The following is a 54,565-nucleotide window of genomic DNA, read 5'->3' as shown; positions in this document are numbered from 1 at the left end:
AGGCAGACGCGCGCAGGGGCTGCGAGCACGAGGATGCGGTCGGCAATCTCGAGCGCGTCCTCGATGCGGTGGGTGACAAAGACACAGGTCTTGCGCTGCTCACGCACGATCTCCGCGAAGTCGCGCCGCAGCGTCTGCGAGGTCACGTGGTCAAGCTGGCTGAACGACTCGTCAAGCAGCACCAGCGCCGGATCGACGGCCAGGGCGCGCGCGAGCGACACCCGTTGGCGCATCCCCCCCGACAGCTCCGATGGGTATTTGTGCGCCGCATCGCCCAGCTTCACGCGCTCCAGCCATTCCTGCGCGCGCTGGCGTGCTTCGGCTTTGGGGCGCTTGAGCAGCAGCAGGCCCAGCTCGACGTTCTCGCGCGCAGTGCGCCAAGGCAGCAGGCGGTCGGTCTGGAAGCTCACGGAGAGCTTGCCGCGCAAGGCGGTGAAATCGACTGCCGGGTCGACGCCGGCCACTTGCACCGAGCCCTCGTCGGCCGAGGACGTACCCATAAGTAGCGACATCACGGTGCTCTTGCCAGCTCCGGTCTGCCCCAGCAAGGCCACCGTTTCGCCCTCGCGCACCACCATCGAGAGATGGTCGATGGCGGTATGGCTGCCGAAGCGCTTGCTGACGTCGCACAGCTCGATGATGGCAACGGGTGTATTCATGGTCGTTGTCATCAGCGCACCTTCACTTCCTTGCGCCAGCCCAGTAAGCGCGTTTCTGCCATGGTGGCGAGCCACTGGATCACTAAGTTGAGCGCCACCAGCAGGACGGTCCAGGCCAGCACCTGATCGATGCGGAAGGTCGACTGCGCAAAGCTCATGCGAGACCCGATGCCGAAGGCCGAAGCCACCAGCTCCGCGAAGATCACCATGCGGATCGCGTAGCCGATCACCGACTTGGTGGTCAGGAAGATGTAGGGAACGATGTGCGGCGCGACCAGGTAACGCAGCATCTGCCAGCGCGTCGGGCGGAAGCTCTCCAGCATGTCGACCCAATCGGTTGACAGCGCCCGCACGCCCTCGTAGACGTTCAGCGCATAGAACGGCAGGAGGATCACTGTGAGGATGAAGAAGATCCGCGCCTCCGGGTCCTTGAACCAGAACACGGCGAGCAGCATCCATGACAGCGCAGGGATGCCGGTATCGACCACCACCAGCGCCTTCAGGTACGGCCCCACCCGTTTGGACGTGCCCATCAGCAGCCCGATGGCGACGCCTGCAATCGCAGAGAAAAAGATCGCTACGCACAAACGGCCCAACGTGATGGCCACATGGAGCAAGTCGGTCGTGAGTAGCTGGCCCAGCGCCTTGGCGATGGCCTGCGGCGAGGGCATCACATAGTCGGGCACGTACCAGCTCGCGACTTCCATTGCGGCGCAGATGAGCACCACGACAACGGCCAGCGCCTTGAATTCGCTGCGGTCACGCCCGTTCGCCACCTTGGGCGCCTTTGCCATCGTCGCCGTGGTCACCGGTGCGCGTGGTGGGCCTTCAGGCGCCGCGGCGCCGGCGGGGAGTTCTGCGTGCTTCATGCCGTTCATGCCGCAAAGAAGCCGTTGTCGACCAGCTTCGTGAGCGCGCCGTTGCGCACCAGGAACTCGTTGGCCGAGAGGATGCTGCGGCGCCCCTGCTCGTTCTGCATCGACACGTGCTTGAACTCGAGCCGTTTCGAGGCAATGGCCGTTGTCAGCACGTCCGCGGGAATACCCGAGTTGGCGCCGGCGATGGTCACGGCCTCCTGCGTTCTGGCGTTGATGCCCTCGATGCACTCGGCAAAGGCCTTGTTCAGTCGAGCGACGAGTTGGGGGTCACGGGCGACGGCCTCCTTGCGAACGGCCACGCCGAAGTACGGCAGGTCGAGGTTGACGCGGCGGCGATACTCCTCGCCCGCGTTGAAGAGCACGCGCATGTCCGGCACGCGCTTGAGCCCCACCGACACATTGGGCTCCCAGGTCAGGCCGGCGTCCGCGCGGTTGGCCATGACCAAGGTGACCGAGGCGGCGGGGTTGTCCACGTTCTGCACTACCGCATAGGTCTCGAGGTCGATGCCCGCGAGTTCCTTGACCACGGCGCGCATCATCCGGTAGGTGCCGGTCGACTGCGGTGCGGCGAGGGTTTTCCCTTTGATGTCCTGGATCGTCGCCGGACCCTTGGCCTGCGTGACGATGTTGATCATGTTGCCCGTAGTCACGGAGCACACGTACTGCATCGGCACGCCTGCGATGTAGCGCGAGGCGAAGGTATCCCAACTGCCGATGCACACGTCGTAGTTGCCGGCGACGAAGTCGTTGTAGTAGGTGGTGACGGCCGTGTACGCGGTCGGTTTTCCCAGCGGCAAGCCGTTCGCCTTGTCCAGACCTTTGGCGACGATGTAGTCGGTCAGCAGCGTGGTGAAGCCGGGCGACAGGTTGGCCCATTTGAGGCCCGCCTGGGCGCTGGCGCCGCCCGCGGATGCGAGGCCGACGCCCAGCACCGAGGCCGGCGCCCAGGCCGATGCGGCCCTCAGCAACGCCCGTCGCGAAATTGGATAGTTGTTCACTGGTTGTCTCCGTTCTTGAGTTGGATGGCGCGTCACCGGCCCTGCGGCCTGCGCTCGGTATCTCTCTTTGCGGCGATGTTAGGAAGCGGCCAGCGTTCCGAATAGCATCGGATGTGGACCGGGCGTTCCAGACATGGAACGCTAAAGCCGCGCAGCGGCAGCGTTGTCGACTAACCTCGCGCCTGCCTCGATGCCGACAGACAACACGCCATGACCGACAAACTCGATCTGAACTCGCTCCAACTGTTCTATGACGTGGTCAACGCGCAGAGCATCACGCGCGCGGCGCTTGAACTCGGAATGCCCAAGTCGACCATCAGCCGCAAGCTCACGCAGCTCGAGCAGAACGTGGGCACGATCCTGCTGAAGAAGGGACAGCGCCGCCTGACGACGACGGAAATCGGCGCTCGGTTCTATGAGCATTGCCGACGCGTCGTGGACGAGGTGGCCCAAGCGAGCGTCGATACCCTGCAGCTGCAAACGACCATGCGCGGCGCGCTGCGGGTCAGCATCCCCATCGACTTCGGGGTGTCGTGGATCGGCAAGGCCATTGCCGAGTTCGTGCTGGCATACCCCGAGCTTGAGCTGGAGGTCGATGTGAACAGCCGGGCCGTGAATCCCCGGGAAGACCCCTACGACCTGACGATCCAACTGGGGCCACTCAAGGACACCGAGCTGACCTATCGCCGACTAGCCACGATCACGCGTGGGGTGTACGCGAGCCCCGAGTACCTCAAACGCCGCAGCGTGCCGCTATCGGTGGACGAACTGCACAGGCACGACTGCATCATCACGACGCAGCAGCGCGCGGACGGCATCTGGACCCTGCGCAACGAGGCCACGCACCGGTTTGCGAATATTGAGGGCAAGGTCGTTGTCAACAATATCTCGATTGCGCGGGAGATGGCGATCGGCCACGTGGGGCTGAGCATGCTGCCGAACGTGATGTGTGCGAACGACCTGCGATCGGGGCGGCTGCAGCGAGTACTGAAGGATTGGGAGAGCCCTTCGATGCATGCCACCGCATTGGTGCTCGGCCGCAAGGGCATGCCCAGCAAGATCCGCGCTTTTCTGGACTTCATGTCCGATCGGCTCAGCTTGGACCAGCAAGAAGCCCGGTGACCTTGGAAATCGCGCAGATCAGCAGTTTTCCGGCCTCCACTTTTGCGTTGCGCATAGCGATGATGACGCAAACAAAGCAAGCCGCGAAGAGCTGCACCAGGTCCAACGGCAGCGATGCGATGTTTGCGCAATCAACGTCGCAGATATCGGGTTGGTGTGCGCAATCAATCCCAGCCGTGGCGCCAACCCTCTCGGGCTTGACAGGCACCGCGGCGCTACGGAACAGCCGTGCCAACAACATGTCGTTAGACACTGCGAGCCCCTTACCTTCGTCACGCCGGTCGCGAACAAGAAATAGCTAAAGAAGGGGACCTCAAGAGTCCTCTTTTTTGCCTCGATGCGCGGGTATGCATACGAGATGGCGCGGCTTTGCGATGGGGTGCAGGACGCGTGGGAGGGACCGTCCTTTTTTATAGTGCTCTCAGGCCAGGCCGAGCTCGCCAGCCTCGGCTTCATAGTTCGGATATGACGCTTTCATCGTCGCGCCATTCAGAATCATCTCGGCCACCAGGGTGCGCGACGAGATCTCATAGACCTTGGTTCGCACCCATACGGACTCTGTGCGCGCGCTTTCGCTCAGAGCGATGATCTCGCGATCCAGCTCGTAGTCCTGGCCAACAAAGAGCGGCCCCTTGATCAGGCGGATCTCTTGCCCGGCGAACAGGCCAACCGCCGGCTTGCGGCCACCAAGCTGCGCCTCGCCGAGGGTGGCGCCGAGCAGCACGCTGATCATCTCGGTTGGGATGATCGGCCGGCCCCAGGGCGAGTGCTTGCCGCCTTCGGGCGTGTACCAATCGCAGGGCTCCGTAATGACCTTGAGCTTGTCAGCGAGTGTGAATGGATAGTGGTCGCCCATGTGCTGTTCGAAGTCCATTCGGATCTTCTCCACGGCGGCGCCACGCTGTCCCACACGGAGGTCACGGTTGATGACCAGGGCCGTGGGCGCACGCAGTTTTGCGATGCGCTGGGGCAATTCGTGCGGGTGCTGCGAAGCAGCACCCACCGACGCGGTGCCGATCAGCACTGGCGTACCGTCGGCCTTCTCGGCATGCAGGCGCACGAAGGTGGCGCCGGGTGCGGGCAGGTCGACAAAGGCGCGCACCGATTCGCCGCCCACCACCATGTTCTGGTAATGGGCACTGATGCAGCCGGATTCGAACCAGGCCATACCGAACAGATGGAACAGCAGCGGGTCGAACTGGCTGAAGTGCGTCGGCCCCTCGATCGGCCCGGCCCGTAGCCCCAGAGTCTCGGCCATGGCGTCGTCGTGGATGGACTTGTGGTCGTCGTACTTTTGCTCAGCCAGCATCTGGCGCGGCTGGCGCAGGGGGCCGCACAGGCGCGGGGCTGCAGAGGAGAAAGGCGAGGTCATGAAAGTCTCCGTGTATTCGGTGGGGGGTTCCGGACAAATCCATGATGATGGCAAAGCCCGCCGGCCGAGCCTGTCGCCTAGGTCACTGCATCCAGTGTCCAAAGAGAAAACCGAACGGTGCAACTACCGGCTGTTGAATTCCGCCGATCTCTGACCCGAGGCGCCCGACGCCCTGCGCAACGCGAGCGACCAGTTCTTCGAATGGACACGCCCCGACCCACCGGCGGAAGCAGCGGTCGAGGCCGCGCCGAAGCCCACCACGAAAGCGGAGCCGGCTAAGGCCGAGCCACCGAAGCAGGAACCGCCCAAGCCGGCGCCGAAGCGCCGGCCACGCTTCCTCGTCGAGGCCGTGGCACTGCTCGCCAGCGACACCTCCGAACGCAAGGTCGGCCTGGGCGTCCTGGGCCAGTACCTCAAGCGCACCGACCCGGCCTTCTCGCCTCAGACCTATGGCCACTCGGGACTGTTGAACATGGTCAAGACCTATGACCTGTTGGCGCCTCAGCAGGAGCAAGGCGGCCATTGGTCGGTGAGCCTATTGCCCAAGGCCGAGGGCATCGCAGAAGCCGACGTGCCGCGCGCCTAGTCGTCGGCACAGGGGCCCGAGGGCCCTGGGTCACAGAAGCCCTCGCTCGGCCATCGACAGGACCATGCTGCCCGCGACGATCAGGTGATCCAGCACCCGCACGTCCACCAGCGCGGCCGCCTGCCTGAGCGTCCGCGTCAGATGCTCGTCGGCCAACGAAACCTGGGCACAACCGCTCGGGTGGCAATGCACCAGCAGGAGCGCGGAACTGTTGAGCGCCAGCGCATCCTTGACCACCTCGCGCGGATAGACCGAGGTCTGCGTCACCGTGCCCCGGAACATCTCGACGTAGTCCAGGACCACATGCTGTGTATCCAGGTGAACCACAGCGAAGATCTCATGAGGCAAGGCCCCGAGCCGCGCCCGCAGGAAGTCCTTGACCACCGCCGGCGACGTCAGCACGTTGGCGCCGCGCACCCGGCTCGCCAGCACCCGCTGCGCCGCAGCCAGCACTTCATCGGCTTCGGCCGGCCGGTACGCGCCCGCGACATCGCGAACCAGCAGCGAAGACGAAGAAACCGAAACGAAGGAATCAAGGGAAGAGAACAGATCGTGCGACATGGCGGACTCCAGTGATCGGGCGGGATTGCCCGAGACCGGAACCGGCACGCCGCAGCGCAGCCGTCAGGGTTCGACAGACGGCCGAAGGACGCCAGCGTGCGCAGCACGCGCAGACCTTGACGGCGAGAACGGTGTGCAAGGATGAAGGGAACCAGCAAGCCGCCCCACCACACAATTCACCCGCATTGGCAAGCGCAGCGCGCAGTGGCTTTTCCATGAGGAAGGGGCGAAGGACGCTGATAAAAAAGAGGGGCAGAAGCTCAGATTCGGCGCTACCTAAACGGCCTGGCCGGGGCCTTCCTTTTGACTGACGATGGAGATGTGCGTGAGACGATCCGAACTGTATGCGTTGGTCTGGCAGACACCGCTTCGCCATCTGGGGCCGAATCTCGGCCTGTCCGATGTCGGACTCTCCAAGCTCTGCCGCCGATACAACATCCCTGTTCCGCCCATCGGCTATTGGACTCGTCTCGCGACCGGCAAAACCTGTGTGCAGGCCCCGCTGCCACCTTCCGATGTCGATCACGAAGTCCATTTGCCGGAGAAAGACACCACAGCGGCCCGCTCCTCCGACGCCACGAGGACCCAGCAGGTCCAGCAGGCCTTCTCACGGGCTAGGGACGCCGTCGTCCTGCAGCCCATCGATATACCGTCTTCGCTCGATCACTGTCACCCGCTGGTGGCGAAGACCGCCCGCTTCTTCCAATCCATCGAGCGCGATGAGGCGAAGTTGGCGGTGGAGGCGGAAGAAGCCAGGCGACTGCGCAAGCCCTTCTTCGGCGGCATGTCGAGCCACCGGATGACCACGGGCCGGTACACCTCCGGCAGCGGCTGCCTGCGCATCACCGCGACCCTGACCCACATCGACTGGATTCTCCGTTTCCACGAAGCGCTCATCCGGGGACTGATCGCCGGAGGCTGCCAGGTCGTCGCTGGCCGGGGAGATACATCGAATACGGTTGAAATCCGGCGCGCGGGCGGCGCCATCAGGCTGAACTTCTCCGAACAGGTGGAGAAGATTGCCCAACCCAAGCGTCAGGATTTCCTCTTTCATCGAGATGAATACAGGGCCGTCGATGGCTTCAAACTGAAGCTGGAGAGAGACTGGCACGTCATCGCCCGCCAATGGACAGGCACCGCGAACAGTTGGAGCGACAGCTTCCGGAGATCACACGCGCCCTGATCGCATTCCCGGAAGCCGAAGCACTCAGGTCCAAGCTACGGGCCGAAGAAGCCGCCATCCGACGACAGCAGGAGCGGGAAGCAGCCCGAGCGCACAACATCGCGGTGGCCGCAGAGCAGGCGCATGCGCAGCGCCGGGAAGCGCGGGCGAATCAACTGACTCGCGCCGTCGCGGTCGGCCAGTCAATGGCGACCTATCACAGTGCTCTGGATGTGCTGTCGCGCCTAGAGGGATTCGCCAGCAATCAGCCCGAGGATGACGCATTGCGTACATGGATTGCACTCGTGCGAAGCAGCCTCAAGGACCCCGTGCATGAACTGGCCGACGCATTGCGTGCAGAAGCAGAGCAGCCGGCACGGCCGCTTTGGCGGCCGGAGTGAGCGCAGCCCTAGACCACATCACCAATCTTCGCAGAAACAATCGGAACCCGACATGGCCGAAAAACGCCGAATCCTTGCGCACGTTCTCATCGAGATGGACCCGCTTGCGGACCAAGTCGCAGAGGCCACCAAGGCCGCACTGCGATCGGCCAATCAGGTGGGGTTGAATGCCCGGGTTCTGGAGCTGAACATCTATCCTATCGCCGCGGAAGACGGAGCGCGTCGTGTGAAGGCACAGATTCCGCACTCAGAACCCTCAGACCATGATCAGGTCGTCGAAGAGTACATGCACAGCGGCATGCAGGTGCAGATCTTTCGAGATAGTGGGCACAGATCCCCGCCAACCTACTACGCCCTCGTCTTGAACCCGAACGTGAAGAATCCCACCGGAGCACTTATCGAGGCGAAGTCCTATGCCGAACTGAAGCAAGCGGCCGAAGCGCGAGCCGAGCGCAAGGCGTTTCTGCTGCAAAGGAAGAAAGGAGATCGTTGAAGGGCACCAGCCAATACGTCCGCTGTGGCTAGCGGCCGTGAATGTTTGCCATGCGCTGAACGCCTTCCTCAACTTCCACTTGCCCGCTCCGGTACGCCTCGCATTGCTACAGCGAGTTGGCCTCAGCAGACATGCCCGGCAATCTATGGACGTCCCGCAACGGCGCTGAACGCACTGCGGAAGAACCGAAAGGCAATGCCCATGCGAAGCCAAACCAACCATGAATTGAGTGCGTGCACCGCCGCCGAGTCGACCGCTCAACGAGCCATGCTGGCGGTTCGTCTGCTGCAGGAGGCACTCACGCTTCTTTGCTCCGATTCAACGATGCCGCTGGCGCAGACGATCAAGTGCGCCCCCGACAGGCTTCTGAGATTGCCTGAAGTCGAGCGCCTCACCGGCCTGCGCAGATCAGCCATCTACGAACAAATGCGCAGGGGCTTCTTTCCGCGGTCGGTGAAAGCCGGACAGCGCACCGCAGCATGGCCAGAGAGCGCCGTGCAATCGTGGATCGCGGAGCGCGTGAACGGTCGCAGGCCTTGATTCGATAGGTCGGACTTGGCAAGCCTTCGGGACAGCGCATCCTTCATGCCAGCGGGCAGGGGCCATCTCGGTGGTTGTTCCCCCTCGGAGGGAACTGGCGTCCCCGACCCGTTGCTGCCGCTCACACCGCCCAGCTGAACGGCAGCTGTGCAGCGATTGCCGACACCCCTCGGCCTTGCGCGAATGGGTACTATCGGCCCAGACCAGACATCTACGAAGCCCGCCCTACTTTTCTGGGGAGGGAGGAATTGGTCGTCTCATGCGCACTGCATTTCGGTGCTGCGCATCGAGTTCCTGTCGATCGCGTCCCTTCAACGAACTCACTGAGGCCAAGCCGACGGTCAGACGCCCCAGGCGATCCAGCCGCCAACTCAAGTCACGCCCCAACCAAGGAATCGATCAGCGCCCGCGAGGCGGACGACAGTCGCCTGTGTGGCGCATAGATCACGGAAAACGGCCGCGCGCGCCCGCGCATCGGCACCAGCACCTCGACCGCGCGCCCCTGCGCGAACAGAGGCCGAGCGATGAAGTCGTAGGTCTGGCAGATGCCCAGCCCGCTCAGGGCGAGCGAGACCACGCCGAGCACGTCGTCTGACACCTGGAGGCTGCCGTGCGGCGTCCAGTCCACGTCGTGCCCGTCTTCGTGAAAAATCCAGGGCGCCACGCGGCCGGTGCTGGGCATCACGAAGGGCAGACAGGCATGCCGCGTCAGGTCGCCGATGCGGTCCGGCATGCCTGCGCGCGCGATGTAGTCCGGCGCGGCTAGCAGGCACATCGGCGCGTCTTCGAGCTTGCGCCCGACCAGGCCGCTGTCGGGCAATGGGCCCATGCGGATCGCGAGGTCGTAGCCCTCGGCCACGAGGTCCACGTTGCGATTGGTGATGTTCAGTTCGACGCGCACCTGCGGGTGCCGAAGGACAAAGGGCTGCAGCAGCGCCGGCAGGCGGTGATGCGCGTAGGTCGTGGGCACGCTCAGGCGCACGCTGCCTGTCAGCTCGTCGCCCTGCCCCTGCATCGCGCGCTCGGCATCGTCGATGAGCGCGAAGGCCGCACGTGATTGCTCCAGGTAAAGCCGGCCCTCCTCCGTGAGGCTCAGGCGCCGCGTCGTGCGGCGCAGCAGCTGCACGCCCAGCCGCGCCTCCAGCCGCGAGATCGCGCGGCTGAGCACCGAGGGCGTCGTCGCCAGCGCCACGGCGCCGGCCGTCATCGAGCCCTTTTCGACCACGGTGACGAAGGTCTCCACATCCCCCAGGTGATCGAATCGGCGGCTCATCTTGTCTCCTGAAGAACAAATGTTTTCCTTGCAGGCCAGTTTATCGCCGGAGAGGTAATCAATACATTCGATCCCAAGGGCCAAGCGGCCCGGCCTCTTCCCCTTCTCTCCAGGAGCTACAGATGACTTCCACTGCCACCACGCCGTCGATCCGCCCCGTCCTGATGGTGCTCACCAGCCACGGCACCAAGGGCGCTACCGGCGGCGAGCCGACGGGCTTCTACCTCGGCGAACTGACTCACCCGCTGGCCGAACTCGAAGCGGCCGGCATTCCGTTCCAACTCGCGTCCATCCAGGGCGGCGAGCCGCCGGTCGATGGCCTGGACCTCGGCGATGCGGTCAATGCGCACTACTGGAACGACAACAACTTTCGCGAGGCCTTGCGCCACACGCAGCACTTGGGCGATGTCGACGCGTCGAAGTACAGCGCGATCTTCTTCGCCGGCGGACACGGCGCAATGTGGGACTTTCCGACGAGCCCCGACGTGCCGCGCGTGACCTGCGAGATCTACGAAGCGGGCGGCGTGGTCGGCGCGGTGTGCCACGGCCCCGCGGCGCTGGTCAACGTGACGCTTGGCAACGGCGCCTACCTGGTCACGGGCAAGAACCTCAGCGCCTTCACCGACGACGAAGAACGCGCCGTCGGGCTCGCGCAGATCGTGCCCTTCCTGCTCGCCACCACGCTCACGCAGCGCGGCGCGCACCACCACCCGGCGCCCGACTGGACGGCGCAGGTCGTGGTCGATGGGCGGCTCGTCACGGGGCAGAACCCGCAGTCGGCCGCGGGCGTTGGCGCAGCGATGCGCGAGCTGCTGTTGCGCCAGAACTGAAAGGAAAGAACACCCATGAACGCTCTCCACAAACTCGCCGCCGTCGCGACCCTCGGCCTGGCCGCGCTTGGCGCGCAGGCCGCCAACGTGCTGGTCGTGCTGTCGGATGCCGACCATCTCGATCTGAAGGACGGCAAGGTCTTCGCCACCGGCTTCTATCTGAACGAGCTGATGCAGCCAGTGAAGCTGCTGCTCGACGCCGGCCACCAGCTGACCTTCGCCACACCGCAGGGCAACGCGCCAACCGTGGACGCATCGTCGGTCGACAAGATGTACTTCGACGGTGACGAAGCCGCCCTCACGCTGCACAAGGCGCTGCTCGAGAAGCTGAAGCTCACCTCGCGCACGGACTCGCCGGTGATCAGCCTGTCGCGCGTGGCGCAGATCGGCTACGCCCGCTTCGACGCCGTCTATGTGCCGGGTGGCCATGCGCCCATGCAGGACCTGCTGACCAGCCCCGCGCTGGGCCGGTTGCTCGCGGACTTTCACGCGCGCAACAAGACCACGGCCCTCGTGTGCCACGGACCGATCGCGCTGCTCTCGACACTGCCCGATGCACAGGGCTTCACGAACCGGCTTGCGGCGGGCGGCACGGTCGCGCAACGCCCGGACTGGATCTACGCCGGCTACCGCATGACCGTCATCAGCAACCAGGAAGAGGAACTCGCCAAGACGGCACTGCAGGGCGGCACGATGAAGTTCTACCCGCAGACCGCGCTGCAACAGGCCGGCGGTGCCTACAGCAGCAACCAAATGCCCTTCACCGCGAACGTGGCGACGGACCGCGAGCTGATCACCGGCCAGAACCCCGCGTCGGCGATCGGTGTCGCCCACGAAATGCTCAAACGACTTCAGTAAACCGCTCGAGAAATCCTCCATGGATTTACAACTCCAAGATAAGACGGCCATCGTCACCGGCGCCACGGCCGGCATCGGCCTGGCCATCGCCCGCACCCTGGCCGCCGAAGGCGTGGCAGTCACGATCACCGGACGCAGCCGCGACAAGCTCGAGGCCGCCGTGGCGGAGATCGCCGCGGCGGCACCGGGCGCCAGGCTGTCGGCCATCGTGTCCGACCAGAGCACCGCCGACGGCGCCGCCGCACTGATCGCGGCGCAGCCCGACACCGACATCCTCGTCAACAACCTGGGCTACTACGAAGCCAAGCCCTTCGCCGAGATTAGCGACGACGACTGGCTGCGCATGCTCGACGTCAACGTGATGTCGGGCGTGCGGCTGTCGCGCCACTACTTCCCGCGCATGCTGCGGAAGAACTGGGGCCGGGTGATCTTCATCTCGAGCGAGGTCGGTGCGTTCACGCCGCCGGACATGGTGCACTACGGCGTGAGCAAGTCGGCCCAGCTCGCGGTCTCGCGCGGGCTGGCCGAACTGACCCAGGGCACGGGCGTGACGGTCAACAGCGTGCTGCCGGCCGCCACCCGCTCCGAAGGCATCGTGGACTACCTGCGCCAGACCGCGCCGCGTGCCGGCATGAGCGACGCGGAGATCGAAGCCCACTTCTTCAAGACCTACCGCCCCAGCTCGCTGATCGCCCGGATGATCGAAGCCGACGAGGTCGCGGCCATGGTGGCGCTGCTGGCCAGCCCGAAGGGCGCGGCCTCCAACGGCGCGGCCGTGCGCGTCGAGGGCGGCACCTTCCGCTCGATCCTCTGAGCCGGGCGCACCGCATGTCCGATCTCGTCATCGTCGCCCTCGTCCAGGCCAAGCCGGGCCATGAAGCCACGCTCGTGAGGGCGCAGGCTGCGCTCGCGCCGCTGGCACGCGCGCAGGCGGGCTGCATCAGCTACGAGCTGCACGAGTCGCTGGCGCAGCCCGGCCGCGTCGTGTTCTTCGAACGCTGGCGCGACCGCGCGTCCTGGGAACTCCACATGCGCGGCCCGCACATGGACGACTTCCGTGCCACCGCCGGCCCGCTGATCGGCGCCTTCGAGCTGCTGCACCTAAAGCAGGTCGCATGAGGGCGCCGCCCTCTCCCTTCCTTTTCCTTCCATACAGAGCACCACCATGTTCAATCGCTCCTTCCGCATCGCCGCCTTCGCACTGGCGGCCCTCGTCACCGGCACGCACGCCGCCCACGCGGCCGAAGGCCTGCCGCTCGAACGCTGGCGCAGCTATGCCGGCGTCAGTTGGGCCGCCTCGGAGGGCGGCGCCGATCCGGCACCCTTCGCAGGCTCGGTCGGCGCGCCGATCGCCGGCATCCACTTCGACGCCCAGGGCCAAGCCTATGTGAGCACGCCGCGCTTGATTTCAGCCGCCGCGCCGGCGACCCTCAGCCGACTGGACCTGAGCGCGCGCAACGGCCCGGCGCGGCTCACCGCCTTCCCTTCGCCGGCGGGCAACGCCACGATCGCGGCATCGGAACAGACGCTGCGCAACGTGCTCGGCTTCCACGTCGACCGTCGCAACGGCTGGCTCTGGGCGCTCGACATGGGCTTCATCGCCGGTGAATCGGAGGCCCCGGTCGGCGCCCAGAAGGTGCTGGTGCTCGACCTTAAGACCGGCCGCACGGTCAAGCGCATTCCACTCGACGGCGTGGCCGACCGCAAGGGCAGCTTCCTCAATGACATCGCGGTTGACGAGCGCCGCCGCGTGGCCTACATCTCCGACAGCGGCATGCGCAGCGCGCCGAACAACATGGTCGGCGTGATCGTGCTGGACTTCGTCTCGGGCCAGGCCCGGCGCGTGTTGGACCGGCATCCAGCGCTGCAGATCGAGCGCGGGGCGAAGGTCGTCTCGCACGGCGCCGAAGTCTGGGCCAGCAACCCGCTGCTGATAGGCATCAACGGCATCGCGCTGTCACCCGATGGCCGCACGCTGTACTGGACCGTGACCACGGGCACCCGCGCCCATGCGATCCCGACCGCGATCCTGCGCCAGGCCGATGCGAGCGAGGCGCAGGTCACAGCGGCCGTCCGCGACCTGGGCCCGGTGGGCGGCAACACCGACGGCATCGTCACCGACGCGAAGGGGGCGCTCTACATCACCGACGTCACGCGCAACGGCATCGTGAAGTACGACCCGCGCACGAACACGATGTCGCTGATCGCTTCGGACGACGGCGTGCACTGGCCGGACACGCCTGCCCTCCTGCCGGGCGGCGACCTGGTCTTCACCTCCAGCGCGTTGAACGTCCATTTCGCCGGCGCCGTGAAGAGCGGCGCGGAGCGCTACGACCTGTGGCGGCTTCCGCTCGGCGCCCGCAAGGCATCGACCCGCTGAAGACGAGTCGTTGAGCATGCCGTCGTCGGTCAGCCAAGGTTGGCACGCGGCCGCTCGGGTTCTGTGCAGCCACCACGAAGTCGGGCCGGACGGGGTTCGCGGCCGCCGGCAGCGGGTCGATCCCTCGACGCCAGTCCGAGCTCCGATCACGGTCACGTGGCAGCGCACGAAGTGCGGCGCGGGAGATTGAGAACAGCTTCATTGCATGGCTTCTTCTGTTAAGGATATATGATGCATCATCGTTCAATCAAGGAGAAATTTCCATCATGCAAGGCCTCAAGGACCCCACGCTGTTCCGCCAGCAAGCACTGATCGGCGGCATCTGGCTCGACGCCCCCGAGACCATCACGGTCCGCAATCCCGCCACGGGGGAGACCATCGGCCACGTGCCGCGCATGTCCGGCGCCGCCACGCGGCAGGCCATCGAGGCCGCCGAAGCCGCGCTGCCAGCCTGGGCCGCGTTGACCGCCAAGCGGCGCTCGGAGCTGCTGCGCAACTGGTTCGAGCGCATGATGGCCGCGCAGGACGACTTGGCGCTGATCCTGACCACGGAGCAGGGCAAGCCGCTGGCCGAGGCTCGCGGCGAAGTCGCCTACGGCGCGAGCTTCATCGAGTGGTTCGCCGAGGAAGCGCGCCGCACCTACGGCGAGGTGATTCCCTCGGCCAGCGCCGACACCCGCTTGGTCGCGCTGCGCCAGCCCATTGGCGTCTGCGCAGCGATCACGCCCTGGAACTTTCCCAACGCCATGCTGGCACGCAAGCTGGGCCCGGCACTGGCCGCGGGATGCACCATGGTGGTCAAGCCCGCCTCGCAGACACCCTTCTCCGCGCTCGCCATGGCCGTGCTGGCCGAACAGGCGGGCATTCCGCCGGGCGTCATCAACATCGTGACCGGCAGCGCCAGCGAGATCGCGGGCGAACTCACGGGCAATCCGCAAGTCCGCAAGATCAGCTTCACAGGCTCGACCGAAGTCGGCCGCCAGCTGATGAAGCAGAGCGCACCCACCATCAAGAAGCTGTCGCTCGAGCTCGGCGGCAATGCGCCCTTCATCGTCTTCGACGACGCCGACCTGGACGCGGCCGTCGAAGGCGCGATGGTCGCCAAATTCCGCAACAACGGCCAGACCTGCGTGTGCGCGAACCGCATCCTCGTGCACGATGCGGTGTACGACGCTTTCGCCTCCAAGCTGGTGGCGCGGGTCGCGGCGCTGCGGGTCGGCAACGGCGTCGCGGCCGGCGTGCAGATCGGGCCGCTGATCGATGCCAAGGCGGTGCAGAAGGTCGAGGAGCACATCGCCGATGCGCTCGCCGGCGGCGCGAAGCTGGCGGTCGGCGGGCGGCGGCTGGAGGGCAACTTCTTCGAGCCGGCCGTGATGACTGGCGTCACGTCCTCGATGCTCGTGGCCCGCGAGGAGACGTTCGGCCCGCTCGCGCCGCTGATCCGCTTCGCCGACGAGGACGAGGCGGTCCGGATTGCGAACGACACCGAGTTCGGGCTGGCCTCGTACATCTACACGCGCAGCCTGCGCCGGAGCTGGCGCATCGCCGAGCGGCTGGAGTTCGGCATGGTCGGCGTGAACACCGGCCTGATCTCGACCGCCGAGGCACCCTTCGGCGGCATCAAGCAATCGGGCCTGGGCCGCGAAGGGTCGCGCCACGGCATCGACGACTACATGGAACTCAAGTATGTCTGCATTGGCGTCGCCTGAAGAAGCTTCGGCGGAGGCTCCACCCCCCTGGGACTGGAGCCTGCGCGTGCAGGTGCGCTGGAGCGACCTCGATGCGCTGGGCCACGTCCATCACCTGGCCTACCTGCGCTGGTGCGAGGACGCGCGCAACGAGCATGCGGTGGCCGTCGGGCTGCCCGCGCCGGGCAGCGGCGCCTGCTCGCAGGTCATCCTGCGCCTCGACGTGCACTACCTGCGCCCGGCGCCGCGCGACGCCGAACTGCACATGCGCATGCGGGTGCTGCGACTGGGCCGCACCAGTGCCGAGGTGCTCTGCAGGCTCGAGGACCCGGCGCAAGCGCAGGCGCTGTTCGAGGCCCGCGTGACAACGGTGATCTGCGACGACCACACGCACCGCCCGGTGCCCTGGCCCGACGCGGTGCGGCAGCGCATCGCGGCGGTCTCGCCGCCGGCCGTCACGCCGAAGCACTAACCAGGGCTGCGGACGAGGAGCCACCGCCTCCCTGCGTTCGCTTCAGCCCGCGGCCGCGATCGCCTGCTCTGCCTCGATGCCATGGATCGCGGCGGCGATCTGCGCCGCATCCAGTGGGCGCTGGAAATTGCGCACGTGCGGTGCGGTCATGGTGAGTTCGGCGATCTGCTGGATCTCGGCCTCGGTCGGCGCGGTCACGCCGAGGTCCGCGAGCGCGGTCGGCAGACCGATGCTGCGGTAGAAGCCGACCAGTTCCTGCACGAAGGCCAGATCGCGCTCCTCCAGCACCAGTTGGACCAGCAGGCCGTAAGCCACTTGCAGCCCGTGCAGCGCATCTCGCGCACCCCGCACCGCAGTCAGGCCGCGCGTCATGGCATGGGCGATCGACAGGCCACCGTTCTCGAAGCACATGCCCGACAGCAGTACCGCCGCCTCCACGCAGTTCTCCAGTGCGGCATCCGGCTGCTGGCGCTCGACCGCCCGCAGCGCGGCGGGTGCGTTCGCGCGCAACATGTCGTAGCACAGCGCCGCCAGCGCGCTCGCAGCCAATGTGCCCGCGCCGCCGTAGATGTTGGCGCCGCCTGCGCGCTGGCATTGCTCGACCTCGAAGGTCTTCGAGATCGCGTCGCCGATGCCCGCCAGTAACAGGCGCGCCGGCGCACGCGCGATCAGTTCGGTGTCGACGATCACCGCACTGGGGTTGCGGTCCATGTGCTCGACCGCGAGCAGGCGGTGCGAGTCGTCGTAGACCACGTAGATCTTGCTGGTCGGCGCATCGTTGGAGGCCACCGTCGGCACGCTGACGACTTCGGCGCCCAGCGCATGGGCCACGGCCTTGCCGATGTCGATGCCCTTGCCGCCGCCCGCGGCGATGACGGCGGTAGGCGCGAGCGCCCGGACCTGGGCGCAGAGGCGATCGATTTCGGGCGGCGTCACCTCGCCCGAGAACAGCGCGACCTCCAGCCGCACGCCGGCAGCCTCGCAGGAGGCGCGCACCTTGTCCTCCACCAGTTGCAGCACCACGCGGTCCGCCACCAGCAGGGCGACCCGGCCCGTCAGCGCGGCTTGGGCACCCACCGAATCGAGCGCACCCGGCCCCTGGATGTAGCGCAGCGGCGCACCGAAAACGCGCAGACGCGGAGCACCGACGGATGCGGTGGCGGGGGATGTGGTCATCGAGTTGTCTCCTTAATTAATGATGGCCTGGGTAAACCCCAGATATGACACATGACGCAGGATATATCATACATCTCAACATTAGAAAGGCACGCCATGCACGCCCCAGACCTCCCTCCCTCCGCCGCCCATCCGTCCATCGACGGCCACACGCGGCTGGTGCCGCTGCTGGCTTATCCCTCGGAGCATGTGCGCACGCCGGCGCTTTTCAACAGCTACTGCGTGGCCCATGGGCTGAACGCGGTGATGTTCGCGCTCAAGGTGCCGCCCGCGCACCTGCAGTCGACCTGGCGGAGCCTGCGTAACATCGAGAACCTCGCGGGCGTGGTGGTCACCATTCCGCACAAGGCGCCGGTCGCCTCGGTGGTCGATTCGCTCGAGGGCGCGGCGCGCCACATGGGCGTGTGCAACGTCGCACGCCGCGGCGCCGACGGCCGCTTCGTCGGTCGCATGTACGACGGCGTCGGTTTCGTCGCGGGTCTCGTCTCGCAGGGCATCGACGTGCGCGGGCGGCGTGCGGCCCTGTTCGGCGCCGGCGGCGCGGGCACCGCGATCGCGCACGAGCTGTGCAGCCAGGGCCTGGCCCATCTGCATTTGGTCAACCGGACCCCCGCGAAGGCCGAGGCGCTCGCACGCGAGCTGGCAGCGCTCTATCCGAACGTCGCGGTGCACTCCACGCTCGCCGACCCCTCGGCGCTCGACCTCGCGATCAACGGCACCGCGCTGGGCCTGCATGCGGGCGACGCCTTGCCCTTCGACCCGGCCACGCTCGGCGCGACGACCGTGGTTGCAGAGGTCGTGATGCAGCCCGACACCACCGCGCTGCTCCAGCGTGCTTCGGACCTGGGGCTGCGCGTGCACCGCGGCATCCACATGGTTCAGACACAGGTCCAACTGCTGGCCGAGTTCGTCCTCGCGCCGCGCGGCTGAGTCCGCTTCGATTTCATCCCATCCCCCATCCAACAGGAGACATTCCATGCAAACCTCGAAACCGGGCGCGTTCCGCGCATTGGTCATGGCGGCGACCGCCATGACCCTGGGCGGCCTGTGCACCCTCGCTTCGGCCCAGGCCAAGGACGTGAAGATCGGCTTCGTGCTGCCGCTGTCCGGCGGCGCGGCCACCATCGGCAACCAGACCAAAGTCGGCGCGGAGGTCGCGGTCGCGCAGATCAACGCGGCCGGCGGTGTCAAGTCGATGGGCGGCGCGAAGCTGGTGCCCGTCTTCGCCGACAGCCAGTCGAAGCCCGACGTCGGCGTGGCCGAGACCGAGCGCCTCATCACGCGCGAGAACGTCGCGATGGTGGTCGGCGCCTACAACAGTGGCGTGACCTTTCCCGCGACCGAACTCGCCGAGCGCTACAAGACGCCCTGGCTGGTGACGGGCGCGGTCAAGGACGAGATCACCGAGCGCAACTTCAAGTACGTGTTTCGCCCGAACAACAAGGCCACCTACGACGCCCGCGAGCAGCTCGACGCCATCGACATGCTCAAGAAGGAGACCGGCAAGGGGCCGAAGACCATCGGCCTGTTCTACGAGGGCACCGACTGGGGCCGCTCGCATTCGGCCAACGTCAAGAAGCTGGCCAAGGAACGCGGCTACCAGATCTCGCTCGACGAGTCCTACCCGCCGAACCAGTCGGACTTCTCGGCCCAGTTGCTGAAAATCCGCGCCACCAAGCCAGAGGCGCTGATCGTGGTGGCCTACACGCCCGACCACATCCTTTTCACGCGCCAGTTCAACGAAGGCGGTGTCTACGTGCCCTACGGTGTGCATTCGGTCGGGGGCGGTTCGGAGGACCCGAACTTCTACAAGGCAGTGTCGCCCAAGACCGTGGAGAACATGTTCGTGCAGGAGGACTTCCAGATCGACATCATGCGTGCCACCAAAGACGCCGCGTCGATCGACGCCGACAAGCGCTTCACGGCCGCGATCGGCTACAGCATCAACGCCTACGGGGGGCAGGGCGTGTCGAACGTCTACATCGTCAAGGACGCGCTCGAGCGTGCCGGCACTGCGGACCGCGAGAAGCTGCGCGCTGCGCTGGCCGCGACCGACATCACCAGCGGCCCCGCGCTGATCACCGGCTACGAGCGCATCAAGTTCGACGAGAACGGCCAGAATACCTTCGCCCATGGCGTGATCTCGCAGAACCATGGCGGCGAGCGCCGCACGGTCTGGCCCGCTGCGAGCCGGCTGGCTGGCGTCACCCCGGTCTGGCCGCTGCCCGAAAGGCGCTGAGCCCCGCGCGAACCAACGCACCTGATCGTCTGCTCGGCCCGCTGCCGGGCGGCTTCGCGTTTCGCACCCCCTCGCTCCCTGGGCCACGGCCCGGCGGGCTTCGAAAGCTCCTATGGACCCCCTAATTCTTCTCTACGCCGTCGTCAACGGCCTCCTGCTGGGCGGCATCTACGGCGGCATCGCGCTCGGGCTCAGCCTGATCTTCGGCGTGCTGCGCGTCATCAACTTCGCGCACGGCTCCTTCCTCATGGTGGCCATGTACGCAAGCTGGGGCCTTTGGGCTGCGTTCGGCTGGCACCCTTATGCCTCCGTCGTGGTCACCGTGCCTTTTCTCTACCTGCTGGGCTACTTCACGCAATCCGTCGTGATCGCCCCGCTGATCCGGCGCGAGTCCACGCTGGTGGTCGAGCCGCTCGGAGCGCTGCTGCTGACCACCGGCCTCTACTTGGTGCTCGACAACTTGGTGCTGATGGGCTTCGGCCCGGACGTGCGCTCGGCCAACGTTGAGTTCGCCAGCGGCTCTCTGCTGATCGCCGGCCTGCCGGTCAACATCCCGCGGCTGATCGGCTGCGCCGCGGGCGTGCTGGTCGCGGCGGCGCTCTGGTGGGCCCTGCGCCACACCGACAGCGGCCGCGCGATCCGCGCCACCGCGCAGAACCGGGAGGCGGCCGCCTTGAGCGGCGTGGACATCCAGCGCGTCTACAACCACACGTTCGGCATCGGCGCCGCGATCCTGGGGCTGTTCGGCGCGCTGCTCACGCCCTTCCTGTCCATCACGCCCACGGTCGGTCAGATGTTCGGCGTCAAGTCCTTCCTGGTCGTGGTGCTGGGCGGCATCGGCTCCATCCCGGGCTCGATCCTCGGCGGGCTGCTGCTCGGCGTGTTCGAGTCGGTGGCCTCGCAATACGTGACCGCGACCTCGGCCGCCATCTTTTCGTTCGGCCTGTTCATCGCCGTGCTGCTGTTCAGGCCCAACGGCCTGCTCGGCCGCAAGATCTGAAGGAATTCCATGTCTACTTCCCGCCGCTCCATCACCGCGGTCCTAGGCCTTCCCCTGCTGGCGATCGCGCTGGTGCTGCCCTTCTTCGTGCAGGAGGCCTACCTGCTGCACTCGCTGACCATGATCCTGTACTTCGCCTACATGGCGTCGGCCTGGAACTTCGTCTGCGGCTACGTCGGCCAGCTCTCGCTGGGCCACGCTGTCTTCGCCGGCCTGGCCGGCTACGCGACCGTGCTGCTCTACACGCAGCTCGGCTGGTCGCCCTGGTTCGGCATGCTGGCCGGGGGCCTTCTCGCGGCCATCCTGGCCGTGATCCTCGGCTATCCGAACTTCAAGCTGCGCGGCCCCTACTTCACGCTGACGACCATCGCCTTCGCGGAGATCGTGCGCATCTGGCTCGAGAACACCGACGAGTTCATGGGCATCCCGCTCAAGGGCGCGCAGGGCCTGGTGGTGCCGCCCAGCGACCTCGGCTGGCAGGTGTTCCAGTTCGACGGCAAGGTGCCCTACTACTACATCGCGCTGGCGATGCTTGTGATCATGCTGCTGGCCACGATCGTGCTCGAGCGCTCGCGCCTGGGCTACTACCTCAAGGCGGTGCGCGGCGACCCCAACGGCGCGGCCGCGTTGGGAGTCAACGGCACGCGCTGCTCGCTGACCGCGCTTGCGATCAGCGCCTTCATGACCGGCCTGGGCGGTGCGTTCTACGCGCAGTTCTTCCGCTACATCAATCCCGAGCGCAACCTCGGCATGGAGTTCTCGATCGACACCGCGCTGATGGCGATCGTCGGCGGACAGGGCACCGTGCTCGGACCCGTGCTGGGCGCGCTGCTGCTACACCCGATCGCTGAGATCACGCGCGCTTGGTTCGGTGGCCGCTTCCCCGGCCTGCACCTGGTGATCTACGGCGCCATCCTGATGGTGGCGGTGCTCTACTTCCCGAAGGGCGTGATCGCGCCGCTGCAGCACTGGCTCACGCGGCGCGGCCTGCGCAAGGCCGCTCCGGCTCCGGCCATTGGCGACGTCCAGGAGGTGCGTTCATGAGCACGCTCGGCAACGCCATGCTCGAGGTCCAGGGCCTGCAGAAGCGCTTCGGTGGGGTGCACGCGGTGCGCGACGTCTCGTTCAGCCTGCGGCAGGGCGAGATCCTCGGCCTGCTGGGCCCCAACGGCGCCGGCAAGACGACGGCCTTCAACCTGATTGCGGGCTTCCACCCGCTCGACGAGGGCCAGGTGCGCTTCGAGGGCCGCAACATCGCCGGCATGAACCCGAACCAGATCTGCCATGCGGGCATCGCCCGCACCTTCCAGATCTCGCGACCCTTCGGCGGCCTGACGGCGCTCGAGAACGTGATGGTGGGCGCCTTCGCGCGCCACCCCACGCGCTCGAAGGCACGGGCCGAGGCCGAGCGCATGCTCGACTTCCTCGGCATGTCCTCGCGGGCCGACCACGACGCGGGCGACCTCACGGCCTTCGACAAGCGCAAGCTCGAACTGGGCCGCGCGCTGGCCACCGGGCCGCGCCTGCTGCTGATGGACGAGGTCGTGGCCGGCGCGACGCCGAGCGAGGCCGGCGAGATGGTGCGGCTGGTGCACAAGGTGCGCGAACAGGGGATTTCGGTGCTCATCGTCGAGCACGTGATGAAGGTGATCATGGGTCTGTCCGACCGCGTGATCGTGATGGACCAGGGCACGCTGATCGCGAACGGCAAGCCTGCCGACGTGGTCAACGATCCGCGCGTGCTCACCGCTTACTTTGGAGAAGGCTATGCCGGCAACGATATTTAGCGCCCGGAACGTCTGGTCCGGCTACGGCGAGCAGCAGGTGCTGCGCGGCGTCGACCTCGAACTGGCACCGGGCAGCATCACCGCGCTGATCGGCGCCAACGGGGCTGGCAAGACCACTTTCCTACGCACCGTGTCCGGGCTGCTGCGCGCCACGCGCGGCGAGATCCAGCTCGCGTGCGAATCGCTGGTCGGCCGCAAGCCACACGACATCGTGACCCTGGGCTTCGTCCAGTCGCCCGAGGGCAAGCAGCTGTTCACCGAGATGTCGGTGCTGGAGAACCTGCTCCTGGGCGCCAGCAGCGCGCATGCCAAGGCGGTGCGCCAGCGCACGCTGGAGGAAGTGTTCGAGCTGTTCCCCATCCTGGCCGAGCGGCGCAGCCAGCTGGCCGGCACCATGTCGGGGGGCCAGCAGCAGATGGTGGCGGTAGGCCGCGCGCTGATGGCGCTGCCCAAGGTACTGGCACTCGACGAGCCCTCGCTGGGCCTAGCGCCGATCATGGTGCAGCGGCTGTTCGACAGCATCGTGCGCATCCGCGACCGCGGCCTGGCCGTGCTGGTGATCGAGCAGAACGTGCAGATGGTGCTGAAGATCGCGGACCGCGGCTACGTGCTCGAGAACGGCGCCGTCGCGCTCACCGGCACCGGCGCGGAACTGCTGCACAACCCGCATCTGCGCGCCAGCTATCTCGGGCTTTGAGCGGGGACGAAAAGTAGGCACCCGCCTTTCTCTCGAAAGAAGATATATCATATATTTGTATCCAAAAAAGGAAGACTCATGACCCCAACTTCATCGAACGCCGCGCCCTACGCGGACTTCACGCCCACCCCCGAGCAGATCGCACTGCTGCGGGAAAAGGCGCGCTTCGTGCGCCTCGAGACCATCCGCCTGATCGAGATCGCGAAGGTCGGACACTACAGCTCGGTGTTCTCCTGCGCCGAGATCTTCTCGTCGCTCTACTACGACGTGATGCAGCTGCGCCAGAGCGAGCCGCAATGGGCCGACCGCGACCGCTTCCTCATGGGCAAGGGCCACGCAGCCGTCGGCCTGTTCCCGATCCTGGCGGAGAAGGGCTTCATCCCGAAGGCCTCGCTGGACGACTACACGCGCCTGGGCAGCCCGCTGGGCGACCACCCCGACATGACCAAGGTGCCGGGCATCGACTTCAGCTCGGGCTCGATCGGCCATGCGATGTCCGCCGGCGCCGGCATGGCGCTGGGCGGCCGCATGCAGGGCAAGGACTTCGCGGTGTTCGCGATGGTGGGTGACGGCGAGATGCAGGAGGGCCAGGTCTGGGAGGCCGCCCTCTTCGCCGCGCACCACAAGCTGTCGCGCCTGATCGGCATCGTGGACCGCAACGGCTACCAGCTCGACGGCAAGGTAGACGACGTGATCGGCGTCGAGTCGCTGGCCGAGAAGTGGCGCTCCTTCGGCTGGGAGACGCACGAGGTCGACGGCCATGACCTGGGCGCGCTCACCGCATTGCTGCGCCGCCTGCGCGCCGACATGCAGCGCGACCGACCTGCCTGCGTGATCGCCAAAACCATCAAGGGCCGCGGCGTCTCCTACATGGAGACCGAGCCGGGCTGGCACCTGGGCTACCTCGCCCCCATCGATGCAGAGGCCGCCGTGGCCGAGATCATGAACAAGGACATCTGAAAATGAGCAAGCTTCTCAGCACCGAATCCTGGCAATACCGCGCCCTCAACGCCATGACCCCGGGCCTCAACTATTTCTCCGACGCGCTTATCGAGCTAGCGGAGGAAGGCCACCCGGTGGTGGCCGGCTCGGCCGACCTGCAGTACTCGAACGGCCTCAACAAGTTCGCCACCCGCTTTCCCGAACGCTTCACGCAGTTCGGCATCTCTGAGCAGAACATGGTGACGGCCGCCGCCGGGCTGGCGACCACTGGCTACATGCCCTTCGTCGCGACCTTTGCGTCCTTCCTCGGCCTGCTGTGCTGCGAGCAGATCCGCATGGACGTGGCCTACAGCAGGCTGCCGGTGCGCCTGGTCGGCCACCACACCGGCATCTCGCTGGGCTTCTACGGCACCTCGCACCACGCGACCGAGGACATCTCGACAACGCGCGCAATCGCGGGCCTGACGGTGATCTCGCCCGCGGACGGCCCGCAGTTCGCGGCTGCGATCAAGGCCTCGGTGCACTGGCCCGAGCCGATCTACTTCCGCATCGGTCGCGGCCGCGAGCCCGAGGTCTACGAGAAGGGCACGCCCTTCGTCATCGGCAAAGCCATCGAGCACGGCCAAGGCACGGACATCACGCTGATCGCCTGCGGCATGGCCGTCAAGGGTGCGCTCGACGCGGCTCAGGCGCTGCGCGCCGCGGGCCATTCGGTCGGCGTGCTGGACATGGCGACGATCAAGCCGCTGGACCGCGAGGCCGTGCGGAAGGCCGCTGCCCGCTCGAAGCTGCTGGTGACGGTCGAGGAGCACAACGTGCTCGGCGGGCTCGGAGCCGCAGTCGCCGAGGTGCTGGCCGACGAGGTCACGGGCGCACGCCTGGTGCGCCACGGCATCCACGACGAGTACAGCCTGATCGCGCCGCCCACGCACCTCTATGCGCACTACCGGCTCGACGGCCCGGGCATCGAGGCCGTGGCGCGCGCGGCGCTGGCCGGCGGCACCACCGAATCGGTGCGCACCGGAGTCGCGGCATGAGCGCGCTGTCCCTGATGGACTACGTCGACCACGGCGCAGGTGGCGGTCCGGAGGTGCTGAAGATGGCCAGCGGCAAGCGGCCCACGCCTGCGCCCGGCGAGGTGCTGATCCGCGTCGCGTACGCAGGCGTCAACCGGCCGGAGGCGCTGCAGCGCGCCGGCCTCTATGCGCCGCCGCCCGGCGCCTCCCAGATCCTCGGCCTCGAGGTGTCGGGCGAAGTAGTCGCGCTGGGCGCAGGCGTCGAACGCTGGAAAGTCGGCGACGCGGTCTGCGCGCTGACCAACGGCGGCGGCTATGCGCAGTACGTCGTCGCGCCGCAGGGGCAGGTGTTGCCCGTGCCGCAGGGCCTGTCGCTGATGCAGGCGGGCGCGCTGCCGGAGAACTACTTCACCGTCTGGACCAACGTGTTCCAGCGCGCGGGGCTGCGCGCCGGCGAGAGCGTGCTGGTCCACGGCGGCTCCTCGGGCATTGGGCTCACCGCCATCCAGCTGGCCAAGGCCTTCGGCGCCACGGTGCTGAGCACCGCGGGCAGCGCGGCCAAGGCGGCGGCATGCCGCGAAGCCGGCGCGGCCTTCGCGATCAACTACCGCGAGCAGGACTTCGTCGCCGTCGCGCTCGATGCAACGAGCGGCCAGGGCGTGAACGTGGTGCTGGACATGGTCGGCGGCCGCTACATCGCGCGCAACCTCCAAGCCCTGGCGGTCGAGGGCCGGCTGGTCCAAATCTCCTTCCTCGAGGCCTCCAAGGTTGAGCTCGACTGGACCCCGCTGATGGTCAAGCGCCTGCACTTCACCGGCTCCACGCTGCGCCCGCGCAGCTTGGCGGACAAGGCGCGCATTGCCGACGAACTGCAGGAACAGGTCTGGCCGCTGCTGAGCAGCCAGCAGGTCGCGCCGGTGGTGCATCGCGTGTTTCCGATCGCCCAGGCGGCGGAGGCCCACGCATTGATGGAGTCCTCGGAGCACATCGGGAAGATCCTGCTGGAGGTCTGAGGCCCCGAAGAAGGCCGAGGCCGACGGCGGATGCGCGCCGCAGCCTCGGTCTTTTGCTTTCTCAACCGATGTGGAAGCCGCCGTCGACCGGAAGCAGCGCGCCGGTCACGTAGCGCGAAGGCGCGGTGCTCAGGAAGCCCACCACTTCGGCGACTTCGTCCGCCGTGCCCCAGCGCTTGGCCGGGATGCGCGCGAGGATGCCGGGCGCCCGGTCGGGATTGTGGATGGCGCCGCTGGCCAGCCGGGTGTCGATCCAGCCCGGCGCCACCGCGTTCACGCGGATGCCGAGGTCGGCGAAGGCCATCGCGTGTGAGCGCGTGAGCGCCACCACCGCGCCCTTGCTGGCCGCGTACGAGGGGTTGTTGCGCGAGCCGAACCAGCTGAACATCGACGCGAAGTTCACGACCGCGCCCTGGCGCTTCGCCAACCCATCCTTGCAGGCCATGGTCACGAGTTGGGTGCCCACAAGGTTCACCTCCAGCACCTGCCGGAAGCCTTCGGATCCCCATTCGCGCCCTTCGTGCCGGATCAGGCCCGCTGCATTGACCAGCGCGTCGATGCCGTCGAGGCCCTGCACCGCTTGCTGCACGGCGACCTCGTCGGTGATGTCGAGCTTCGAGAACTCGACGCCCGGGGCATCGGCGTCTTCACGATCCATGCCCAGCGCGATCACGCGCCAGCCCATGGCCGCGAAATGCCGGGCACATGCCAGGCCGATGCCCGTCCCTCCGCCAGTCACCACAGCCACATTGCGACGCTCGGCGTCCGAACTCTTCAATGATGTATTCATGACATATCTCCTTGTCGTAAACGCTCGCCACAGCGGCGACGCTCAAGGCGTCACATGTGTGCGTCGCCTCAAGGATGCATGATATATCTTTGATCAGGAAGAGAGAAGCCGCTATGCGAAGCGCGGTCGCTTCGCATGCGCTGATGAGGGGTTAGGCCGCGTTTTGTTTTTCGAGCCAGGCGATGATCACGTCGCTCCAACGGATGTCGTCCTGGATCGCCACGCGAGCCGCCTGAGGGTCACGCTTGCGAAGTGCGCGCAGCACCTGGTAGTGCTTGTGATTGCGGCTGCTGATCTCACGCCGCGGCATCTCGTTGTGGAAGGTCCGAAGCAACGGCCCCATCATGACCCAGAAGTTCTCGACCGTCGCGGTGACCAGCGGCATCTGTGCTGCACGCAGCAACCCGAAATGGAAGTCGGTGTTCAGCTTGGCAGCCAGCGCCGCATCTTTGGCGGCAGCGATGACAAACTCTTCCTGGATCTTCGCGAGCCGGTCCAGATCAGCAGGTGTCATCAGCGTGCACGCCCTCTCCGCAGCGGCCCCCTCAAGAGCCAGTCGCATGAGCTGAATCTGACGTAGGTCATCGGGCCCCAGTATCGGAACGTGGATGGCTGTAGCGGCACGCATTTCCAATGCGCGTTCGCTCACCAGCTTGAAGATGGCTTCGCGAACGGGCGTGATGCTAGTCCCGAGCTGCGAGGACAAGTCCTTGATGCGCAACCGTTCGCCAGGCGCGAATTCGCCATCCATCAGGGCTGAACGGATGCGCCCGTAAACACGGGAAGACAGGTTTTCGCTGGAGAGCTGTAGCAGGATCGACATGGATGAGATTCGCGGTTCGCCAGAGCAACGAAGAACATCATATATCTTTCTTTCGAATGGACAGGCAGAGCTTGCTGAGCGACACCAACGGTCGGATCTGCGAACGACGGGTCAGCACTGAAGTTCAGCGCCTTGAGGATTCAATGTTGATTTCGATCTAGAAGTGACCCACTCGGCGGTGTGATTTCCATCTGAATCCGATCTACGCAATAACCCTAGCCTGCTGCTTTTAGCGACACGAGCACAGGAGTGAGTAACGTGGCGACACCAGTGCTAATTCGCCGCCGAGCGCGGCCGTGCCGGCTACGAAAAGAACCGGCACGACTTCTCGAGGCTAGGCGGATCGCGCGCTGCCGGATGGCTCGATTGCGACGCACAGCAGACATTCGGCGGGCCGCGTCAACTGATAGCAGTCAGTCTTGACCGGCCGCAGGCCGACACCAAATGAGGGACCGTTCATGGCTGGGACTTCCCGCTCGCTACAGCGCCGGTAAGCTGATGGTCGCTCCCTGGATCGGATTGACGACGGGCAACTCCCCGCAGCGGTGATGCGCGACGGCCCGGCAAAGTACGGTCGGCGACGACGCTCTACCAGCAGCTCGGGTAGGCCGCTCTAAGACCGAAGTGGGCCGTTCTCATGCCGCCACTTTCAACTCAACTGGTGAAGAACTCGCCCTGGTAGCCAGCACATCCAGATAGTCCGCCCACCGCTGAAGCATGACGATGCGCTGCTTGAGGTACTGCGTACGGTTGTAGGCGCGTCCATTGGCGTCCTTGACTGCATGCGCCAACTGGGCCTCGATCACCAAGGGGTCGATCTCCAGTACTTCCGCCAGCAGGGTCCGGGCTGTCGCCCGAAAGCCATGAACCGTCTGCACGGTCGGGCCGTACCCCAGGGTCAGAAGCGCTGCACGCAGAGTGTTGTCCGAGATCGGCCGCTCATGACTACGCTCGCCCGGGAAGACCAGCGTGCTGTGGCCCGTAATAGGATGCAGCTCGCGCAGCAACTCCACAGCCTGCCTGGGCAGGGGCACCAAGTGCGGATCACCATGTTGCTTGCCATCGATGCGCCGCTTCATCCGCGCAGCAGGCACGGTCCAGAGCGCCCCGTCGAGATCGATCTCGGCCCAGGCCGCCGCTCGCAGTTCGTTCGGGCGTTGAAAAAGCATGGGCGCCAATTGAAGCGCCGTTCGCACGATGGCTCCGCCTTGGTAACCCCGGATGACGCATATCAGCGTCCCCAGTTGGGCCGGATCGGTGATCGCCGCGAAGTGCCGCTTCTTGTGGGGCGTGAGTGCCCCTTTGAGATCCGCCGTGATGTCTCGCGGCGCCCGCGCGGTGGCGACCGCGTAGCGCCACACCGCGCGTGCCGTCATCAGCACGCGGCCGGCCACGTCGAGAGCGCCACGCTCCTCGACACGGCGCAGGGCAGCCAACAACTCGATGGCCTCGATTTCGCCGATGCGACGAGCAGCGAAGTACGGAAACAGATCCTTTTCCAAGTTCCGCTTCTCGCGCGTCGCGTAGTGCACGCTCCACCGCGCATGGTGCTTGTCGAACCACTCGAGCGCCGTCTCTCGGAAGGTGTCGCCGGTGTTCACGGCCGCCTTGAGCTTGACGACCTGCCTGGCCTGAATGGGGTTGATCCCGGCCGCCTTCTGCGCCTTGGCCACATCACGCGCCTTTCGCGCCGCCGCAAGGCTCACGTCGGGATAGGAGCCCAGGGCGAATTTCTTCTCGACCCCCTCGATCCTGAACTTCCAGAACCATCGGCGAGATCCCGAGGCCGAGACCTCCAGATAAAGGCCACCTGCGTCAGCGTAGCGTGCCTGCTTTCGGTCAGGCGGACAGGAGGCATTGCGGCATGCAGCATCGGTCAACGGCATGGGGTACATCCATGGGAGTGGGGGTACAAAACCGCCATCCCAGGGGGTTCAGGCGGTTTGTACCCCCTTTTGTACCCCCACTTGGCGCTGGCAGTCACCGGATTTCAGTGTATGCCTCCGGACAAGATTTGCCCAGTTCCCCAATGAAAAAGGGCGTCCGGTGGATGAAACCGGACGCCCTTGGACGTTTTGTTGGTCGGTGTGAAAGGATTCGAACCTTCGACCCCTTGCACCCCATGCAAGTGCGCTACCAGGCTGCGCCACACACCGAAGCTCACGATTATAGCGGGCAGGAATCACCGTCCCACGTTCAGGAGCTCACGAATTTCAAAGAGTTCGCGGCGCAGGTGCAACAGCTGGGACGGATCGATGGTGCGCGGTGCGGCGTTCGCCTGCCCGGGGCCGTCGTCCTCGTGCATGGCGGCGTCGAATTCTTCCTGGTCGATCTCGACCGCTTCCATGCCTTCGAGCGGCACAACGCCGGCCTTGCGCCGGTCGCGCTCGCCCTGCACGAGTTCCTGCAGCTTGTTGCGCGCGCCGCTGATGGTAAAGCCCTGGTCATAGAGCAGATCGCGGATGCGGCGGATCATGAGCACTTCGTGGTGCTGGTAGTAACGCCGGTTGCCGCGCCGCTTCATGGGCCGCAGTTGCGTGAACTCCTGCTCCCAATAGCGCAGCACGTGCGGCTTGACGCCGCAAAGCTCGCCGACCTCACCGATGGTGAAGTAGCGTTTGACAGGAATCGGCGGGAGCGCTTTCTCCATTATTTCCATTGAAATCAAGACCGTGCGCGGGAAACCTTAGAGATTACTCTACGCACCCGCGCCGCGCCAAGCACTTATTCGGCGCCCAGGCTCCACTCGACCTCGGAAGTACCGCCGGGCTCGATGTTGCCGTGGATCTGCTCCTTCAGCTTGGCACTGGCGTGGAAGGTGGCCACTCGCCGCTCGCCGATCGGAATGGCTTCGCCGGTGCGCGGGTTGCGGCCCGGCCGCGGCGCCTTCACCCGGATCTGGAAGTTGCCGAAGCCTGAAATCTTGACGTCGGTGCCCTCGATGAGGCTGTTGGCGATCAGGTCGAAGAAGGCCTCGACCATGTCCTTCGATTCGCGCTTGTTGAGGCCGATCTGCTCGAACAGCAGATCCGCCAGGTGCGCCTTCGTGAGTGCGGGCGTTTCGAGGGCTTCGAGCGTGAATTCCGCAGCGTTCATTCTCATCAACCCCTCAGGCGTGCACCGAGTCTGGCGCTCAATTGTTCGACGATGGCGCGCACGGCGGGTTCCACCTGCTCGTCGGTCAGCGTGGCGGTGTCGTCCTGGAAGCTCAGGCGAACCGCCATGCTCTTCTCCCCTTGCGCCAGGCCGCCGGACGCCACCGCCGCTGCGTCGCGCGCAACTTGCGGACGATAGATGTCGAACAGCGTGGCGTCGCGCAGCAGCCCTTGCGCCGCGGGCGCCGATCGGATGGCCTCCATCAGCGCATTGTGCGTGACGGATTCGGCCACGACCACGGCGATGTCCCGCTCCACGGCCTGGTGCCTGGGCACCGGCTTGGCCATGGGCACGGGCCGCGCGGTCACGGCGTCCAGGTCGAGTTCGAACACCACGGGGGCCAGCGCGAAGTCCCACTTCTGGCGCCAGCGTGGATGCAGTTCGCCGACGAAGCCGATCGCCTTGCCGTCCAGCAGCACGCGCGCGGTGCGGCCGGGGTGCATGGCCGGATGCTCGGCGGCTTCGAAGCTCGGCACCCGCGGTGCGAGCAGCGCTTCGACGTCGCCCTTGGCATCGTAGAAATCGACGCGGTGCGGCTTGCCGTCCCAGCGCGCCTCGTCGGCGTCGCCCCAGGCGAGGCCGGCCACGCGCATGGGCTGGTGAACGCCGCGCACGGTGCTGTCGGTGGTGGCCACGCTGTCGTCGCGCATGAACACGCGGCCCAGCTCGAAGACGCGCACGCGCGGCGCCTTGCGATCGAGGTTGAACTTGAGCACCTGCAGCAGCGAGCCGATCAGCGACGAGCGCATCACGCTCATCTGGCTGGCGATGGGGTTGAGAAGCTTCACCGGATTGGCATTGCCAGCCAGGTCGTGTTCCCAGTGCGCCTCGACAAAGCTGAAGTTGATGGTTTCCTGGTAGCCGAGCGCGGCAAGGCTGCGGCGCACGGCGAAACGGCTGCGCCGGGCCTCGGGCCGCACGCGGGCGGTGATGGGCGCCAGCGGCGCGGTGGTCGGCAGGTTGTTGAAGCCGATGAGGCGCGCCACCTCTTCGATCAGGTCTTCCTCGATCAGCAGGTCGAAGCGGTGCGGCGGCGGCGTGACGGTCAGCGTGCCGTCGCCCTCGCCGAGCGCAAAGCCGAGCCGGCGCAGCGCGTCGGCACATTGCGCCTGCGTCAAAGGCATGCCGATGACGCGCGCGGCCCGGGCCACGCGCAGCGTGACGGGCATGGCCTCGGGCACGTTCAACACCTTGTCGTCCATGGCGCCAGCCTGGCCGCCGCAAATCTCGATGATGAGCTGCGTGATGCGCTCGATGATCTCGACCGTGCGGCTCGGGTCCACGCCACGCTCGTAGCGGTGGCCGGCGTCGGTCGAGAAGTTGAAGCGGCGCGAGCGGCCCTGCACGGCTTCGGGCCACCAGAACGCAGCCTCGACGTAGATGTTGCGCGTGGCGTCCGACACCGACGTGGCATCGCCGCCCATGATGCCGGCGAGCGACTCGACGGCCTCGCCGTCGGCAATGACGCCGACCTTGTCGTCGACGCTGATGGTGTTGCCGTTCAGCAGCTTGAGCTGCTCGCCCGCCTTGCCCCAGCGCACCGTGAGGCCGCCGTGGATCTTGTCCAGGTCGAAAATGTGGCTGGGTTGGCCGTACTCGAACATGACGTAGTTCGAGATGTCGACCAGCGGCGTCACGCTGCGCTGGCCGCAGCGCGCGAGGCGATCGACCATCCAGGCGGGCGTCGCGACCTGGGTGTTCACGCCGCGCACGATGCGTCCCGAAAAGCGGCCGCAGAGCTCGGGCGCTTCCACCTTCACCGGCAGCACGTCGGCAAACGATGGGGCCACCGGTGCGATGGCCGGGGTCTTGAGCGGCGCACCGGTCAGGGCCGCGAGTTCGCGCGCAATGCCGTACACGCTCAGGCCGTGGGCCAGGTTGGGCGTGAGCTTGAGCGTGAGCAGCGCGTCGTCGAGCTTGAGCACGTCGCGCACGTCGGCGCCCACCGGTGCGTCGGCGGCGAGTTCGAGCAGGCCGCCGTGGTCTTCGCTCAGCTGGAGCTCGCGCGCCGAGCACAGCATGCCTTGGCTCTCTACGCCGCGCAGCTTGCCCAGCTTGATGAGAAAGGGCTTGCCGTCTTCACCGGGCGGCAACTCGGCGCCGACCAGCGCGCACGGCACCTTGATGCCGACGCGCGCATTGGGCGCGCCGCACACGATGTTTAGCAAGGCACCCTGCCCCACATCCACCTGGCACACGCGCAGGCGATCGGCGTTCGGGTGCTGCACGGCTTCCTTGATCTCGCCGACCACGATGCGGCTGAAGGGCGGCGCCACGGGTCGACGCTCTTCGACTTCGAAGCCGCCCATGGTGAGCGTTTCGGCCAGCTCGGCGCTGCCAAGGGGCGGATTGCAGAACTCACGCAGCCAGGATTCCGGGAATTGCATCTCTTCGATCTCGTATTCGGTTTTCTATGGGTGGGTGCTTACTGGAACTGCGAGAGAAAGCGCAAGTCGCCGTCGAAGAACAGCCGCAAGTCGTTCACGCCGTAGCGCAGCATGGTGAGGCGGTCGGGCCCCATGCCGAAGGCAAAGCCGATGTAGCGCTCGGGGTCGAGCCCCATGTTGCGCACCACGTTCGGATGCACCTGGCCCGAGCCCGCGACTTCGAGCCAGCGGCCGGCCAGCGGGCCGCTCGCAAACTGGATGTCGATTTCGGCGCTGGGTTCGGTGAACGGAAAGAAGCTCGGGCGAAAGCGCAGCACGAGGTCGTCGCTCTCGAAGAAGGTGCGGCAGAAGTCGGTGAAGACGACCTTCAGGTCCTTGAAGCTCACGTTTTCGCCGAGCCACAGGCCTTCGCACTGGTGGAACATGGGCGAGTGCGTGGCGTCGCTGTCGACACGGTAGGTGCGGCCCGGCGCAATGACGCGGATCTCGGGCGCCTTGATTGCACCGGTGGCATCGGCTGCGGCCGCCTCGAACTCGGCCGCGAATTTCTTGATGTGCTGATGCGCATAGCGCACCTGCATCGGGCTCGTGTGCGGGCGCAGGTTGTACGGAATGCCGTCGTCACCGTTCAGGTCGACATAGAAGGTGTCCTGCATCGAACGCGCCGGATGGTTCGGCGGGTTGTTGAGCGAGGTGAAGCTGTGCCAGTCGCTCTCGATCTCGGGGCCGTCGGCCACGTCGAAGCCCATGCTCGAGAAGATCTCCTCGATGCGTTCCAGCGTGCGGCTCACGGGGTGCAAGCCACCCGGGATGCGGCGACGGCCGGGCAGGCTCACGTCGAGCGCCTCGGCGCGCAGCTGTTGCGAAAGCTCTTCGTCGGCCAGTTGCTGGCGCCGGTCGGTCAGCGCGGACTCGATGGCCTGCTTGGCCAGGTTGATTGCGGCGCCGCGCGATTTTTTCTCGTCGACGCTGAGTGCGGCCATGCCCTTCATCAGCTCGGTGATGCGGCCCGACTTGCCGAGGAACTGCGCCTTGGCGTTCTCGAGCTCAGCGGGCGTTTTCGCTTCGGCGAAGGCGGCGCGTGCGGTGTCGACCAGGGAGTCCAACTCGTTCATAGCAACAAAAATAGGCAGGGGAATAAAAAAAGAGCTGGAGCCTTTTCAAGCGCCAGCCCTTGTGTCGTGGGCGCAGGAGGCTGCCAATGAAGGCAGCCGCCTTGCTGTACAGGATCAAGCAGCCAGCTTGGCCTTGACCTGCTCCACGATGCCGGCAAAAGCGGCCTTGTCGTGCACTGCGATGTCCGCAAGCATCTTGCGGTCGATCTCGATTCCGGCCTTGCGGATGCCGTTTGCGAACTGGCTGTAGGTCAGGCCCAGTTCACGCGAGGCGGCGTTGATACGCGCGATCCACAGTTGACGGAACACGCGCTTCTTGGTGCGGCGGTCACGGTAGGCATATTGCCCAGCCTTCATCACCGCCTGTTTGGCGACGCGGAAGACATTGCCGCGGCGACCGCGGAAACCCTTGGCGAGGGCGAGAACTTTCTTGTGGCGGGCGCGAGCCGTTACACCACGTTTGACGCGAGGCATGTGTGTACTCCTTGTTCGTCTGAGTTAAATGCCACGGCCGGGCAGCATGGCGGCGACAGAAACCATGTTGGTTTCATGCACTGCGACTGCACCACGCAGGTGACGCTTGTTCTTGGTGGTCTTCTTCGTCAAGATGTGACGCTTGAAGGCTTGACCGCGCTTGACGGTGCCACCGGGACGAACGCGGAAACGTTTTTTCGCGCTGCTCTTGGTCTTCATTTTGGGCATGTGAATGCTCCTTTAGTTTGTGCTCGTGAGGCGCCGCGGATACTCCACGGACTTGTTGGCCCCGAGACACTTCTTTATCTCGCCCCTGCCAGCTCTTCTTGCGAAGCGCCGGCAACGGCGAAATTCTTTGAAACCCTGCTAACTATCTCACTCGCCCGGACGGCCTTTTCAGGCCGCCGCGGGCGCCGACGTTTCCGTTGATGCGGGCTTGGCGGCACCACCGCCACCCGGCTTCTTGCGGCCCGGAGCGATCATCATGATCATCTGCCGGCCTTCGAGCTTGGGAAACTGCTCCACGACGATCAGGTCGGCCAGCTCATCGCGAATGCGCTGCAGCAAGGCCAGACCGAGCTCCTGGTGCGTGATCTCGCGGCCGCGGAAGCGCAGCGTGATCTTGCATTTGTCGCCCTCTTCAAGAAAGCGCCGGATATTGCGCATCTTGATGTTGTAGTCGCCATCGTCGGTACCGGGCCGGAACTTGATTTCCTTGACCTCGATGACCTTCTGCTTCGACTTCGCCTCGGCCGCCTTCTTCTGCTCGTGGTACTTGAACTTGCCGTACTCGATCAGGCGGCACACTGGCGGATTGGCCGCAGCAACGACCTCGACCAGATCCACGTCAGCCTCACCGGCAAGGCGCAAGGCCTCGGAGAGACTCATGACACCCATGGGCTCGTTTTCCGGGCCTACAAGGCGGACTTCCGGGGCCATGATTTCCCGGTTCAGGCGGTGTTGGCGTTCCTCGCGGTGGCGGCGGTCGCGAAATGCAGTAGCGATGGTCAGAATCCTTCAAAAGTTGCTACAAAACCTGTAGCGGAAGCCGGGGCAGTCCTCGCGGACAAGCGGCATGATGTGGGCCCGAAAGCACATATGAGGGTGCTAGCGGGACAAATCAACGCTTGTCAGCAATATCCTGGACGAGCCGTAGTACGAACGATTCGAGGGACATTGCACCGAGATCTTGATTGCCCCGGGCGCGCACTGCGACGGCACCAGCTTCCTTCTCTTTGTCGCCTACGACGAGGATATAGGGAAGCTTTTGCAACGAATGCTTGCGTATTTTATACGTAATCTTCTCGTTGTGCAGATCCAGCTGGACCCTAACCCCTTGATTCTGCAGCGTTTTCGCCACTGAAGCAGCGTAGTCGGCCTGCCCTTCGCTGATATTGAGCACCGCCACCTGTACCGGAGCGAGCCACGCGGGCAGCGCGCCGGCATGGTGTTCGATCAGCATGCCGATGAAGCGCTCGAGGCTGCCCACGATGGCGCGGTGCAGCATCACAGGGTGCGCACGCCCGCTCGATTCCGTGACGTACTCGGCGCCCAGGCGCTCGGCCGTGTTGAAGTCGACCTGCATGGTGCCGCACTGCCACTGGCGGCCCAGCGCATCCTTCAGCGTGTATTCGATCTTGGGGCCGTAGAAGGCCCCGTCGCCGGGCGAGATGATGAAGTCGACGCCCGAACGGCGCAGCGCCTCCATCACCGCATGCTCGGCCTTGTCCCACAGCTCGTCGGAGCCGACGCGGTTGTCGGGCCGCGTGGCCACCTTGTAGAGGATGTCCGTGAAGCCGAAGTCGGCGTACACCTTCTGCAGCTGCGCCGTGTACGCCACGCACTCTTCCAGGATCTGGTCTTCGGTGCAGAAGACGTGCCCGTCGTCCTGCGTGAAGCCGCGCACGCGCATGATGCCGTGCAGCGCGCCGCTGGGTTCGTTGCGGTGGCACTGGCCGAACTCGCCGTAGCGCAGCGGCAGGTCGCGGTAGCTGCGCAGGTCGCTCTTGAAGATGAGCACGTGGCCGGGGCAGTTCATCGGCTTGAGCGCGTACTCGCGCTTTTCCGATTCCGTCGTGAACATGTTGTCGCGGTAGTTCTGCCAGTGGCCCGTTTTCTCCCACAGGCTCTTGTCCAGGATCTGCGGGCCCTTGACTTCCCAGTAGCCCGTGTCGCGGTAGATGTTGCGCATGTACTGCTCGACGGCCTGCCAGATCGCCCATCCCTTGGGATGCCAGAACACCACGCCCGGCGCCACTTCGTCGATGTGGAACAGGTCCAGTTCCTTGCCCAGCTTGCGGTGGTCGCGCTTCTCGGCTTCCTCGATGCGCTGGATGTACTGGTCGAGCTGCTTCTTGTCGGCCCAGGCCGTGCCGTAGATGCGCTGCAGCTGCTCGTTCTTGGCGTCGCCGCGCCAGTAGGCGCCGGCCAGCTTCGTGAGCTTGAAGACCTTCAGGAATCGCGTGTTCGGCACGTGCGGGCCGCGGCACATGTCGACATATTCCTGGTGGTAGTACAGGCCCATGGCCTGCTCGTCGGGCATGTCCTCGACCAGGCGCAGCTTGTAGTCCTCGCCGCGCGACTTGAACACTTCGATGACCTCGGCGCGCGGCGTCATCTTCTTGACCACGTCGTAGTCCTGCGCGATGAGTTCTTTCATGCGCGCCTCGATGGCCGCCATGTCCTCGGGCGTGAACGGGCGCTCGTACGAGATGTCGTAGTAGAAGCCCTCGTCGATGACCGGCCCGATGACCATCTTGGCCGTCGGGTAGAGCTGCTTCACCGCGTGGCCGACCAGGTGGGCCGTCGAGTGGCGGATGATCTCCAGGCCCTCGTCGTCCTTGGGCGTGATGATCTGCAGCCTGGCGTCGCGGTCGATGATGTCGCTGGCGTCGACGAGCTTGCCGTCGATCTTGCCGGCCACCGTCATCTTGGCGAGCCCGGGTCCGATGGACTGGGCAACTTCGGCCACCGAAACCGGGCCGGGGAACTCGCGGCGCGAGTTGTCGGGAAGCGTGATCTGGATCATGAAAAACCTCGGGCAGAAAAACAAAAAGCGCGGTGACTGGCCGCGCTTTGCTTGGTTGGGGTGCTGGCAGAAACCAGCGAGCGCGGGCTACCGGCCCTTTTCTTCGGAGATGAAGAAAAAGCCGCTGGGTCCTTGCGGAGTAGTTCGCGGTGTCATAACCAAGGTGCCTTTCTCGCTCTTGTTGGGTGCAGAGAGCCGCAATTCTATCCGGTGGCCGCCCAGGCCATTGGCGGGCGGGTTTTGCGGGTCCCACAAAAAAAACCCGGCACAAGGCCGGGCTGGATGGTGACAGCGAATCGTCTGTTCAGGCGATCAGCGGGTCAGTGGAACTGTTCTTCCTCGGTCGAGCCGGTCAGCGCCGTGACGCTGGACTTGCCGCCCTGGATGACGGTGGTCACCTCGTCGAAGTAACCCGTGCCCACTTCCTGCTGGTGCGACACGAAGGTGTAGCCGCGGTCGCGCGCTGCGAACTCGGGCTCTTGCACCTTCTCGACGTAGGCCGACATGCCGCGCTGCACATAGTCTTGCGCCAGGTCGAACATGTTGAACCACATCGAGTGGATGCCGGCCAGCGTGATGAACTGGTACTTGTAGCCCATGGCGCCCAGTTCCTTCTGGAACTTGGCAATGGTGGCGTCGTCGAGGTTCTTCTTCCAGTTGAACGACGGCGAGCAGTTGTAGGCCAGCATCTTGCCGGGGTGCACCTTGTGCACGGCTTCGGCGAACTTGCGGGCGAACTCGAGGTCGGGCGTGCCGGTTTCGCACCACACCAGGTCGGCGTAGTACGCATAGGCGACGGCGCGGCTGATGGCCTGGTCCATGCCCTTCCTGGTCTTGTAGAAGCCTTCGGCGGTGCGCTCGCCCGTGAGGAAAGGCTTGTCGTTCTCGTCGTAGTCGCTGGTGATGAGGTCGGCCGCTTCGGCATCGGTGCGGGCAATCACGAGCGTCGGCGTGCCGCAGACGTCGGCCGCCATGCGTGCGGCGACGAGCTTCTGCACGGCTTCGGTCGTCGGCACGAGCACCTTGCCGCCCATGTGGCCGCACTTCTTGACCGAGGCGAGCTGGTCTTCGAAGTGCACGCCGCCGGCGCCGGCCTTGATCATGGCCTTCATCAGCTCGAAACCGTTCAGCACACCGCCAAAGCCGGCTTCAGCGTCGGCAACGATGGGGGCGAAGTAGTCGACATAGCCCTTGTCGCCGGGGTTCACGTTCTTGGACCACTGGATCTCGTCCGCGCGGCGGAAGGTGTTGTTGATGCGCTCGACCACCGTCGGCACCGAATCCACCGGGTACAGCGACTGGTCCGGGTACATCGCCGAATAGGTGTTGGCGTCGGCGGCAACCTGCCAGCCCGACAGGTAGATGGCCTTCACGCCGGCCTTCACCTGCTGCATGGCCTGGCCGCCGGTCAGCGCGCCGAGGCAGTTCACGTAGGGCTCGTTGTTCACCAGCTCCCAGAGCTTCTCTGCACCGCGGCGTGCCAGCGTGTGCTCGATCGGGAACGAGCCGCGAAGGCGCACCACGTCGGCAGCGCTGTAGCCGCGCTTGATGCCCTTCCAGCGGGGATTGGTGGCCCATTCTTTCTCGAGGGCGGCAATTTGCTGTTCGCGGCTCAGTTGTTCTGTGAGGGTCTGGGGCATGGTCACTCCGTGAGGTTGATTGAAGGTTGGGCGCTGGGGCCGTGCAGTCACTGTAAACCCAACGCAGACTCTTATGTCTTATAGAAGACATATTTTTATGCGAGCACTATCAACCACTTAGGCGTGTATTTCTCCATGCGAAATTATTTTTCTCATATTGAGAAAAAATATTGCAGCGCAGCAGCTGTTCATTTCGCAATATGCAACGTCTCTCTCAGGCGTGAAACGGCGGTGCCGAAACCCATCAACGTGCAGCCGCGTGCGCGATCCAGTCGCCGCTCCTGATCACTGCGCGCCGCGCGATGCGCGACGGATGGATTTCGTACACCAGGCACTCGAACTGCCGTGCGCCTGCGGCCACGGTCACATGCCGCTTGATGTACTCGCCGGAGCCATCGTCGGCAACTTCCTCGAGCAGGTCGAGCGCGGCTTCCACCTCGGGTTCGATGCGGTAGATCTCGCCCACGACGCGCCCTTTTCCGCCCAGCACCACGCCCGGATAGCTGTCCAGGTCGTAGAGCGTGCCCGCGATTGCGCCATCGGCCACGTGGAAGGGCTCGGGCCGGAAGCGCGCAATGTCGTTGCGCCCGCCGCGGCGCAGCGTGCCATAGACGAACACGTGGCGCAGCGCGTGCGCACCCTGCAGGCCCTCGGATTTCGGCGTTTGCGGCATCATTGAATCCATCGTCCCACAACAAGCATCCAGTCTATTGAACACCGCCGTCCCCGCCTCCAGCCGCCTCGTCGCCTACGGCTGCCTGGCCTTGAGCATGTCGCTCGTCGGCAGTTATGTCGCCCTCTCCAAACCGTTGGTCGCCGCATTCCCGGTGCTGCTGCTCGCGTGGCTTCGCTTCGGCATCGCCGCGCTCGCGATGCCGCACTGGCTGCGGCGTCCGCTGGCCGAACGGCCCATGAGCCGGCGCATCCGCGGCCTGGTTTTTCTCGAATCTTTCCTCGGCAACTTCCTGTTCTCGATCTGCATGCTGTTCGGCGTGAGCCTCACGAGCGCGGTGTCGGCCGGTGTGATCATGGCGTCCATTCCGGCGGTCGTGGCGGTTGCGAGCTGGCTCTTCCTGCGCGAGCGCATCACCGTGCGCATCGGTCTCGCGATCGGCTGCGCAGCCATCGGCATCGGGCTGCTCGCGCTGGTGCCGGCGCACGTCCAAGCCAATGCAGAAGGCTCTTCGCACGCGTCGATGCCCTGGCTCGGCAACCTGCTGGTGTTCTGCGCGGTGCTGTGCGAATCGGCGTATGCGGTGATCGGCAAGTCACTCACCGGGCACCTCGGCCCCAAGCGCATCTCTTCGCTCATCAACCTCTGGGGCTTCGTGCTGTCGATGCCCTTCGGCATCTGGTTCGCACTGCAGTTCGACTTCTCGGCCGTGCGCCTGGGCACATGGGCCCTGCTGGTGGTCTACGCGCTGGCCGCAAGCATCTGGACGGTGTGGCTCTGGATGACGGGCCTGCGCCACGTGCCCGCAGCGCAAGCGGGCGTTTTCACGGTGATGCTGCCGGTGAGCGCGGCCCTCGTCGGCGTGCTGGTGCTGGGCGAAAGCCTCTCGTCGGCACAGCTCATCGCATTCGCGCTTGCGCTGGTGGGCGTGGTGCTGGCGACGTGGCCCGAACGCCGAAGCTGAAAACCACGGGTTCTCCCCTCTGAAAAAACAACAGCTCCCAATGAAAAAAGCTCTTTTTCCCTTGGAAACGCGTTTCTTCTCCTTTAGCATCCGCAATGCCACTGGAGACGCAAGTTTTTCATTGGTGACTGTTCAACCAAAAAAGGAAATCAACCATGGCAACTGCAAAGAAGGCTCCGGCCAAGAAAGCTCCGGCAAAGAAGGCCGCTCCCGCCAAGAAGGCTGCGGCTCCTGCGAAGAAGGCCGCACCGGCCAAGAAGGCTGCGCCCGCCAAGAAGGCTGCTGCTCCTGCGAAGAAGGCTGCTCCCGCGAAGAAGGCTGCTCCTGCAAAGAAGGCCGCCCCCGCCAAGAAGCGCACGCCCAACGCCGCGTTCATGAAGGCCCTGACCCCCAGCCCGGCACTCGCCGCCGTGGTCGGCTCGACGCCCCTGCCGCGCACCGCCGTCGTGAGCAAGCTCTGGGACTACATCAAGAAGAACAACCTTCAAGACAAGGCCAACAAGCGCAACATCAACGCCGACGCCAAGCTGAAGGAAATCTTCGGCAAGCCGCAAGTCTCGATGTTCGAACTGGCCGCGCTGATCGGCAAGCACGTCAAGTAAGCGCTCGGGCACTGCGCGTGCATCGCGCTCCCGAATCACAAAGCCGGCACATGCCGGCTTTTTTTTGGCCTGCGCAGCGCGCGTGATCGACGCGAGCGTGGCGCGCGTGGAAGCGGTTCGATCAAACAACGACGATCGGGGGGCCGGCGGGTTGTGATGTACTCATGAGAAGTCGAACCTCCGCTGCAAATGTCTCTGGCAATTATGTGCGTCCGCCCTCAACGCCTTGCGTTAATTCACCAAATGGTTAAATTCGCGCCATGAAGGCCACCAAGGACTCCTTACCCGAAACGATCGAGCCGCGCTCGCGCGATGCCGACCGCTCGCAACTCGCCATTCTTGCGTCGGCGCGCGACGAGTTCGCCGAACGAGGCCTGGCCGGTGCGCGCATGGACAGCATCGCCGCGCGCGCGGGGCTGAACAAGCGACTCATCTATTACTACTTCGGCAGCAAGGACGACCTGTTCCTGGCGGTGCTCGAACGCACCTACGCCGACATCCGCGAAGCCGAGCAGCGCCTGCACCTGGACGAGATCGATCCGGTCGAGGCCATCCGCCAGCTGGTGTCGTTCACCTGGCACTACTACCTCGAGCATCCGGAGTTCATCACGCTGCTGAACAGCGAGAACCTGCATTGCGCCGCGCACCTGAAGCGCTCCGAACGCATCCAGGAGATGAACTCGCCGCTGGTGCAGCTGCTGGACACGGTGCTGGAGCGCGGCAAGCGCGACAAGCTGTTTCGCGCCGGCGTGGACCCGGTGCAGCTGTACATCTCGATCGCCTCGCTCTGCTACTTCTACCTGTCGAACAACCACACGCTGTCGGCCATCTTCGGCCGCGACCTGCGTGCACCCAAGGCGATGGCCCAGCGGCTCTCGCACATGACCGACCTGGTCCTGGGCTACGTGCTGCACTGAGCCCTCGCGCGGACCTCCAGGCATCTCCGGGTATCTACCGATCGGCAGCGGTTGCGCTGCGGCGGCAGCCTTTCTAAAATCGCTAATTCACTTACTGGTGAATTATTCGACAGACAAGGCGGCTCGTCCGCGCGGAGACATTCATGAAGCAACTCGTACGCACCACCGCACTGGCCACGCTCACCTGCCTTGCCGGGTTGATGCCGGGGCTGGCCTCGGCGCAGGGCAGCTACCCCACCAAGCCCATTCGCGTCATCGTGCCGTTTGCGGCCGGCAGCACCACCGACATCATTGCGCGCGCCATCGCCGACAAGATGGGCGCCAGCATGGGCCAGACGCTGGTGATCGAGAACAAGGGCGGCGCGAGCGGCACCATCGGCCAGCAGGCAGTGGCGACGGCCGCGCCGGACGGCTACACGATCATGATCCATTCGTCCTCGCACACGGTGAGCCCTTCGACCTTCGCCAAGCTGCCCTTCGACACGGTGAACGACTTCGCCGGTGTCACGCCGATCTCGTCGCTGCCCAACGCGCTCGTGATCTCGCCCACCAAGAGCATCAAGACCCTGCAGCAGCTGCTGGCCGCCGCGCGCGCCAAGCCGGGCAGCATGAACTTCGCCTCCGCCGGCCAGGGCAGCGCCACCCACCTGAACGCCGAGAAGTTCAAGATGGCCGCCAAGATCGACGCGACCAACATCCCGTTCAAGGGCTCGGGCGAAGCGGTGAGCGAAGTGCTCGCCGGCCGGGTCGACTACTACTTCTCCCCCATCGCGCCGGTCATCGGCCAGATCAAGGAAGGCCAGCTGCTGGCGCTGGCCGTCGGCTCGCCCAAGCGCGCCGCCGCCCTGCCTGACGTGCCCACCACCGCCGAGGCCGGCGTGCCCGGCTCGGAGTTCAATTTCTGGATCGGCATGATGGCGCCCGCCAAGACGCCGCGCGACATCGTCAACCGCCTGCACGACGAAGTGGTGAAGGCGCTGGCCACGCCCGAGGTCAAGGAGCGCTTCCTCAAGCTGGGTGCCGACGCGTGGACGCTCAAGCCCGAGCAGTTCGACGCCTACATCAAGGAAGAGATCGGCAGCAACGCACAGCTGGTGAAGGCCGCGGGCCTCTCGGTCCAGCAGTAAGCCGGCCCACTCCACCCGTCCCGCCAGACCCGCCGGCCGCCGCCATGCTCCGCAAGCTCCTGCTCTCCCCGGCCCTGCGGCCGTTCCTGCTGATCTTGCTGCTGCTGGTGCTGTGGGACCTCGCGATCCGGCTCTTCAGGATTCCGGCCTACCTGGTGCCGCCGCCGCTCGCGGTGGTGAAGCAGCTGGTCGCCGAATGGCCGCGCCTGCTGGGCGAAAGCTGGAAGACCACGCTCGCGACGCTGGGCGGCTTCGGCCTCACGATCGTGATCGGCATTCCGATTGCCATGGTCATCGCCTATTCGCGGCTGGTGGAGTCTTACGTGTACCCCCTGCTGGTGTTCTCGCAGAGCATCCCCAAGGTGGCGATCGCGCCGCTCTTCGTGGTGTGGTTCGGCTTCGGCATCTTTCCGAAGGTGATCTCGGCCTTTCTGCTCGGCTTCTTCCCGGTGGTGGTTTCCACGGTGATGGGCTTCAAGTCGGTCGAGCCCGACATGCTCGACCTCTCGCGCTCGATGGGCGCGAGCCGCCTGCAGACCTTCCTGAAGATCAGCCTGCCGCAGGCCCTTCCTTCCATCTTCAGCGGCCTGAAGGTGTCCGTGACCCTGGCCGTGGTGGGTGCCGTGGTGGGCGAGTTCGTCGGTTCCAACTCGGGCATCGGCTACGTGCTGCAGGTGGCCAACGGCAACTTCGACCTGCCGCTGATGTTTGCCGCACTGGTGGTGCTGTCGAGCATCGGCGTGATTCTTTTCGTCGCCGTCGACCTGGTCGAGCGCCTGATGATTCCGTGGCACGCATCGCAGCGCCACACCCAATGAGTTCCTTCGCCCTCCCCACACAACCCCAGGAGACAACGCCATGAAGAAACTGCTTCCCTCGATGCTCGCCGCCGCCGTGACGGCATTGGCCGCCTTCGCCGCCGCGCCCGTCCATGCGCAGGCGGACAAGCCGAAGGACAAGGTCACGCTGATGCTCAACTGGTACCTCTACAGCGAGCATGCGCCCTTCTTCCTCGGCAAGGAAAAGGGCTTCTATGCCGACGAAGGCATCGACCTGGAGATCCAGGAAGGCCGCGGCTCGGCTGTCACGGCGCAGGCGGTGGCGGCCAAGTCGGCCACCTTCGGCTACATCGACGTCACCACCATGATCAAGGCCGCCGCCAAGGGCGCGCCGCTGAAGTCGACCGGCGTGCTGTTCCAGGTGAGCCCGATGTCGGTCATGGGCTTTTCGGAGAAGAACATCAAGACGCCGAAGGACATCATCGGCAAGACCGTGGCCACGACGCCCGGCGACTCGATGTCGCAGATGTGGCCGCTGTTCCTCAAGGTGAACAACATCCAGCCCGACCAGGTGAAGATCGTCTCGGGCGACGGCCAGACCAAGCTCAATGCGGTCATCAACGGCCAGGCCGACCTGCTGCTCGGCTACGTGATGGACCAGGCCATCAAGCTGCAGGACGCCACCGGCAAGCCCGTCACGCCGATCCGCTTTGCCGATTCGGGGGTGAACCAGATCAGCTCCGGGATCATCGCCAACAAGAACCTGCTGACCGAGAACCCCGACCTGGTCAAGCGCTTCATGCGGGCCTCCACCAAGGCCGCTGAAGCCGCCGAGAAAAGCCCCGAAGCGGCGGTCGACGCAATGCTGAAGGCCAATCCGAAAGCCGGCGTGCGCGACACGCTGATCGTCGGCATGAAGCAGAGCATCGGGCTCTATCACACGAAGGAAACGGCCAACCAGCGCCCCTTCCGCGTCGCGATGAAGAACGTGAACGACTCACTCGACCTGTTGGTGCAGTACGGCGGCATGGACCCGTCGACGCGCGGCAAGCCTGAAGACTACGTGACGCTCGACTTCCTTCCGCAGTAAGCGCACCGCCCGCCTTTGCACGCAGCCCTCGCGTTCAGCCCTCGCACTCCCGAAAGTTCCATGTCCACCAATGTCTTGATCGAAGCGCGGGGCGTCTCGAAGACCTACCAGACCAAGGACGGCCCGGTCGAGTCGCTCAAGCCGCTCGACTTCGCCATCGCGGAGGGCGAGTTCGTCTCGGTGGTGGGGCCGTCGGGCTGCGGCAAGAGCACGCTGCTCAAGATGGTGGCCGGGCTCCTGCCCATCAGCGGCGGCGAGCTCGCGCTGGCCGGCAAGCCGATCAAGGGGCCCCAGAAGGACGTGGGCATCGTGTTCCAGAGCGCGGTGCTGCTGCCATGGCGCAGCGTGGAAGACAACATCCTGCTGCAGGCCGAGATGCGCCACCTGCCCAAGGCCGCGTCGCAGGCCCGCGCCCGCGAGCTGATGGCGATGGCCGGGCTCAAGGGCTTCGAGGGCAAGTACCCCTGGCAGCTTTCGGGCGGCATGCAGCAGCGCGCATCGATCTGCCGCGCGCTGCTGCACGACCCGTCGGTGCTGCTGATGGACGAGCCCTTCGGCGCGCTCGACGCGATGACACGCGAGAAGATGAACCTGGAACTGCAGCGCATCTGGATGGCATCGAAGAAGACCGTGATGCTGATCACCCACAGCATCCCGGAAGCCATCTTCCTGTCGGACCGCGTGATCGTCATGAGCGAGCGGCCGGGGTCGATCGCCGCCATCTACGACATCGACCTGCCACGCCCGCGCACGCTCGACATGATGGGCTCGGCCGAGTTCGGGGCCTACACGAAAGTGGTGCGCGCGCATTTCTTCTCGCAAGGCATCCTGGACCACTGAGCGCAGTCACATGACCCCGCCCCGCTTCCACATCGATGACATCCGCCTTGCCGAGCGCGACGTGGCGCTGCGGCTGCCGTTCCGCTTCGGAGCGGCCACGGTGACCGCGTGCCCGCAGGTGTACGTGCGCGTGCGCATCCGCTTTGCCGACGGCCGCACCGCCGAGGGGTGCGCGGCCGAGATGATGGTGCCCAAATGGTTCGACAAGAACCCCACGCTCACCAACGAGCAGAATTTCGAGCAGCTGCGCTTTTCGCTGCGCGACGCTCGCGACGCCTACTGCGCCGAGGACGACGCGCAGACCGCGTGGACGCACTTCGCCTCCAACCACGCCGCGCTCCAGGACAGCGCACGCGCAAAGGGACTCCAGGCCCTGGTCGCGGGCTACGGTCCGGCGCTGATCGACCGCGCCGTGCTCGATGCGCTCTGCCTGCACATGGGCGCGAGCTTTGCGGCGGCCATGAACGCCAACCTGTGCGGCATCGACATTGCGGGCAGCGGACTGGCCGACGATCTCGTCGGCTTCGACATGCCGGCGTACCTGGCCAGCCGGTCACCCCGCGATCGCATCGCAGCGCGCCATACGGTCGGCCTGGCCGACGCCATCGAGGACGATGATGCGCTGCCCGAAGCGCCCGCCGATGGATTGCCCGCAACCCTGGCCGCCGCCGTTCGCCGCTACGCCCTCACGCACTTCAAGCTCAAGCTTTGCGGCAACATCGCGCAGGACATCGCGCGCCTGGAACGCATCGCGCGCGTGATCGACGGCCATGCGCAACTCGTGACGCTCGACGGCAACGAACAGTACGCCGACGCCGACGACTTCACCGCTTTCCTGGACCGCATGCTGTCCACGCCCGTGCTCTGGAAGCTCGCGCAGAGAACCGTCTTTGTCGAACAGCCCCTGCGCCGGGATGCCTCATTGCAGCGCGACATCTCCGCGCTGGGCAAGCGCATTCCGCTGCTCATCGACGAATCCGATGCCACGCTGGACGCCTTCGTTCAAGCCCGCGCGCTGGGCTACACGGGCGTATCGAGCAAGAGCTGCAAGGGTTTCTACAAGTCCGTGATCAATGCGGCGCGCTGCACGCAATGGAATGCGGCCGACCGCAAGCCACGCCATTTCATCTCGGGCGAAGACCTGACCATGCAGGCCGGCGTCGGCGTGCAGCAAGACCTCGCGCTGGTCGCATGGCTCGGCCTTTCGCACGTCGAGCGCAACGGGCACCACTACGTGGACGGACTCGCGGCCGCGCCAGAGGCCGAACAACAGGCACTGCTGGCGACCCATCCCGGCCTTTACGAACTGAGCGACGGCGCCGTGCGCCTCGCCATCCGCGGCGGACAGCTGGCTCTGTCGTCGCTCGCCACCGCGCCCGGCTTTGCCACCGGCAAGCCCGGCGCAGGCATCTCGTGGGACGCCATGCGTTCCGTTTACTGAAGCTCCCTACCTCCGCATCCCAAGGAAGAAAACCATGGCCACCCAACGTCTCGGAATCATCATGCACGGCGTCACCGGCCGCATGGGCATGAACCAGCACCTGATCCGCTCCATTTGCGCCATTCGCGCGCAAGGCGGCGTCACCCTGTCCAACGGCGACAAAGTCATGCCCGACCCGATCCTCATCGGCCGCAACGCCGAGAAGATGGAAGCGCTCGCCAAGACCCACCAGATCGCGCGCTGGGGCACCGACCTGGACAAGGCGCTCGAGAACAAGGACGACACGATCTTCTTCGACGCCGGCACCACGCAGATGCGCCCCACCCTGCTGGCCAAGGCCATCCGCGCGGGCAAGCACGTGTACTGCGAAAAACCCATTGCCACCAACCTGAACGAGGCGGTGGAGATCGCGCGCCTGGCCGAAGGCTCGGGCCTGAAGCACGGCGCGGTGCAGGACAAGCTCTTTCTGCCGGGCCTGCGCAAGCTCGACATGCTGCGCCGCGCGGGCTTCTTCGGACGCATGCTCAGCGTGCGCCTGGAGTTCGGCTACTGGGTGTTCGAGGGCGACCTGCAGCCGATCCAGCGCCCCAGCTGGAACTACCGCAAGGAGGACGGCGGCGGGATGATCCTGGACATGATGTGCCACTGGCGCTATGTGCTGGACAACCTGTTCGGCGAGGTGAAGTCGGTCTCGTGCATTGGCGCCACGCACATCCCCAAGCGCTGGGACGAGGCCGGCCAGCCGTATGAAGCCACGGCCGACGATGCGGCCTACGCCACCTGCGAGCTCACGGGCCACAACGGCGAACCGGTGATCGCGCAGATCAACATGAGCTGGGCCACGCGCGTGCGCCGCGACGACCTGGTGACCTTCCACGTGGACGGCACCGACGGCTCGGCGGTGGCGGGCCTCTCGAGTTGCCGCGCCCAGTCGCGCGTGGCCACGCCGCGCCCGGTGTGGAACCCGGACGAGAAGCAGATGATGAATTTCTTCGACCAGTGGCAGGAGATTCCGGATTCGCAGGTGTACGACAACGGTTTCAAGATCCAGTGGGAGCATTTCATCCGCCACGTGGTGGAGAACGAGCCCTACAAGTGGACCCTGCCCGAAGGCGCCAAGGGCGTGCAGCTGGTGGAGGCGGCGCTCGCGTCGTGGCAGGATCGCCGCTGGATCGACGTGCCGCAGCTGAAGATCTGAGGCGGCAGTCATGGCACTCTCCCTGAATCTTCCCGCCGCGAGCGGCACCCTCGCGACCTATGCCCTGCGCGGCACCGCGCCGGTGAAGCCCGAGGCGGGCGTGGCATTCAACCGCATCGCCTACTCGGCCGCGCACGTGGTGGCCGATCCGCTGGCCGCGATCGATCCGTGGCTGCAATCGGCCGTGGACTGGGACGCGACCATCGCCTACCGCCGGCACCTGTTTTCGCTGGGCCTGGGCGTGGCCGAGGCGATGGACACGGCACAGCGCGGCATGGGGCTGGACTGGCCGACGTCGCTCGAGCTGATCCGCCGCTCGCTCGATGCCGCCAAGGACGTGCCGGGCGCGCGGGTGGCCTCGGGCTGCGGCACGGACCACCTGGACATCGACGCGGTGAAGAGCGTCGATGACGTGATCCGCGGCTACGAGGAGCAGATGGCTGCGATCGAGGCGCTGGGCGGCAAGCTCATCGTGATGGCGAGCCGTGCCCTGGCGCGGGTGGCAAAGAGCCCGGCGGACTACGAGCGCGTGTACGACCGCATCCTCTCGCAGGCGAAGCAGCCGGTGGTGCTGCACTGGCTGGGCGACATGTTCGACCCGGCGCTGGCGGGCTACTGGGGCAGCAAGGACGCGGATGCGGCGATGGACACGGCGCTGGACGTGATTGCCGCGCATCCGCACAAGGTGGACGGCATCAAGATTTCGCTGCTGGACAAGGACAAGGAGATCGCGATGCGGCGCCGCCTGCCGCCGGGCGTGCGCATGTACACGGGCGACGACTTCAACTACGCCGAGCTGATTGCCGGGGACGGCTTCGGCAGCGAGCCGACGCATGGCCAGAGCGACGCGCTGCTGGGGATCTTCGACGCCATCGCGCCGGCCGCGAGCGCCGCATTGGGCGCGCTGGCGCAAGGCAACACCGAGAAGTTCCACGCGATCCTCGGGCCCACGGTGCCGCTGTCGCGCCACATCTTTGCGGCGCCCACGCGCTTCTACAAGACGGGGGTGGTGTTCATGGCCTGGCTCAACGGCCACCAGACGCACTTCACCATGGTGGGCGGCCAGCAGAGCACGCGATCCCTGCAGCACTTTGCCGAGCTGTTCCGCCTGGCCGATGCGGCCAACCTGCTGGAGCAGCCGGAGCTGGCGGTGCGGCGGATGAAGACGCTGCTGGCTCTGCACGGCGTGGAAGGCTGATCGAAAAAGCCATGCGCGATTTCTCCCAGAACCACGACTGGCTGTCGATCAACACGGCGACCGTCCGCAAACAACTCGGCGCCGAGGTGCCGCTCGACCGCATCATCGACCAATGCGCCGGGCGCGGCATCCGCGCGATCAGCCCCTGGCGCGACCAGGTGGCTGCGGTCGGGCTCGACAAGGTCGCCAAACAACTGAAGGCGCACGGCATCGGCCTTTCGGGGTACTGCCGCGGCGGCTTCTTTCCGGCGCCCGACGCAGCGGGCCTGAAGGCCGCGCTGGACGACAACCGCCGCGCCATCGACGAAGCCAGGACGCTGGACGCGCCCTGCCTCGTGCTGGTGGTCGGCGCCCTTCCCGGCGCGCTCGAAGGCAAGATCGCCTACAAGGACATCGGCCGTGCGCGCGGCGAAGTGCGCGACGGCATTGCTGCGTCGCTCGAATATGCCCGCGAGGTCGGCATGCCGCTGGCCATCGAGCCGCTGCATCCGATGCAGGCCGCCGACCGCGCCTGCATCAACACGCTGGAACACGCGCTCGACATCTGCGACGAGCTCGACGCGGGCAAGACCGGCATGCTGGGCGTGGCACTGGACATCTATCACGTGTGGTGGGATCCGAAGCTGCAGCAGCAGATTGCGCGCGCCGGCCGTGAGCGTCTTCTGGCGTACCACGTCTGCGACTGGCTCACGCCCACGCGCGACTTGCTTTCCGATCGCGGGATGATGGGCGATGGCGTGGTCGAGCTGAAGAAGATCCGCGGCTGGGTCGAAGACGCGGGATTTTCCGGGTTCAGCGAGGTGGAGATTTTCTCGAATCTCGACTGGTGGCAGCGGGCCGGGAGCGAAACGCTCGACGTGTGTATCGAACGGCACAGGCAAGCCGTCTAGGTTCAGTTGTCGGAGGAGGCATTCAGGGCGCGTGCACAGGCCACCGGGTACTCCCCTCCGCGAATGTCCCCCGGGCTTCGCCCTCCTCCTTTATTTCGCTGCGGGGAGTACCCGGCGCCCTGTGCCCACTGAGCGCGGTCGTGGTGCTGGCAGATCAAGGACTGGTCGGAGAACAGCAGCGCCGCGAAGCTTGTGCTGCAATTCGCCCATGGCCACCCCGACTCTCGACGACCTGCGCCGCTATGCCATCGCGCGCACGCTGTTCAAACCCACGACGCTGCCGAGCGCGATCCGCAAACTCGGCTTCGTTCAGGCAGACCCGATCCGCGCACCCGCGCGCGCCCAGGACCTGACACTGCGCCACCGCGTGACAGACTACCGCGCGGGCGATCTCGAAACCCGCTACACGCGGCTTGCCATCGAGGAAGACTGCCTCGTCAACTACGGCTTCCTGCCGCGCGAGCACCTGGCGCTGATGCATCCGCGCGAAGCCAGGCAGCCCTGGGACGACGAGACCCGCCGCAAGGCCACCGATGTGCTGGCCTTCGTGCGCGAACGAGGACCGGTGCATCCGCGCGAAGTTGAACAGCACTTTGCGCACGGTCGGGTGAAGAACTACTGGGGCGGCTCGAGCAACGCGACCACGCGCCTGCTCGACGGCTTGCACTACCGGGGCATGCTGCGCGTGGTGCGGCGCGACAGCGGCACGCGCGTCTACGAGGCCGTGACTCATCTGCCCGCCGACGAAAGCCCCGCCGGCCGGGCCCGGCGCGCCGCCGCGCTCATCGACCTGGTGGTTCGCAAGTACGCACCGCTGCCGGCCGCAAGCCTCACCTATCTCGTGCGGCTGCTCGGCTACGGCGCGCCGCACCTCTCGGCGCAAACCCAGGCCGCGCTGCGGCTGGCACGCGAGGAACAACTCGCCAGTTGCAAGATCGAGGGCACCACCTGGTACTGGCCCGCCGATGAGAACCCCGCTTCGCGGCGTCATGCGCCCGACGAAGCGGTGCGCCTCCTCGCACCGTTCGACCCCGTGGTGTGGGACCGCCGCCGCTTCGAACTGCTGTGGGGCTGGACATACAAGTTCGAGGCCTACACGCCCGCGCCCCAGCGGCAGTTCGGCTACTACGCGCTGCCGCTGCTCTGGCACGAACGCGTGATCGGCTGGGGCAATGTGACAGCGTCCGAAGGCCGGCTGCATCCCGCCTTCGGCTATGTCGACAAGAAGCCGCGCGACGCTGCGTTTCGCGAAGCGCTCGATGAGGAATTGCACCGCATGACGCAGTTCCTGGCCGCACGACGCTGAACGGACCCTATCGGGCGGACGCCTGGAATGCGCGAGGCCTTCGTTGGCGAACCAAACGCCACGGTGAGACGTCATTTGCCCGAAAGCGCCAGCACCAAGCGACTTGAATCGCTTGCATGGCTGTAGACGTTGACCGGATCGGTGATCGTCTGGTCTTCTTAGGCATGCTGAAGAACAAGACCGGTGCACCACTTGCCTATCAGGTCGGCCAATCCTAGTAAGTCTCCCGGCCCGGGCAAAACGGGTAGTAAACAAGAAAACGCCACCCCCAAACAAAAAGCAGCACCAGCGCAAGCCATGCGGTGGAGTGAACCTTGCGCACCTTCAAAGAGAGCGCGCCGCCCGCAACGATGAGCGGAAACAGCACGATGAAGGAGATGACCCTGACCTCGAGGTCGTCGTCCAGGGGCAAGCCGCAAAAGGTGAGCCCGTCGGCGAGAGCCTCGGGCTCTTCGAGCATCCACTCGTATTTGTTCATCGGGATCACGAACATCGCGGCGATGCAAAGAGAGGCGTAGAGAGAAGCGACGATGGCGTGCAGTTTCTTCATGCTCGGAAGCGTATTTCCGGAGGATCGAGGAGCTATTCGATCCATTGTGGAAGCACTTGCCGGCGCCAAGAAGCAGCAGAAAGGCTCCTGGCTGCCATTCGCAATCCGATCGTGAGGAACTGCACGAAGGCGTGTTTCGTCTGGCGCTCGCAGAAGCGGACTTCCGTGGCGCCGTAGGGTTTATGAACCGAGGTGACAGCGCCTCGCGCAGCCCCTACCTAGAATCCGGGGGTCTCCGGCATTTCGGGGACAGCGTTCTCAGGGCGGGGCGAAACTCCCCACCGGCGGTAATGGCGACTCGTTCGCACAAGCCCGCGAGCGCCCGCGGCCTGCATTGGGCTGCGGGGTCAGCAGATTTCGGTGCAATTCCGAAGCCGACGGTCACAGTCCGGATGAAAGAGAGCGCGAAATGCGGGTCGGCCCGCGCGCTTTGCATGGAGCGCGCGGTCTGCCCTGCGGTTTCGTGCGCCCTGATTCAGGAAACCTGCTTTCAAGAGGCACACCATGAGTCAGATCAACGACCTTCCCCTTTCGGCCATCGACGCGTCGGGCAAACCGCGCGGCGAGCGCATCGCATTCGTCGAGGCGCAGTGGCATTCAGACATCGTCCACCAGGCGCGCGACGCCTTCCTTGCCGAGATGGAACGGCTGGGCGTGGCGCGCGAGCTGATCGACGTGTTCGACGTGCCGGGCGCCTTCGAGATTCCGCTGCATGCCAAGCGGCTGGCCAATTCGGGCCGGTACGCGGCCATCGTCGGCTGCGCGCTGGTGGTGGACGGCGGCATCTACCGCCATGAGTTCGTGGCCAGCACGGTGGTCAGCACGCTGATGTCGCTGCAACTCGAAACCGACGTGCCGATCTTCTCGGCCGTGCTCACGCCGCACCATTTCCACGAGCATGTGGAGCATCGCAAGTACTTCCACCGCCACTTTGCCGTGAAGGGCACCGAAGTGGCCGAAGCCTGCGTGAAGACGCTCGAAGGCCTGAAGGCGGTGGACGCATTGCTGGCGACCGCGTGACAACCGGCGTGCGGCTGCAGTAATCTTTGCGGATGGTTTCTGCATCCGCTTCCAAAGACCGCTACATCCTCTACGGCGCTCCCGGCTCGGGCGCCACGCCCGTCCACGCGGCGCTCACGCTGATCGGCGCCGAGGTCGATGCCGTCGACGTCTCGCCCTGGGAGAGCGAGGCCGAGCGCGAGCGGATGGCGGGCGTCAACCCGATGCGCCAGGTGCCTGCGCTGGTGCTGCCCTCCGGCGAAGTGATGACCGAGAGCGCGGCGATCCTGATCTGGCTCGGCGACCGCTATCCGGAAGCCGGGCTTTGCCCCGTGCCGGACGATCCGCTGCGCACGCGCTACCTGCGGTGGATGGTCTACCTGCCTGCGGCCATCTACGCGATGTACTGGGTGCGCGACGAACCCACGCGCCTCA

At 65.7% G+C, this 54,565-nt stretch carries 58 protein-coding genes, 1 tRNA gene and 1 riboswitch (2 of these 60 running past the window's edge); of the genes, 36 read left to right on the top strand and 23 right to left on the bottom strand.

Annotated elements, in window-relative coordinates; translation table 11 throughout:
* The 3 genes in view from ABID97_RS11325 to ABID97_RS11315 are tightly spaced (at most 11 nt apart) and all read right to left on the bottom strand, a layout consistent with a single transcriptional unit that may run on beyond the window.
* Positions 1 to 659: the 5' portion of an ABC transporter ATP-binding protein gene (locus ABID97_RS11325; protein WP_354398576.1), read on the bottom strand. The gene continues 127 nt to the left of window position 1, outside the view; only the first 659 of its 786 coding nucleotides appear in the window; the start codon lies at positions 657 to 659; its stop codon lies off the left edge, out of view.
* An 11-nt stretch (positions 660 to 670) separates the two neighbouring features.
* The gene (locus ABID97_RS11320) at positions 671 to 1,528 is read right to left on the bottom strand and encodes an ABC transporter permease (RefSeq protein ID WP_354398575.1); all 858 of its coding nucleotides are present in this window, start codon (positions 1,526 to 1,528) and stop codon (positions 671 to 673) included.
* Positions 1,529 to 1,533: 5 nt separating this feature from the next.
* Positions 1,534 to 2,535, bottom strand: a complete 1,002-nt coding sequence (locus ABID97_RS11315) for an ABC transporter substrate-binding protein (RefSeq protein WP_354398574.1) — start codon at positions 2,533 to 2,535, stop codon at positions 1,534 to 1,536.
* A gap of 210 nt (positions 2,536 to 2,745) precedes the next feature.
* Here ABID97_RS11315 and ABID97_RS11310 point away from each other — a divergent pair, with 210 nt between their 5' ends.
* Entirely contained in the window at positions 2,746 to 3,657 is a 912-nt protein-coding gene (locus ABID97_RS11310; protein WP_354398573.1) for a LysR family transcriptional regulator, read from the top strand.
* Here the strand turns inward: ABID97_RS11310 and ABID97_RS11305 are convergent.
* Both ABID97_RS11305 and ABID97_RS11300 read right to left on the bottom strand, forming a co-directional pair.
* Positions 3,629 to 3,910 carry a hypothetical protein gene (locus ABID97_RS11305; protein WP_354398572.1) on the bottom strand — a complete coding sequence of 94 codons (282 nt, stop codon included), beginning with the start codon at positions 3,908 to 3,910 and terminating at the stop codon, positions 3,629 to 3,631. The genes ABID97_RS11310 and ABID97_RS11305 overlap by 29 nt on opposite strands.
* A 168-nt stretch (positions 3,911 to 4,078) precedes the next feature.
* Positions 4,079 to 5,029, bottom strand: coding sequence for a hypothetical protein (locus ABID97_RS11300; RefSeq protein WP_354398571.1), 951 nt, complete (start codon positions 5,027 to 5,029; stop codon positions 4,079 to 4,081).
* A gap of 349 nt (positions 5,030 to 5,378) precedes the next feature.
* On the opposite strand from ABID97_RS11300, the gene ABID97_RS11295 reads away from it, so the two are divergent.
* Positions 5,379 to 5,615: an OST-HTH/LOTUS domain-containing protein gene (locus ABID97_RS11295; RefSeq protein ID WP_354398570.1), complete on the top strand. Its 237-nt coding sequence runs from the start codon at positions 5,379 to 5,381 to the stop codon at positions 5,613 to 5,615.
* 30 nt (positions 5,616 to 5,645) lie between these two features.
* On the opposite strand, the gene radC is transcribed toward ABID97_RS11295, so the two are convergent.
* Positions 5,646 to 6,176, bottom strand: a complete 531-nt coding sequence (gene radC / locus ABID97_RS11290) for a RadC family protein (protein WP_354398569.1) — start codon at positions 6,174 to 6,176, stop codon at positions 5,646 to 5,648.
* A 325-nt stretch (positions 6,177 to 6,501) separates the two neighbouring features.
* Between radC and ABID97_RS11285 the strand changes: the two genes are divergently transcribed.
* The 4 genes from ABID97_RS11285 (at position 6,502) to ABID97_RS11270 (ending at position 8,772) form a co-directional block, all read left to right on the top strand.
* The gene (locus ABID97_RS11285; protein ID WP_354398568.1) at positions 6,502 to 7,359 is read left to right on the top strand and encodes a hypothetical protein; all 858 of its coding nucleotides are present in this window, start codon (positions 6,502 to 6,504) and stop codon (positions 7,357 to 7,359) included.
* Positions 7,302 to 7,739 carry a hypothetical protein gene (locus tag ABID97_RS11280; protein ID WP_354398567.1) on the top strand — a complete coding sequence of 146 codons (438 nt, stop codon included), beginning with the start codon at positions 7,302 to 7,304 and terminating at the stop codon, positions 7,737 to 7,739. Before ABID97_RS11285 ends, ABID97_RS11280 begins: the two co-directional genes overlap by 58 nt.
* A 52-nt stretch (positions 7,740 to 7,791) precedes the next feature.
* Complete coding sequence (locus ABID97_RS11275; protein WP_354398566.1) at positions 7,792 to 8,232, top strand: hypothetical protein; 441 nt, start codon at positions 7,792 to 7,794, stop codon at positions 8,230 to 8,232.
* 201 nt (positions 8,233 to 8,433) lie between these two features.
* Complete coding sequence (locus tag ABID97_RS11270; RefSeq protein ID WP_354398565.1) at positions 8,434 to 8,772, top strand: helix-turn-helix transcriptional regulator; 339 nt, start codon at positions 8,434 to 8,436, stop codon at positions 8,770 to 8,772.
* Positions 8,773 to 9,148: 376 nt separating this feature from the next.
* Here the strand turns inward: ABID97_RS11270 and ABID97_RS11265 are convergent, their stop codons facing one another.
* Positions 9,149 to 10,045, bottom strand: coding sequence for a LysR family transcriptional regulator (locus tag ABID97_RS11265; RefSeq protein ID WP_354398564.1), 897 nt, complete (start codon positions 10,043 to 10,045; stop codon positions 9,149 to 9,151).
* A gap of 122 nt (positions 10,046 to 10,167) precedes the next feature.
* Here ABID97_RS11265 and ABID97_RS11260 point away from each other — a divergent pair, with 122 nt between their 5' ends.
* From ABID97_RS11260 to ABID97_RS11230, 7 genes are all read left to right on the top strand, one after another.
* The gene (locus tag ABID97_RS11260; protein WP_354398563.1) at positions 10,168 to 10,875 is read left to right on the top strand and encodes a type 1 glutamine amidotransferase domain-containing protein; all 708 of its coding nucleotides are present in this window, start codon (positions 10,168 to 10,170) and stop codon (positions 10,873 to 10,875) included.
* 15 nt (positions 10,876 to 10,890) lie between these two features.
* Complete coding sequence (locus ABID97_RS11255) at positions 10,891 to 11,733, top strand: type 1 glutamine amidotransferase domain-containing protein (protein WP_354398562.1); 843 nt, start codon at positions 10,891 to 10,893, stop codon at positions 11,731 to 11,733.
* A 19-nt stretch (positions 11,734 to 11,752) separates the two neighbouring features.
* On the top strand, positions 11,753 to 12,547 hold the full coding sequence (locus ABID97_RS11250) for an SDR family NAD(P)-dependent oxidoreductase (RefSeq protein ID WP_354398561.1): 795 nt from the start codon (positions 11,753 to 11,755) through the stop codon (positions 12,545 to 12,547).
* Positions 12,548 to 12,561: 14 nt separating this feature from the next.
* Positions 12,562 to 12,852: a putative quinol monooxygenase gene (locus ABID97_RS11245; RefSeq protein ID WP_354398560.1), complete on the top strand. Its 291-nt coding sequence runs from the start codon at positions 12,562 to 12,564 to the stop codon at positions 12,850 to 12,852.
* A 46-nt stretch (positions 12,853 to 12,898) separates the two neighbouring features.
* Entirely contained in the window at positions 12,899 to 14,113 is a 1,215-nt protein-coding gene (locus ABID97_RS11240; RefSeq protein WP_354398559.1) for an L-dopachrome tautomerase-related protein, read from the top strand.
* A gap of 266 nt (positions 14,114 to 14,379) precedes the next feature.
* A complete protein-coding gene (locus ABID97_RS11235; protein WP_354398558.1) occupies positions 14,380 to 15,822 on the top strand; it encodes an NAD-dependent succinate-semialdehyde dehydrogenase in 1,443 nt (480 codons plus the stop codon).
* Positions 15,800 to 16,273 (top strand): acyl-CoA thioesterase, encoded by a 474-nt coding sequence (locus ABID97_RS11230; protein ID WP_354398557.1) that lies wholly within the window; start codon positions 15,800 to 15,802, stop codon positions 16,271 to 16,273. Before ABID97_RS11235 ends, ABID97_RS11230 begins: the two co-directional genes overlap by 23 nt.
* Before the next feature lie 42 nt (positions 16,274 to 16,315).
* Here ABID97_RS11230 and ABID97_RS11225 read toward each other — a convergent pair whose 3' ends face one another.
* On the bottom strand, positions 16,316 to 17,449 hold the full coding sequence (locus ABID97_RS11225) for a glycerol dehydrogenase (protein WP_354398556.1): 1,134 nt from the start codon (positions 17,447 to 17,449) through the stop codon (positions 16,316 to 16,318).
* A gap of 96 nt (positions 17,450 to 17,545) precedes the next feature.
* Here ABID97_RS11225 and ABID97_RS11220 point away from each other — a divergent pair, with 96 nt between their 5' ends.
* From ABID97_RS11220 to ABID97_RS11180, 9 genes are all read left to right on the top strand, one after another.
* The gene (locus ABID97_RS11220) at positions 17,546 to 18,379 is read left to right on the top strand and encodes a shikimate dehydrogenase family protein (RefSeq protein WP_354398555.1); all 834 of its coding nucleotides are present in this window, start codon (positions 17,546 to 17,548) and stop codon (positions 18,377 to 18,379) included.
* A 46-nt stretch (positions 18,380 to 18,425) separates the two neighbouring features.
* Positions 18,426 to 19,688 (top strand): ABC transporter substrate-binding protein, encoded by a 1,263-nt coding sequence (locus tag ABID97_RS11215; protein ID WP_354398554.1) that lies wholly within the window; start codon positions 18,426 to 18,428, stop codon positions 19,686 to 19,688.
* A 112-nt stretch (positions 19,689 to 19,800) separates the two neighbouring features.
* Complete coding sequence (locus ABID97_RS11210; RefSeq protein WP_354398553.1) at positions 19,801 to 20,688, top strand: branched-chain amino acid ABC transporter permease; 888 nt, start codon at positions 19,801 to 19,803, stop codon at positions 20,686 to 20,688.
* A gap of 9 nt (positions 20,689 to 20,697) precedes the next feature.
* Positions 20,698 to 21,732 (top strand): branched-chain amino acid ABC transporter permease, encoded by a 1,035-nt coding sequence (locus ABID97_RS11205; RefSeq protein ID WP_354398552.1) that lies wholly within the window; start codon positions 20,698 to 20,700, stop codon positions 21,730 to 21,732.
* Entirely contained in the window at positions 21,729 to 22,475 is a 747-nt protein-coding gene (locus ABID97_RS11200; RefSeq protein WP_354398551.1) for an ABC transporter ATP-binding protein, read from the top strand. The genes ABID97_RS11205 and ABID97_RS11200 overlap by 4 nt, the downstream gene beginning before the upstream one ends.
* Positions 22,456 to 23,172, top strand: coding sequence for an ABC transporter ATP-binding protein (locus ABID97_RS11195; RefSeq protein WP_354398550.1), 717 nt, complete (start codon positions 22,456 to 22,458; stop codon positions 23,170 to 23,172). The genes ABID97_RS11200 and ABID97_RS11195 overlap by 20 nt, the downstream gene beginning before the upstream one ends.
* Positions 23,173 to 23,316: 144 nt before the next feature.
* Positions 23,317 to 24,132: a thiamine pyrophosphate-binding protein gene (locus ABID97_RS11190; RefSeq protein ID WP_495274103.1), complete on the top strand. Its 816-nt coding sequence runs from the start codon at positions 23,317 to 23,319 to the stop codon at positions 24,130 to 24,132.
* Between the two features lie 2 nt (positions 24,133 to 24,134).
* A complete protein-coding gene (locus ABID97_RS11185) occupies positions 24,135 to 25,151 on the top strand; it encodes a transketolase family protein (protein ID WP_503012763.1) in 1,017 nt (338 codons plus the stop codon).
* Between the two features lie 14 nt (positions 25,152 to 25,165).
* Positions 25,166 to 26,143, top strand: coding sequence for an NAD(P)H-quinone oxidoreductase (locus ABID97_RS11180; protein WP_503012814.1), 978 nt, complete (start codon positions 25,166 to 25,168; stop codon positions 26,141 to 26,143).
* Between the two features lie 61 nt (positions 26,144 to 26,204).
* Here the strand turns inward: ABID97_RS11180 and ABID97_RS11175 are convergent, their stop codons facing one another.
* The 14 genes from ABID97_RS11175 to ABID97_RS11110 all read right to left on the bottom strand — a co-directional run bounded on the left by ABID97_RS11175 (position 26,205) and on the right by ABID97_RS11110 (position 40,229).
* Positions 26,205 to 26,933 (bottom strand): SDR family NAD(P)-dependent oxidoreductase, encoded by a 729-nt coding sequence (locus ABID97_RS11175; protein WP_354398547.1) that lies wholly within the window; start codon positions 26,931 to 26,933, stop codon positions 26,205 to 26,207.
* A 151-nt stretch (positions 26,934 to 27,084) separates the two neighbouring features.
* On the bottom strand, positions 27,085 to 27,756 hold the full coding sequence (locus ABID97_RS11170) for a GntR family transcriptional regulator (RefSeq protein ID WP_354398546.1): 672 nt from the start codon (positions 27,754 to 27,756) through the stop codon (positions 27,085 to 27,087).
* A gap of 635 nt (positions 27,757 to 28,391) precedes the next feature.
* Complete coding sequence (locus ABID97_RS11165) at positions 28,392 to 29,642, bottom strand: tyrosine-type recombinase/integrase (protein ID WP_354398545.1); 1,251 nt, start codon at positions 29,640 to 29,642, stop codon at positions 28,392 to 28,394.
* Between the two features lie 193 nt (positions 29,643 to 29,835).
* A tRNA-Pro gene (locus ABID97_RS11160) sits at positions 29,836 to 29,912 on the bottom strand.
* A 26-nt stretch (positions 29,913 to 29,938) separates the two neighbouring features.
* Positions 29,939 to 30,406, bottom strand: coding sequence for a MerR family transcriptional regulator (locus tag ABID97_RS11155; protein ID WP_354401735.1), 468 nt, complete (start codon positions 30,404 to 30,406; stop codon positions 29,939 to 29,941).
* A 74-nt stretch (positions 30,407 to 30,480) separates the two neighbouring features.
* Positions 30,481 to 30,852, bottom strand: a complete 372-nt coding sequence (locus ABID97_RS11150) for an integration host factor subunit alpha (protein WP_354398544.1) — start codon at positions 30,850 to 30,852, stop codon at positions 30,481 to 30,483.
* Positions 30,853 to 30,857: 5 nt separating this feature from the next.
* Complete coding sequence (gene pheT, locus ABID97_RS11145; RefSeq protein WP_354398543.1) at positions 30,858 to 33,299, bottom strand: phenylalanine--tRNA ligase subunit beta; 2,442 nt, start codon at positions 33,297 to 33,299, stop codon at positions 30,858 to 30,860.
* A 38-nt stretch (positions 33,300 to 33,337) separates the two neighbouring features.
* On the bottom strand, positions 33,338 to 34,414 hold the full coding sequence (gene pheS / locus ABID97_RS11140; RefSeq protein WP_354398542.1) for a phenylalanine--tRNA ligase subunit alpha: 1,077 nt from the start codon (positions 34,412 to 34,414) through the stop codon (positions 33,338 to 33,340).
* A gap of 114 nt (positions 34,415 to 34,528) precedes the next feature.
* Positions 34,529 to 34,888 carry a 50S ribosomal protein L20 gene (gene rplT / locus ABID97_RS11135; RefSeq protein ID WP_007832499.1) on the bottom strand — a complete coding sequence of 120 codons (360 nt, stop codon included), beginning with the start codon at positions 34,886 to 34,888 and terminating at the stop codon, positions 34,529 to 34,531.
* A 24-nt stretch (positions 34,889 to 34,912) separates the two neighbouring features.
* Complete coding sequence (gene rpmI / locus ABID97_RS11130; protein ID WP_007832497.1) at positions 34,913 to 35,116, bottom strand: 50S ribosomal protein L35; 204 nt, start codon at positions 35,114 to 35,116, stop codon at positions 34,913 to 34,915.
* Positions 35,117 to 35,284: 168 nt separating this feature from the next.
* Positions 35,285 to 35,902: a translation initiation factor IF-3 gene (infC, locus tag ABID97_RS11125; protein ID WP_354401733.1), complete on the bottom strand. Its 618-nt coding sequence runs from the start codon at positions 35,900 to 35,902 to the stop codon at positions 35,285 to 35,287.
* Positions 35,903 to 36,008: 106 nt separating this feature from the next.
* Entirely contained in the window at positions 36,009 to 37,916 is a 1,908-nt protein-coding gene (gene thrS / locus ABID97_RS11120) for a threonine--tRNA ligase (RefSeq protein WP_354398541.1), read from the bottom strand.
* Positions 37,917 to 38,236: 320 nt separating this feature from the next.
* The gene (gene aceA / locus ABID97_RS11115; RefSeq protein ID WP_354398540.1) at positions 38,237 to 39,556 is read right to left on the bottom strand and encodes an isocitrate lyase; all 1,320 of its coding nucleotides are present in this window, start codon (positions 39,554 to 39,556) and stop codon (positions 38,237 to 38,239) included.
* A 244-nt stretch (positions 39,557 to 39,800) separates the two neighbouring features.
* Positions 39,801 to 40,229 (bottom strand): gamma-glutamylcyclotransferase family protein, encoded by a 429-nt coding sequence (locus ABID97_RS11110; protein ID WP_354398539.1) that lies wholly within the window; start codon positions 40,227 to 40,229, stop codon positions 39,801 to 39,803.
* Positions 40,230 to 40,266: 37 nt separating this feature from the next.
* Here ABID97_RS11110 and ABID97_RS11105 point away from each other — a divergent pair, with 37 nt between their 5' ends.
* The 12 genes from ABID97_RS11105 (at position 40,267) to ABID97_RS11050 (ending at position 52,581) form a co-directional block, all read left to right on the top strand.
* A complete protein-coding gene (locus ABID97_RS11105) occupies positions 40,267 to 41,193 on the top strand; it encodes a DMT family transporter (RefSeq protein WP_354398538.1) in 927 nt (308 codons plus the stop codon).
* A gap of 155 nt (positions 41,194 to 41,348) precedes the next feature.
* Positions 41,349 to 41,795: an SWIB/MDM2 domain-containing protein gene (locus ABID97_RS11100; RefSeq protein WP_354398537.1), complete on the top strand. Its 447-nt coding sequence runs from the start codon at positions 41,349 to 41,351 to the stop codon at positions 41,793 to 41,795.
* 260 nt (positions 41,796 to 42,055) lie between these two features.
* Positions 42,056 to 42,712, top strand: coding sequence for a TetR/AcrR family transcriptional regulator (locus ABID97_RS11095; protein WP_354398536.1), 657 nt, complete (start codon positions 42,056 to 42,058; stop codon positions 42,710 to 42,712).
* Between the two features lie 143 nt (positions 42,713 to 42,855).
* Positions 42,856 to 43,839 (top strand): tripartite tricarboxylate transporter substrate binding protein, encoded by a 984-nt coding sequence (locus tag ABID97_RS11090; RefSeq protein ID WP_354398535.1) that lies wholly within the window; start codon positions 42,856 to 42,858, stop codon positions 43,837 to 43,839.
* A gap of 44 nt (positions 43,840 to 43,883) precedes the next feature.
* On the top strand, positions 43,884 to 44,657 hold the full coding sequence (locus ABID97_RS11085; RefSeq protein WP_354398534.1) for an ABC transporter permease: 774 nt from the start codon (positions 43,884 to 43,886) through the stop codon (positions 44,655 to 44,657).
* A gap of 40 nt (positions 44,658 to 44,697) precedes the next feature.
* Entirely contained in the window at positions 44,698 to 45,708 is a 1,011-nt protein-coding gene (locus ABID97_RS11080) for an ABC transporter substrate-binding protein (RefSeq protein WP_354398533.1), read from the top strand.
* 60 nt (positions 45,709 to 45,768) lie between these two features.
* Positions 45,769 to 46,548 (top strand): ABC transporter ATP-binding protein, encoded by a 780-nt coding sequence (locus ABID97_RS11075; RefSeq protein WP_354398532.1) that lies wholly within the window; start codon positions 45,769 to 45,771, stop codon positions 46,546 to 46,548.
* A 10-nt stretch (positions 46,549 to 46,558) separates the two neighbouring features.
* A complete protein-coding gene (locus tag ABID97_RS11070; RefSeq protein WP_354398531.1) occupies positions 46,559 to 47,989 on the top strand; it encodes an enolase C-terminal domain-like protein in 1,431 nt (476 codons plus the stop codon).
* A gap of 34 nt (positions 47,990 to 48,023) precedes the next feature.
* Positions 48,024 to 49,187, top strand: a complete 1,164-nt coding sequence (locus tag ABID97_RS11065; protein ID WP_354398530.1) for a Gfo/Idh/MocA family protein — start codon at positions 48,024 to 48,026, stop codon at positions 49,185 to 49,187.
* Positions 49,188 to 49,197: 10 nt separating this feature from the next.
* On the top strand, positions 49,198 to 50,385 hold the full coding sequence (locus ABID97_RS11060; protein ID WP_354398529.1) for a dihydrodipicolinate synthase family protein: 1,188 nt from the start codon (positions 49,198 to 49,200) through the stop codon (positions 50,383 to 50,385).
* A gap of 11 nt (positions 50,386 to 50,396) precedes the next feature.
* The gene (locus tag ABID97_RS11055; protein WP_354398528.1) at positions 50,397 to 51,275 is read left to right on the top strand and encodes a sugar phosphate isomerase/epimerase family protein; all 879 of its coding nucleotides are present in this window, start codon (positions 50,397 to 50,399) and stop codon (positions 51,273 to 51,275) included.
* Between the two features lie 208 nt (positions 51,276 to 51,483).
* Positions 51,484 to 52,581, top strand: coding sequence for a DNA glycosylase AlkZ-like family protein (locus tag ABID97_RS11050; RefSeq protein ID WP_354398527.1), 1,098 nt, complete (start codon positions 51,484 to 51,486; stop codon positions 52,579 to 52,581).
* A 214-nt stretch (positions 52,582 to 52,795) separates the two neighbouring features.
* Here ABID97_RS11050 and ABID97_RS11045 read toward each other — a convergent pair whose 3' ends face one another.
* A complete protein-coding gene (locus ABID97_RS11045) occupies positions 52,796 to 53,131 on the bottom strand; it encodes a DUF2645 family protein (RefSeq protein ID WP_354398526.1) in 336 nt (111 codons plus the stop codon).
* A gap of 250 nt (positions 53,132 to 53,381) precedes the next feature.
* Positions 53,382 to 53,539: riboswitch (FMN riboswitch) on the top strand.
* A gap of 96 nt (positions 53,540 to 53,635) precedes the next feature.
* On the opposite strand from ABID97_RS11045, the gene ABID97_RS11040 reads away from it, so the two are divergent.
* The gene (locus ABID97_RS11040; protein WP_354398525.1) at positions 53,636 to 54,151 is read left to right on the top strand and encodes a 6,7-dimethyl-8-ribityllumazine synthase; all 516 of its coding nucleotides are present in this window, start codon (positions 53,636 to 53,638) and stop codon (positions 54,149 to 54,151) included.
* A 32-nt stretch (positions 54,152 to 54,183) separates the two neighbouring features.
* Positions 54,184 to 54,565 carry the 5' portion of a glutathione S-transferase family protein gene (locus ABID97_RS11035; RefSeq protein ID WP_354398524.1) on the top strand. 293 nt of this gene lie beyond the right edge of the window, so only the first 382 of its 675 coding nucleotides appear in the window; it begins with the start codon at positions 54,184 to 54,186; its stop codon lies beyond the right edge, outside the window.

The sequence above is a fragment of the Variovorax sp. OAS795 genome (genome assembly GCF_040546685.1).
In the GTDB taxonomy this organism is placed as follows: domain Bacteria; phylum Pseudomonadota; class Gammaproteobacteria; order Burkholderiales; family Burkholderiaceae_C; genus Variovorax.
This window is presented reverse-complemented; position numbering and strand designations above follow the sequence as displayed.

What these genes read in the sequence shown, in the direction of transcription:
- aceA (WP_354398540.1), bottom strand. Translation starts at nt 39,556, where the DNA reads ATGCCCCAGACCCTCACAGAACAACTGAGCCGCGAACAGCAAATTGCC.
- ABID97_RS11045 (WP_354398526.1), bottom strand. Translation starts at nt 53,131, where the DNA reads ATGAAGAAACTGCACGCCATCGTCGCTTCTCTCTACGCCTCTCTTTGC.
- radC (WP_354398569.1), bottom strand. Translation starts at nt 6,176, where the DNA reads ATGTCGCACGATCTGTTCTCTTCCCTTGATTCCTTCGTTTCGGTTTCT.
- thrS (WP_354398541.1), bottom strand. Translation starts at nt 37,916, where the DNA reads ATGATCCAGATCACGCTTCCCGACAACTCGCGCCGCGAGTTCCCCGGC.
- ABID97_RS11220 (WP_354398555.1), top strand. Translation starts at nt 17,546, where the DNA reads ATGCACGCCCCAGACCTCCCTCCCTCCGCCGCCCATCCGTCCATCGAC.
- ABID97_RS11165 (WP_354398545.1), bottom strand. Translation starts at nt 29,642, where the DNA reads ATGCCGTTGACCGATGCTGCATGCCGCAATGCCTCCTGTCCGCCTGAC.
- ABID97_RS11225 (WP_354398556.1), bottom strand. Translation starts at nt 17,449, where the DNA reads ATGACCACATCCCCCGCCACCGCATCCGTCGGTGCTCCGCGTCTGCGC.
- rplT (WP_007832499.1), bottom strand. Translation starts at nt 34,888, where the DNA reads ATGCCTCGCGTCAAACGTGGTGTAACGGCTCGCGCCCGCCACAAGAAA.
- ABID97_RS11260 (WP_354398563.1), top strand. Translation starts at nt 10,168, where the DNA reads ATGACTTCCACTGCCACCACGCCGTCGATCCGCCCCGTCCTGATGGTG.
- ABID97_RS11070 (WP_354398531.1), top strand. Translation starts at nt 46,559, where the DNA reads ATGACCCCGCCCCGCTTCCACATCGATGACATCCGCCTTGCCGAGCGC.
- ABID97_RS11250 (WP_354398561.1), top strand. Translation starts at nt 11,753, where the DNA reads ATGGATTTACAACTCCAAGATAAGACGGCCATCGTCACCGGCGCCACG.
- ABID97_RS11320 (WP_354398575.1), bottom strand. Translation starts at nt 1,528, where the DNA reads ATGAAGCACGCAGAACTCCCCGCCGGCGCCGCGGCGCCTGAAGGCCCA.
- ABID97_RS11080 (WP_354398533.1), top strand. Translation starts at nt 44,698, where the DNA reads ATGAAGAAACTGCTTCCCTCGATGCTCGCCGCCGCCGTGACGGCATTG.
- ABID97_RS11275 (WP_354398566.1), top strand. Translation starts at nt 7,792, where the DNA reads ATGGCCGAAAAACGCCGAATCCTTGCGCACGTTCTCATCGAGATGGAC.
- ABID97_RS11090 (WP_354398535.1), top strand. Translation starts at nt 42,856, where the DNA reads ATGAAGCAACTCGTACGCACCACCGCACTGGCCACGCTCACCTGCCTT.
- ABID97_RS11195 (WP_354398550.1), top strand. Translation starts at nt 22,456, where the DNA reads ATGCCGGCAACGATATTTAGCGCCCGGAACGTCTGGTCCGGCTACGGC.
- ABID97_RS11210 (WP_354398553.1), top strand. Translation starts at nt 19,801, where the DNA reads ATGGACCCCCTAATTCTTCTCTACGCCGTCGTCAACGGCCTCCTGCTG.
- ABID97_RS11180 (WP_503012814.1), top strand. Translation starts at nt 25,166, where the DNA reads ATGGACTACGTCGACCACGGCGCAGGTGGCGGTCCGGAGGTGCTGAAG.
- pheT (WP_354398543.1), bottom strand. Translation starts at nt 33,299, where the DNA reads ATGCAATTCCCGGAATCCTGGCTGCGTGAGTTCTGCAATCCGCCCCTT.
- ABID97_RS11300 (WP_354398571.1), bottom strand. Translation starts at nt 5,029, where the DNA reads ATGACCTCGCCTTTCTCCTCTGCAGCCCCGCGCCTGTGCGGCCCCCTG.
- ABID97_RS11075 (WP_354398532.1), top strand. Translation starts at nt 45,769, where the DNA reads ATGTCCACCAATGTCTTGATCGAAGCGCGGGGCGTCTCGAAGACCTAC.
- ABID97_RS11155 (WP_354401735.1), bottom strand. Translation starts at nt 30,406, where the DNA reads ATGGAGAAAGCGCTCCCGCCGATTCCTGTCAAACGCTACTTCACCATC.
- ABID97_RS11215 (WP_354398554.1), top strand. Translation starts at nt 18,426, where the DNA reads ATGCAAACCTCGAAACCGGGCGCGTTCCGCGCATTGGTCATGGCGGCG.
- ABID97_RS11150 (WP_354398544.1), bottom strand. Translation starts at nt 30,852, where the DNA reads ATGAACGCTGCGGAATTCACGCTCGAAGCCCTCGAAACGCCCGCACTC.
- ABID97_RS11175 (WP_354398547.1), bottom strand. Translation starts at nt 26,933, where the DNA reads ATGAATACATCATTGAAGAGTTCGGACGCCGAGCGTCGCAATGTGGCT.
- ABID97_RS11245 (WP_354398560.1), top strand. Translation starts at nt 12,562, where the DNA reads ATGTCCGATCTCGTCATCGTCGCCCTCGTCCAGGCCAAGCCGGGCCAT.
- rpmI (WP_007832497.1), bottom strand. Translation starts at nt 35,116, where the DNA reads ATGCCCAAAATGAAGACCAAGAGCAGCGCGAAAAAACGTTTCCGCGTT.
- ABID97_RS11205 (WP_354398552.1), top strand. Translation starts at nt 20,698, where the DNA reads ATGTCTACTTCCCGCCGCTCCATCACCGCGGTCCTAGGCCTTCCCCTG.
- ABID97_RS11265 (WP_354398564.1), bottom strand. Translation starts at nt 10,045, where the DNA reads ATGAGCCGCCGATTCGATCACCTGGGGGATGTGGAGACCTTCGTCACC.
- ABID97_RS11095 (WP_354398536.1), top strand. Translation starts at nt 42,056, where the DNA reads ATGAAGGCCACCAAGGACTCCTTACCCGAAACGATCGAGCCGCGCTCG.
- ABID97_RS11065 (WP_354398530.1), top strand. Translation starts at nt 48,024, where the DNA reads ATGGCCACCCAACGTCTCGGAATCATCATGCACGGCGTCACCGGCCGC.
- ABID97_RS11310 (WP_354398573.1), top strand. Translation starts at nt 2,746, where the DNA reads ATGACCGACAAACTCGATCTGAACTCGCTCCAACTGTTCTATGACGTG.
- ABID97_RS11050 (WP_354398527.1), top strand. Translation starts at nt 51,484, where the DNA reads ATGGCCACCCCGACTCTCGACGACCTGCGCCGCTATGCCATCGCGCGC.
- ABID97_RS11055 (WP_354398528.1), top strand. Translation starts at nt 50,397, where the DNA reads ATGCGCGATTTCTCCCAGAACCACGACTGGCTGTCGATCAACACGGCG.
- ABID97_RS11200 (WP_354398551.1), top strand. Translation starts at nt 21,729, where the DNA reads ATGAGCACGCTCGGCAACGCCATGCTCGAGGTCCAGGGCCTGCAGAAG.
- ABID97_RS11085 (WP_354398534.1), top strand. Translation starts at nt 43,884, where the DNA reads ATGCTCCGCAAGCTCCTGCTCTCCCCGGCCCTGCGGCCGTTCCTGCTG.
- ABID97_RS11230 (WP_354398557.1), top strand. Translation starts at nt 15,800, where the DNA reads ATGTCTGCATTGGCGTCGCCTGAAGAAGCTTCGGCGGAGGCTCCACCC.
- ABID97_RS11235 (WP_354398558.1), top strand. Translation starts at nt 14,380, where the DNA reads ATGCAAGGCCTCAAGGACCCCACGCTGTTCCGCCAGCAAGCACTGATC.
- ABID97_RS11270 (WP_354398565.1), top strand. Translation starts at nt 8,434, where the DNA reads ATGCGAAGCCAAACCAACCATGAATTGAGTGCGTGCACCGCCGCCGAG.
- ABID97_RS11100 (WP_354398537.1), top strand. Translation starts at nt 41,349, where the DNA reads ATGGCAACTGCAAAGAAGGCTCCGGCCAAGAAAGCTCCGGCAAAGAAG.
- ABID97_RS11280 (WP_354398567.1), top strand. Translation starts at nt 7,302, where the DNA reads ATGGACAGGCACCGCGAACAGTTGGAGCGACAGCTTCCGGAGATCACA.
- ABID97_RS11040 (WP_354398525.1), top strand. Translation starts at nt 53,636, where the DNA reads ATGAGTCAGATCAACGACCTTCCCCTTTCGGCCATCGACGCGTCGGGC.
- ABID97_RS11185 (WP_503012763.1), top strand. Translation starts at nt 24,135, where the DNA reads ATGAGCAAGCTTCTCAGCACCGAATCCTGGCAATACCGCGCCCTCAAC.
- ABID97_RS11240 (WP_354398559.1), top strand. Translation starts at nt 12,899, where the DNA reads ATGTTCAATCGCTCCTTCCGCATCGCCGCCTTCGCACTGGCGGCCCTC.
- ABID97_RS11170 (WP_354398546.1), bottom strand. Translation starts at nt 27,756, where the DNA reads ATGTCGATCCTGCTACAGCTCTCCAGCGAAAACCTGTCTTCCCGTGTT.
- ABID97_RS11110 (WP_354398539.1), bottom strand. Translation starts at nt 40,229, where the DNA reads ATGCCGCAAACGCCGAAATCCGAGGGCCTGCAGGGTGCGCACGCGCTG.
- pheS (WP_354398542.1), bottom strand. Translation starts at nt 34,414, where the DNA reads ATGAACGAGTTGGACTCCCTGGTCGACACCGCACGCGCCGCCTTCGCC.
- ABID97_RS11255 (WP_354398562.1), top strand. Translation starts at nt 10,891, where the DNA reads ATGAACGCTCTCCACAAACTCGCCGCCGTCGCGACCCTCGGCCTGGCC.
- ABID97_RS11060 (WP_354398529.1), top strand. Translation starts at nt 49,198, where the DNA reads ATGGCACTCTCCCTGAATCTTCCCGCCGCGAGCGGCACCCTCGCGACC.